Raw genomic sequence first — 42227 nt, 5'->3', positions numbered from 1 at the left:
CCCCCCCCCCCCCCCCCCCCCCCCCCCCCCCCCCCCCCCCCCCCCCCCGGCGCCCCCCCCCCCCCCCCCCCCCCCCCCCCCCCCCTTTCCGTATCGCGAGCATTCTACCCACCCCTGCCCCCTCCCTTCCAGGGAGGGGAACTTCAGCCCTTCTCAATCGCTTGCTCTTCGTAACCACTTACGACGGAGCAACCATGATCGGGGACGCAATCGCAGGCTGGATCGGCAACCGCATCGACCGTGCGGACGGTGAGGGCGGGACGCTCGGCGCGATCGCCGGGGTGCTGACCTGGAAGGCGGCGAAGAAGATCGTGCCCGCCGCGATCGTGATCGGCGGCGCGGCCTATGCCTATCACCACTTCACCAGGGGCCGACAGGAAGCCGCATGATCGGCAAGCTGCTCGCCGCCTTTATCGGCAACCGGATCGACCGCTCGGATGGCAAGGGCGGCGTGAAGGGGGCGCTGATCGGCCTCGGCGTCGAGCGGCTGCTGGTGCGGATGGGGCCGGTCGGCTGGGTGCTGGCGGCACTTTTCCTGGTGTTGCGCTTCGTCTGGCGGCTGATTTTCCCGAAACGGAAGGTCCGTTACGTCCGGTCCTAGCTTGACGGGGGAGCGACTCCCACGCCAAAGGCACCCATGCCCCATTCCACCGAGACCGACCCGCACGGATTCAAGCGACGCGGCGTATTGTTCGTGCTGTCCTCGCCTTCCGGCGCCGGCAAGTCGACGATCGCGCGCAAGCTGCTTGCCGCCGACGAGCATCTCCAGATGTCCGTTTCCGTCACCACCCGCGCGATGCGGCCGGGGGAAGTGGACGGCGTCGACTATCATTTCGTCGATCTCGAGCGGTTCCGCGAAATCGCGAACAACCATGAGTTCCTCGAATGGGCGCATGTGTTCAACCACCGCTACGGCACGCTGCGCTCGACCGTGGAGGAGATCCTCGACTCGGGCCGCGACGTGCTGTTCGACATCGACTGGCAGGGCGCGCAGCAGCTGTTCCAGCTGGCCGGCGGCGATGTGGTCCGCGTGTTCATCCTGCCGCCGTCCTTCGTCGAACTGCGCCAGCGGCTGGTCAATCGCGCGACCGACTCGATCGAAGTGATCGACGCCCGCATGGCGCGTGCGGCCGCCGAAGTCAGCCACTGGGACGGCTATGACTATGTGCTGGTCAATGACGATGTCGACCAATGCTACCGCTCGGTCCACACGATCCTGAACGCCGAGCGGCTCAAGCGCTCGCGCCAGACGGGCTTGATCGGATTCATCCGCGGGTTGATGAAGTAACCTTCCCAACGGGGGAGGTTATGATGGCTAGACTGTTGCTCGGCGGAGTCCTTGGTGGGCTCGCAATGTGGCTGGTGGGCTTCATCTTCTGGGGTACGCCCCTCAGCCTGCTCGCGCTTTCCAAGACGGACGATGCCGCGAGCGCGGCGCTTCATGCGGCGCTGGCGCAACATCTCGGGCCCCTCGGCACCGGCGCCTATCCGGTGCCCTGGTCCTATACGCCCGCAGGCACCGCGCTCTACGGCCAGGGACCGGTGGCGATGATCCTGTTCAACCAGCATGGCTTCGCGGCGTTCGACGCGAGCGCGCTGTTCGGCGGGCTGATCCTCGCCATAGTCTGCGTGCTGGTCGCGGGCTTCGCGCTGCGCCTGGTGGCAGCGAGCCTGGACTTTGCCGATCGGCTGAAGCTGGTCGCGATCATCGCGGTGGCGGTGACCGCCTATTCGGATCTCGGCCAGCCGATCTTCAACCACGCGCCCTGGGGCTATTTCACCTATCTGTGGATCAGCGACGTGGCGAGCTGGGTCGCGGCGGGGGCGGTGCTCGCCTGGGCGCTGCCGCGGCCGGTGCCGACGAGCGCCTGATGTATATCTGCGCACTGGTGATCCCGGTGCCGGAGGCGAAGCGCGAGGCCTATCGTGCATGGGCCGAGCGGGGCGCGGCGATCTTCAAGGCGCATGGCTGCGTGTCGATCACCGAGGCCTGGGAGGATTTCGTGCCCGACGGCTCGGTGACCGACTTCCGCAAGGCGGTAGCGGCCGAGCCGGGGGAGAAGATCGTCATCTCCTGGCAGGTCTGGCCCGACAAGGCGACGCTCGATGCCGCCGAGGAGGCGATGCACGCAGACGGCAGCCTGGAGGTGGAGGGAGAGATTCCCTTCGATGCCAGGCGGCTGATCCTGGGGTGCTTCCGGGAGCTTTAGAGCAGCCCGAGGAACTTCACCCCCGCCATGAACTCCGCGCGGCGGTTCTCGCGGGCTTCGAGCGCAAGCGCGTCCTCGCCCCACAGTTCGGCCTGCCACAGCTCGTCGACATGCGCGGCTTGCCACAGGGTCTCGGCTTCGACCGCGCCCTTGAGCAGCGCCAGCGCGCCGACCAGCGTGCCGCTGACCGTTACCACCGGCGACAGGCCGGCGAGGCGGAAGGCGTCGAGCGCGTGCACCGCTTCGGACAGCCGGGCGAGCGTGGCTTCGGGCTGGGGCTTGTGCATCACGCCGGCGGTGGTCTCGAAATGCACGTCATAGCGGCCGCGCGCCCAGTCGAGCAGCGGGTCCCAGGCCTCGGCCTGGCGCTCGACCAGCTGGATGGGATCCTCGGCCCGGTAATAGAGCAGGTCGCTTTCCCCATAGGCGGCGAGGCCGGCGGCGAAGGTCGCGGTGTCGGGCGCTATCCGGTCGATCGCGGCATTGGCGAGGCCGGTGAGCGGCATCGCGCGGGGATCGATCGTCTCGCCCACCGCGCGCCATTCCTCGGCCACCGCTTCGGCAAGCGCGGGAGTCGGCAGGGCGAGGGGCGCGCGACCCGGCGTGCGCACCGGCTTGCCGTCGAGTGCCACCTGGCCATTCTCGACGGTAACTTCCTTCCAGAAACGCTTCATGCTTCGGGTGTTGCCTCCACGGGGGTCTTCCAGCGCCGGGCAAGGAAGCGCGGCACCACCGCCATGAAATAGAGCGAGGCGAGCAGGATGGCACCCCCGAACACGGTGACGCCGTAATTCTGCGCGCGCCCGGCGATCAGCAGGCCGAGCACCGCGCCGGCGGTGCCGAGCATGTTGAGCGCGACGATCATGTAATAGCGCTTGCGCGCCAGCTGCTCGGCCTCGGTCATATCCGCTCCAGATGCGCGAAGAGCTGGCTGGCGTGGTCGGCGAGCCCATGGGCGCCGGCGCCGAGCAGCTCCTCGGATGTGTGGTATCCCCATAGCACACCAAGCGCATGCGTGCCAGCGGCACGGGCCATCGCCATGTCGAAGCTGGTGTCACCGATCATCGCCGTGGTCTCGGGCGCGGCACCGGCCTCGGCGATGGCAAGCTCGAGCATCGCGGGGTGCGGCTTGGACGGATGGCGATCGGCGGTTTGCAGCGTGATGAAGCGGTGCCGGATGCGGTGATGCTCGAGGATCAGGTGCAGCCCGCGATCGGACTTGCCGGTGGCGACGCCGAGCAGCCAGCCGGCGGCGTCGAGCGCTTCGATCGTCTCGAGGATGCCGTCGTAGAGCGGTTCGGGATCGAGCGCGGCGCTCGCCCGCATCGCGTGGAAGGCGCGCTTGTACTCCTCGGCCATCGCTTCGTGCAGTGCCGGATCGGCCTCGGGCAGCAACTGCGCGATGGCGGGAACCAGGCTGAGCCCGACGATGCGGCGGATGGCGTTCCGATCGGGCGGATCGAGCCGGTGCGCGGCGAAGGTCGCTTCCATCGCGCGGCAGATATTGGCCTGCGAATCGACGAGTGTGCCGTCGCAATCGAATACGGCGAGGCGGTTCATTTCGCGCCCCGCATCAGCGCGGCCATCGCGCGGCGGCCCAGGGCCTCAAGCGCATCGGCGGCGGCGAGGCGGGCGGCATCGGGCTTGTTCTGGCCGAGCTTGAGCGTGCCGCGCCAGGCCTGGACCTGCAGCCGATAGCCGGTGATCGCAGTCAGCATCTTGGCGATCTTCGCGGGATCGACCTTGTCGCGCTTCCATTCGGGCTTGGGCGCGAGGCGGCGCTCCTGCTCGTGCGCAAGCGCATCGAGATGCTCGAGCAGCCCGGCATCGTCCATGCGGGAGACGTTCCCCTCAAGCTCGACCGCGACATAGTTCCAGGTCGAGACTTCGTCCGGGCCCATGTCGTACCAGTCGGGGCTGACATAGGCGTCCGGCCCCTGCAGGCTGAACAGGGCGGTGGCGCCGTCGAGATGCTTCGCGATGCGGTTGCCGCGCGAGACGTGGAAGGCGAGCGTATCGTCGTCGAGCCAGACCACCGGGACATGCGCGACGCGTGGACCCTCGGGCGTCGATGCGAAAAGCGCGCCGAAGCCGATGTCGCGGACCAGATCGCGGATCGCCGGGCGGTCTTCCCAGCGGAAGGCCGGATGCGGGTGCATCAGCGGCTCCGCGGCGGGCCGCTGCGTCCGCCGCCGGGCTTCGCACCACCACCACTGCGCGGGCCGGGCCGGGCGCCGGGCTTGCCTGCGGGCTTGCCGGTGGCGGGCTTGCGCGCGCCGGGCTTGGCGCTACCGGGCTTGGCCGCGGGCGCCTTGCGGGTGCTCGGCTTGCCGCCGCTGCGGGGTGCGGGCTTGTCGCCGGTCGGGCCTTCGCCGCGGCCGCGCCGCTCGCCTCGACGCTCCTTGCGCACCGACTTGGCATGCGCGCGGGCATTGGCCTTGAGCTGTTCCTTCGTCATCGGCGGCGGACCGTCATCGAGGTGGAGCGCATCGCCCTCCGCTTCCTCGAAGCCGAGCGTACGCAGCGATTCGGCGAAATGGTGCGGTAGCGATGCGCGCACGTCGATCCGCTCACCATCGGGATGATCGACGCGGAGGCGGCGGGCGTGGAGATGCATCTTGCGGCTGATACCGCCCGTCAGGAAGGCTTCGGCCCCGCCATATTTGCCGTCGCCGACGATCGGGAAGCCGATCGCCGCCATGTGGACGCGCAGCTGGTGAGTGCGCCCGGTAAAGGGCTGGAGCTCGACCCAGGCGGCATGATTGCCGGCGCGCGCGATCACCCGGTAGCGGGTGCGGGCGGGCGAGCCCTCCTTCTCGTCGACATGCATCTTCTCGCCGCCGGTGCCCGGCTGCTTGCCGATCGGCAGCTCGATCATGCCGTCCTCGATGCTCGGCACGCCGACGATCAGCGCCCAATAGACCTTGCGCGCGGTGCGGCTGGAGAAGCTCTTCGAGAAGGCCGCCGCCGCGCGGGCGGTGCGGGCGACGAGCAGCGCGCCCGACGTATCCTTGTCGAGCCGGTGGACGAGCTTGGGCCGGCTCTCCATGTCGTACTGGAGCGCATCGAGCAGCTCGTCGACATGCTCGGTGGTCTTGGTGCCGCCCTGGGTGGCGAGGCCGGGGGGCTTGTTGAGCACGAATGCCGCATCGTCCTGGTGGATCACCATCGAGCGGGCGAAATCGATCTGCTCCTCACTCAGATTGACGACGCGCACGCGCTTCGGACGGCCGGGCTTGTCCGGCGCCGGCGCCTCGGCCGGAGGGACGCGGATGACCTGGCCCATCGCGACATGGTCGCCGGGCTTGGCGCGCGCACCGTCGATGCGCAGCTGACCGGTGCGCGCCCAGCGGGAGACCAGGTTGAAGCTGGTATCGGGCAGGTGCCGCTTGAACCAGCGATCGAGGCGGATGCCGTCGTCATCGGGCTTGACGGTGAACTGGCGGACGGCGTCTGTCATGGAAGGGCTCGCAAAATGCTGAGGCCGGCGAACAGCGCGAGGGCGGAACCGACCACGGAGGCAAGGATATAGCCCAGCCCCATGCCATAGTCGCCGCGCTCGATCATGTTCATCAGGTCGAGGGTGAAGGCAGAGAAAGTCGTGTAGCCGCCAAGCAGGCCGACGCCGATCAGCAGGCGCCATTGCTCGCCGCCCTGGCCGATCTTCGCCAGCGTGCCGGCGAGCATGCCCATCAGGAAGCCGCCGATCAGGTTCACGGCCAGCGTTCCCCACGGATAGTCGGGCCCGAACCAGCCAAGCGTGAGCTTGCCGGTAAGATAGCGCGCCGCGGAACCGAAGGCGCCGCCGAGCATGACGAGAAGGATGGGGGGCATCCGCAGCGGTTAGCGCGGAATCGGGGAGAGGGGAACCTTGCTGTTGATCACCCTGTCCACTTCGTCATGCTGAACTTGTTTCAGCATCCAACTTTCCCCCGGCGATGTTGCTTGAGGCACGTTGGGCCCTGAAACAGGTTCAGGGTGACGATGTGCTTTGAACAGCGGGCTTAGATCCCGTTGTTGGCGACCATGTCGATGTCCGTGCCGCCATCGGGGCGGGTGGTCAGGAACAGGACGTACGCCCCGCCATCCTTGTCGCGGGTGCCGCCCAGGATGTGCTCCTTGCCGTCGACCTGATGTTCGCCGGTGTACCCGCCGCGGATCGCCTTGGTGTAGTACCAGTCGAGCATCACCTGCATCGGCTGGGGCGATGAGAAGCTCACCACGCGCAGCTGGCACTGGCCGGCGGTGCTGCCGGCGGCTTCGGTGACGCGGGCCTGGGGATAGAGCGGCAGGTCCTTCGGCAGGCGCTGCGCCCATGCCGCCGCATATTGCAGCGAGGCGGCGCACTGGTTGCTCTTCGGATCCTTCTGGCGGGCGGCGAGACCGCCGAGCGTGACCGCATCGCGCGCGGCAGAGCACTGGGTGCAATCCTTGGTCGCCTGGGTCGGGGCGGGGGTCTTGAGCAGCTGGCCATTGTCGATCTTGCTGCCGTTCGCCGCGACATTGTCATTGGGCACGCCGCCCGAATAGGGCTGGGCGGGCGGGCGGATCGCGTCGCCATTGGCCTGGCGGCCGAGCTGGGGATCGACCATGATCTGGCCCTGCAGCGCGCTGGCCAGCGCCGGATCGGCGGCATTGCCGCTCTCGGTATCCGAAACATCGCCCAGGCTGCCATTATTGCCGCATCCCGCGAGCGCGAGGGGCAGGGCAAGCAACAGGACATTAACGCGGCGGGCCATCTTCACACGCTCCTTTGGCGCGAGGTTATGCCGAAGGAGGGTTAAGGAAGGCTTTGGGAAGCTGGATTTCCATCCACAGCCGCGTTAACCATAAGCGGAACCCCGGACGGATCGTGTGCGTATTTGGCCGAACGATCGAAGGGTTATGCATGCAGCTCAACGCGAAGATGATCGGCGCCGGCGTGGCCGCCGCCGTTGCTGCCGGTGTCGGATATGTGCTGCTCCACAAGCCTGAGGAAGAAGCCCGGTTCAGCACCGTGACGCGCGACGGCGCGATCAGCGTACGCGACTATCCTGGCCTGCTTGTCGCCGAAGTGGTGGTGCCGGGGCTCCGCCAGGCGGCGCTGTCGGTCGGCTTCACCCGGCTGGCCGATTATGTGTTCGGCAAGGACCGCGGTGGCGGTCGGCTGCCGATGACCGTGCCGGTGCTCTCCGATGGCGACGAGGACGGGCGCGGATGGCGCACGCGTTTCCTGATGCCCGCTGATGTGGCGATCGAGAGCCTGCCCGATCCGGAGGCTGGCGTCCGGCTGCGCAAGCTGCCTGCCCGGCGTATCGCCGCATTGCGCTTTGCCGGGGTGGACAGCGAAGGCGCGTTCGATGCGCATGAGGCCGAGCTTCGCGCCTGGATCGGGCGCAACGGGCTGAGCGCGGCGGGGCCGGTGGAACATGCCTTCTACAACTCGCCCTTCACCCCGGCGGTGCTGCGCAGGACGGAGATCCTGATCCCGCTCGCTGCCTGACTGTTGTATGTTGATAACACACTCGCGATAGGGTATAGCTTCGCACATGCTGAACCTGCTCTCGATCCTCGTGGGCATCATTGCCCTGCCGCTGATGCTGATCGCCCTGATTCCGCTGCTCGGGTGGCTCAACTATCTGGTGATTCCGATCGCCGTGGTCGGACTGGCGCTCGGCGCGCTTTCGGACTCGAATTCGGGGCGCAACCTCAACATCGTCGTGGCCGGCGTCGGCTTCCTTCGCCTCTGGCTGGGCGGCTTCATCTTCTGATTTCGTCGCGGCGGGCGGCGCGGGCCTTCGCTCCATCCGCCCCCCCGGCCTTGTGCGGGGGTCCACGGTGCCTCGTGTCCTGCGTTCCAGCTTCTTGGCCGGCATTCGCCTCCCGGTGGACCCCGGCACAAGGCCGGGGTGACGAGGGAGCACGCAAAAGGGCCCGGCGTTTCCACCGGGCCCCTCTCTGCCTGCGTGGCAAGCACGTTGCTTAGCGGCAGCGAACCTCGCCGCGGTCGACCGACGAGCCGAGCGCTGCACCCGCGGCCGCGCCGAGCAGCGTGCCGAGCGTGGCGTTGCGGCCGTTCGACAGCGCGTTGCCGAGCAGACCGCCGGCGACGCCGCCCACGATCAGGCCGGTCGTGCCATCCGAGCGGCGGCAATAGTAACGCCCGTCATTGCCGCGATAGATGCGGTCGTTCCGGCTCAGGCGGCGCTCGCGATAATAGCGGCCGTCGCGATAATAGTCGCCCGGGTTGTAATAGCGCTCGCCCGGGGGCAGGCGGTTATAGTCGTAGTTGCGATAGCGACGATAATCGCGGCGCCATTCGCGATCGTCGCGACGCTGGGCATTGTTGATGTCGCGGCGGCAGTCGCGCAGCTCGCGGCGATACTCGCCCCGGCTGTCCGAATTGCGCAGGTCGTGGCGGCAATCGGCGCGCGCCTCGCGCTCGTTCCAGCCCTGGGCGGCGGCAGGCGTCGCGAGGGCGGCCGCGGCAACCGCGGCGGCGAAAAGGATACGCATGGAATCTCTCCTTGTTTTCCCGGGCAACCAACGTGCCGGGCGGAGAGCGGTTGCGTGAACGGGAAACTACTTCCCGTTCACGCGGGAGCCATGGATCAGATGCGCGTTTCGCCCGGATAGGCGAAGAGCAGGTCGCTGCCGACCTCGGCGTGGAGATCGGCGCTGCCCTCTACCGTGAGGCACTGGCCGGCCTCGAACGCCACGCCGTCGACGACGCCTTCGCCGCGCAGCGGGATCAGCCAGCCGGTGGTGCCCTCGGGTACAGTGAAGGTGCGGTGGCCGCCCTCCCAGCGCTCGAGCACGAACTTGGGGCCTTCGACCAGGATATTGCGGTCATCGCTCACGCGGCCCGGCATCGGGTGCGGCACGTACGGCACCGCATCCGAAACGGCGACGCCCTGGTCGAGATGCAGCTCGCGCGGACGGCCATAATCATAGAGGCGATAAGTGGTCTCGCTGTTCTGCTGCACCTCGACCAGCGTGATCCCTGCACCGATCGCGTGGATCGTGCCCGAGCCCGAATAGAAGAAGTCGCCGGCCTTGACCGGCTTCCAGTCGAGCAGATGCTCGATCGAGCCGTCGAGCGCGGCGGCGCGCAGCGTCTCGTGGTCGACCGGCGCCTTGGTGCCCAGCGCGATCGTCGAATCGGGTTCGGCGGCCAGGATCACCCAGCATTCGTCCTTGCCACGCGGCAGGCCCACGGCCTGAGCCTGCTCGTCGGTCGGGTGGACCTGGACCGACAGCTTCTCGCTGGTGAACAGGTATTTGATCAGCAGATCGGGCGCGCTGTTGCCCGGCGTCTGGAACCAGATCTCGCCGACCGGCTCGCCATCGGCGGCGGGATCGGCGAAGCCCGGCCACAGGGTGTGGCGACCCCAGGGCTTCTCGACGCGATGGGTGGCAAGCAGGGTAGCGGTCACAATTTCCCTCGTGAAAAACGGTTCTGTATCGGAACGCGCATGCCCCCTCGAGGCTCCCGCCGCAATTGCTGATTATGGGTGGCTCCGGCAATGACACAATGACGCCGCGAAAAGGATTGTTTGAAGCCACGGGACCGCGCTAAGACCCCCGCCCATGCGTACTTCCACCACTCGCGCGCTTGCGCTCTCCCTGCTTCCGGTTCTCGCGCTCTCGATGGCCGGTTGCGCCAAGAAGAGTGGCGGCAAGGACCTTCCCTATGTCGCGCGCGACGTCGGCACGCTCTATTCCACCGCCAAGCAGAAGCTCGACCAGCACCAGTACAAGCTGGCCGCCGCGCTGTTCGACGAAGTCGAGCGTCAGCACCCCTATTCGGTCTGGGCGCGCCGCGCGCAGCTGATGGGCGCGTTCAGCTATTATCTGAACCGCGACTACACCGAATCCATTTCGTCGGCACAGCGCTTCCTGGCGGTGCATCCGGGCAACCGCGACGCGCCCTACGCCTATTATCTGATCGGCCTGAGCTATTACGAGCAGATCAGCGACGTGCAGCGCGACCAGAAGATCACGCAGCAGGCACTCGATTCGCTGGGCGAGCTGACCCGCCGCTACCCGAACACCAAATACGCCGCCGATGCGCGCCTGAAGATCGACCTTGTCCGCGACCACCTGGCCGGCAAGGAAATGGAGATCGGCCGCTTCTACGAGACGCGTGGCCAGTGGCTCTCGGCGACGCTGCGCTTCCGCACCGTGGTCGATCAGTATCAGACCACTACCCACGTGCCCGAGGCGCTGATGCGCCTGACCGAGAGCTATCTGGCGCTCGGCGTGCCGGAGGAAGCCGAGAAGGCCGCGGCCGTGCTCGGCGCCAACTATCCGGGCACCGACTGGTATAGCCACGCCTACAAGCTGATGCAGGAAAACAAGGGCAAGGTGCAGCAGGCCCAGGCGGCGACCAAGCCCGCGAGCTGATGCTCGGGGCTTTCGTTCTCGTTAAGTTCCTGCGATAGGAGCGGGCGCATGCTTACTGCGCTGGCTATTCGCGACGTCGTCCTGATCGAGGCGCTGGACCTGGAGTTCGGCGCCGGCCTTGGCGTGCTCACCGGCGAGACCGGGGCGGGCAAGTCGATCCTGCTCGACGCGTTGGGCCTGGCGCTCGGCGCGCGCGGCGAGACCGGGCTGGTGCGGAACGGCGCTGCGCAAGCCGTGGTGACGGCTAGCTTCGAGGCGCCGGCGCGGGACGGCGAAGTCGCCAATATCTTCCACCAGAATGGCTTGGAGCTGGAGCCGGGCGAGCCGCTGATCGTGCGGCGTATCGTCAAGGCGGATGGCGGCAGCCGGGCGTTCCTCAACGACCAGCCGGCCTCGGCGGGGCTGTTGCGCGAGCTGGCGCCGCATCTGGTCGAGATCCATGGCCAGCATGACGACCGCGGCATGTTGAATCCGCGCGGGCACCGGGCGCTGCTCGATGCGTTCGGGCGCTGCGAGGTTGGCCCGGTGGCGATCGCGCACAAAGCGTGGCGCGATGCCGAGGCGGCGCTGGCGGTGGCGCGAGCCGAGCAGGACGTCGCCGAGCGTGACCGTGAGTGGCTCGAACATGCCGTGGGCGAGCTGCGCGCGCTGGCGCCCGAGGCAGGCGAGGAGGAAATGCTCGCCGAGCGGCGTGCCTCGATGCAGCGCGGCGAGAAGATCGCCAGCGAGCTACAGGGCATTGCCGAGTTGCTCGATGGCTCCGAAGGCGGGCTGAGCCAGCTGCGCCAGGCGGCGCGGGTGCTCGAGCGGATTGCCGGCGACCATGAGGCACTGGCCGAGGCGCTGGCCGCGATCGACCGCGCGATCACCGAGGCGGCCGAGGCGCAGGACCGGGTGGACGTCGCCGCCGAGGCACTGGCCTATGATCCCGCCGCGCTGGAAGCAGACGAAACACGGCTGTTCGAGCTGCGTGGGCAGGCGCGCAAGCATCGGGTGCAGCCGGATGCGCTGCCTGCCCTGCTCGAGGAACTGGCCGGGCGACTGGACCGCGTGCAGAGCGGTGGAGCGGGGATCGCGAAGCTGGAAGCGGCGGTGCACGAGACGCACGCCGCCTATGCCGATGCCGCGAAGACGCTCTCGGCCAAGCGCGCGCTGGCCGCGGCGCGGCTCGATGCGGCGGTGATGACCGAACTCAAGCCGCTCAAACTCGACGCAGCGCGCTTCCGCACCATGGTCGAGCCGCAGGACGAGGCGAACTGGTCGAGCTTCGGCATGGACCGGGTCGAGTTTGAAGTCTCGACCAATCCCGGCGCGCCCTTCGCGCCGCTGGTCAAGATCGCCTCGGGCGGCGAGCTGTCGCGCTTCATCCTGGCGATGAAGGTGGCGCTGGCCGAGGAAGGCGGGGCGCGGACTTTGATCTTCGACGAGATCGATCGCGGTGTCGGCGGAGCGGTGGCGAGTGCGATCGGCGAGCGGCTGGCGCGGCTGGCAGATACCGCGCAGGTGCTGGTGGTGACGCATAGCCCGCAGGTGGCGGCGCGGGGTGCCCAGCATCTGCTGATCGCCAAGAGCCATGACGGGACGGTCACCCGCACCGGGGTAACGCCGCTGGGTGCCGGGGAGCGCCGCGAGGAAATCGCGCGGATGCTGTCGGGTGCGGAGATCACCGACGAGGCACGCGCCCAGGCCGAGCGGCTGATCGCCGCCTAGGCGGTTGCAACCTCCGGCAGATGCGGTGCGCGTCCGGCCATCCAGCCGGCCGCGGCAATGCCCACCCCCGCAATCCCCGCCGCCAGCGCAAGCGGCAGGGGCGGCAGCACGGCAAATTCCACCAACAGGTGCCGCCACGCCGCCATCGGGCCGACGAACTGGAATAACACGCCCCCCAGCACGGTCGCAGCCCCCGCGACAAAGAAGGGATGGCCGTGCCGTGCGCTGCCGAGCGCCAGGCTGAAGGCGATCGCGGCGGTGATCGCATTGCCGAGCTGGAAGCCGATGTCCAGCTTCCAGAAGTCGGCAGGGCCGTTGATCGACAGCGGCGGCAGGATCGGGGCCAGACGGCCGAGGATCGGCGGCAGCAGGAAGATCACGGTCGCCAGCATGTAGCGCGCGTGGAACTGCACGGTCCGCCGGGTGCGCAGCGCCGAATAATAGCACCAGGCAAAGGCAGCGACCGAGATCATGTCGATCCAGGCCAGGCCGGGCGCGTACATGGTGTAGAAGGGCGAGGGCGGATCGGCGAAGCGCTGCGCCATGCCGAGGAAGATCATCGATCCGCCGGCCAGGAACAGCGGGAACAGCGCCAGGCTGGCCGCGCCCAGGGTGCGGTGCAGTGCATTGTTGCCGGAATGAATCAGCCAGCTCTGCGCGACGAGCAGCGCCAGCCACAGCGTAGCGGTGATGCCATGCGCATGCATCTGCAGCGGCGCGGTGCCGATCGTTGAGAGATAGCCGGGCCAGAAGGCCAGCGCCGCTAGCGGAAAGATCGCAAGCAGATACCAATGGGCATGGCGATACGGCATGTGGTGGCTTCCCCCTCAGGAAGCCTGCACAGTATCGCAGATATTGGCCGCGTCAACGCCGCGCGGGTGTCAGGCCGTAGCCAGCCGGCGCATCATCTCGTGGCGGATCTCGTCCTTCTTCTCGCGGATCATGCCAGGGATCAGGAACAGGTCGATCAGCAACCAGACGAAGCCGATCACCACGAAATAGGACAGGATCTGGAGGATCGCCGACACCGGTCGGCCCAGATAGAAGCGGTGGGCACTGACGAACCACAGGAACAGCCAGAAGAGATAGGCGACCGCGATGCTGGGCGCGTCGTTGGTTACGCGCTGCTCGACCAGCGTCAGTTCGGCAATCGAAAGCGACATCCCAATCCCCCGAGATACTTGCGAGGAATCTAGGGCAAGCGACCGGCGCGTCAATCGATTCCGCCGACGCTCCGGTCGCCGCGAGAGGGACTCGCTTCCCCGAACCTGAACGGAACCCGCGGCCGCGCGACAGCTTGCGACACAAAAGCGCGGGGATCGGGACAGGCATGCGACAGGCGGTCCCCATAAAGGTTCCAGGCCGCAGGGACGGCCCGGTTTTTGAAGAGGAGCGTAGACATGAAGAAGTTCACCCTGATGCTCGCCGGCCTTGGCATCGCCGTTTCGGCTGTTCCGATGACCGCCGCGATGGCCGCACCGCATCCGGCGCCCGCCTTCCAGGCATGGCAGTCGATCAATGGCCGCCAGGCGAACCTCGAGGCCCGTATCAACCAGGGCGTGCGTTCGGGCGCTCTGAGCCGCAGCGAGGCGGCTCGCCTCCGTGCCGAGTTCGCCAGCCTCAACCGGCTTGAGGCCCAGTATCGCCGCTCGCGCCCCGGCCTGACGCTGGCCGAGCGCCGTGACCTGGACCGTCGCTTCGATGCGCTTTCGGCGCGCATCCGGATCGAGAAGCACGATCGCAACGACCACCGCGGCCCCGGCCGTCGCTGGTAAAGGCTAGCGGGTTCCCCTTTCCCGGCCCCCTGGGGGAACCTGACAGGACGGGCTCCGCCGCAAGGCGGAGCCCGTTGCCGTTTGGGGAGCGGCGGCGATGTTCAGAGCCGAGGCCATCAAGGCCTGGCGTCACCCTGAACTTGTTTCAGGGTCCAACTATCCACGAACGATATCGCCGGAGGAGGTTTGGATGCTGAAACAAGTTCAGCTTGACGGTGAAGGGTGAGTTGTCGACCCACTCAGCGCAGCGGCTTGCCGCTGTCCTTCCACTTGTCGAGGATCTGCGACTCGCCCTGGTCCATCGGCGATGTGCTCGGCACGGCCTTGGGCACATAACCGCCGAGCGGCGTGCCGCTCTGGGCATAGGCCGGCTGGATCGTCTCGCGCGGGGTGGCGATCGGGGTGGATGGCTTGGCCGGGAGCGCCGTTGCCATTGCAGGCACCGGTACGACCGGTGCTATCGCATCGGCCAGGTCGATCCGGGCATGCGGTTGGGGCAGGGGCTCGCCGCCCCGATAGGCCTGGCGGAAGGCGGCGGCGGTGCCCCACCAGCCCTTCCAGCGATGGAAGAAATGCGCGCCGAACACCCCGGTCATCACCAGGCTGCGGTTCCAGGACGGGGTAACGGCATAGGTGTGATAGTGCGTCGCCTCGCCCACCGCGCCGAATACCTGGCCGGAAAGCGCGGCGGCGGCGACCCTGGCGGCGCGGTCCCAGGCCGAGCGCATCGGCGCACGGGCCATGGCGCCGTCACAGGCGAAGCTGAACTGGCAGCCGCGCTTCTCCGATCCCTGGAACACCACGCCGCACACCGTGGCTGGAAAGGCGGGGTGGCGCACGCGGTTGAGGATCACCTGCGCCACCGCGCGCTGGCCGTCGCTCGGCTCGTTGGCGGCTTCGTAATAGATCGCGGTGGTCAGGCATTGGAGCGCGCGCGCCTTGTCCACGCCGCTGCCGGCGAGGTGGAAGGGCAGGGCGGGCTGGATCGATCCGTCGACCGGTGTGTCGAGCGCATCGGCGGGGATCGGCATGTCGGGAAGCGCGGTAGTGCCGGTCGTACCCGCGCTCACCGCGGCATCGTCATCGACGGCATAATAGAAGGCGGCGCCTGGGAAATGATCCTCGGCTTCATAGCCGACGGCCACCGGCTTGGGATTCGCCTTGGGCTTGGTGTCGGGGGCGAGCGCCTGGGCGGAGAAGCCTGCGCCGATCAGCGACGCGACGATTGCCGCTGCGATCCCCCGCGCCTGCATCTTCGAGAAACGCCGCCAGAACACGCGTGCCCAACCCCGTACGGGCCCCTTGCCCGGGCGTGGCTATAGTCGATTTCGGGCCCCCCCGCGCCCCCGGATTTTCCCATGTCCTATGGCGAAACACTTGATGGTAAAGGTAATTTTAACCATGCGAGGTGCGCAGTACCGGCAGCGCGCTGCGGATCACGCCGAATGCCGAACGCAGGAAAAGGGCAGCGATGGCTGCGCCCACCAGTATGTCTGGCCAAGGCGAGGCAAAGATCGCAACGCCGCCCGCCGCTACCAGCACACCGATGTTCGACACCACGTCGTTGCGTGAGCATTCGAAGGTGCTGGCCATGTTCACGTCCTGCGCGCGGAAGCGCCACAGCAGCCGCAGGCAAAGCAGATTTGCGGCCAGCGCCAGCGTACCGAAGCCGAGCATCAGCGTGGAGGAGGGCGGGATGCCGCTCCGCAGCTTGATCGCGATGTCGATCAGGATGCCGATCCCGAAGGCGAGGATGAACACGCCCTTGGCCAACGCCGCGCCACCCTTCCACCGGTCGCTGCGGGCCAGTGCATAGAGGCTGAGCCCATAGACCAGCGCGTCGCCGAGCATGTCGACCGCATCGGCCATCAGCGCCGCGGAGCCGGCGATCACGCCGGCGCCGAACTCGAGGAAGAACATCGTCGCGTTGATCGCCAGCACGATGGTGAGCACCCGGCGCTGCTCGGCCTGGACGGCGAGGCGCTCAAGTTCCTTTCCCTTCGCGGAGCAGCAATGTTCGGCCATGTCGAACCTCCCGCGGCCAGCCTAGGCCTTGGTGCTGTAATAGGAAGCGCGGAACCCGTTGGCGAACTCGGTGAGCCGGCCTTCGCCAATGGCCTCGCGCAGGTCCTGCATCAGCACCTGGTAGAACCAGATATTGTGCTCGGTCATCAGCATCGCGCCGAGAATCTCGCCGGCGCGGACGAGATGATGGAGATAGGCGCGGCTCCAGGTGCCGCAGACCGGGCAGGGGCAGGCGGGATCGAGCGGGCCCTGGTCCTCGGCGAACTTGGCGTTGCGGATGTTGATCGGGCCGGTGCGGGTGAAGGCCTGGCCGGTGCGCCCCGAGCGGGTGGGCAGCACGCAATCGAACATGTCGATGCCGCGCTCGACCGCGCCGACGATGTCGTCGGGCTTGCCCACGCCCATCAGGTAACGCGGCTTGCTCGCATCGAGCTGGCCGGGTGCATAGTCGAGCACGCCGAACATCGCTTCCTGGCCCTCGCCAACCGCGAGGCCGCCCACGGCATAGCCGTCAAAGCCGACATCGAGCAGCGCGTCGGCGGAGTATTTGCGCAGCCCCTCGTCGAGTGCGCCCTGCTGGATGCCGAAGATCGCATTGTGCTCGGCATGCTCCTCGGCGGCGAAGAAGGCGTCGCGGCTGCGCTTGGCCCAGCGCATCGATCGCTCCATCGCAGCGGCCTGGACTTCGCGGGTCGAAGTGGTGGGGACGAGTTCGTCGAACGCCATGGTGATCGAGCTGCCGAGCAGGCGCTGGATCTCGATCGAGCGCTCCGGCGAGAGCAGGTGGCGGGTGCCGTCGAGGTGCGACTTGAAAGAGACGCCCTCCTCGCTGCGGGTGGTCAGGTCGGCCAGACTCATCACCTGATAGCCGCCCGAATCGGTGAGGATCGGGCGATCCCAGTGCATGAACTTGTGCAGCCCGCCGAGCCGCGCGACGCGCTCGGCGCCGGGGCGCAGCATCAGGTGATAGGTGTTGCCGAGGATGATGTCGGCGCCGGCGGCGCGCACGTCCTGCGGCTTCATCGCCTTGACGGTGGCGGCGGTGCCGACCGGCATGAAGGCAGGCGTGCGGATATCGCCGCGCTGCATGGCGATGGTGCCAAGGCGCGCCTTGCCGTCGGTGGCGTGGATGGTGAACTCGAAACGGGACATGCGCAGGGCCTTGCCCCCTTTGGCGGAGGAGCGCAACGGGAGGGGATGACCAGCAACCTCCTCGCCGACCTGCCCGATGCCAGCGCCGACGAAGTCTTTACCGAGCTGCTGCGCCGTCCCGGCGTCCGCATCGAGCGGATCGTCTCGCAGGGGCAGGCGACGCCCGAGGATGCGCCGATGGTGCAGGACTGGGACGAATGGGTGCTGCTGCTCGAAGGCGTGGCCGGGCTGCGGCTCGAGGAGGGAGAGGCGGTCACGCTACGCCCGGGCGATCACCTGCTGATCGCCGCTGGGAAGCGTCATTGGGTGACCTGGACGGCCGAGGATCGGCCTACGGTGTGGCTGGCGGTGCATTTGGGCTGAGGTCGAGCGACCAGGTCTCGCCCATCAGCGGTTCGCCGAACCGGGTGTGGACTTCGCTGCTGACCAGCTCGAAGCCATGCGCGGCATAGATGCGCCGGGCGCTGGTGAGGATGGTGTGGGTCCATAGCTCGAGCCGCTGATAGCCCGCCTGGCGCGCGAATTCGATGCAGCTACGGACCAGCGCTTCGCCGATGCCAAGGCCGCGGGCATGGCTTTCGACATAGAGCAGGCGAAGCTTGGCAACGCTGTCGCCGCCATCGGCGAGCATCACCGATCCGAGCATCTCACCGCCGCGCTCGGCGACCCAGCATTGCTCGCGGCCCGGCTGGAAGTCGCGCAGGAAGCTGGTGGTCACGTCGTTGAGCAGCAGCTCCATCGGACGCTCCCAGCCATAATTTTCGGCATAGAGGATCGCCTGGCGGCTCGCGATCGCACCCATGTCGCCGGGGCGCAGCGTGCGGATCTCCCAGCTGCCCGCCCCACCTTCGATCAATGCGCGCGCCGCCGCGAGATGGTGGCCGAGCGTGGCGGCGGCGGCGGGGCCGAGGGATTCGAGCTGGCGGCGGCTGTGGGCGCGAGTCGTGTCGTCGAGCGCGTCAAAGGCGGTGCGGCCGGCGGGTAGCAGGACGATCGGGCGCTGGCGGGCATCCTCCTCGCCGCGTTCGCGCGCGATCCAGCCGCGATCCTCGAACCGCTTGACCGCGCGGCTGACATAGCCGGCATCGAGGTCGAGCGCGTCCTGCAATTCGGTGGCGAGGACCGGATGCCGCGCGGCGATCTCGTAGAGGAGGCGTGCTTCGGCCACGCCCATCTCGCTGTCCATGTAGCGCGGCGCCAGCACCGCCGCGAAGCGGGTATGCGCCCGGTTGAAGGCGCGGAATTGTTCGATGGCCTGATCCATGCAGGCAATCTGCACCGACATAGTTGATTGAGTCAACTATGTCGGTGCAACGAAACCGGCGTTGCGCCACCGAAGAAGAAGCGGGACCCCGGCTCAAGGCCGGGGTGAAGACGCAAACGGAAGCGTCCCTTTTGCGCGCCTAGGGGACCAGGGTGGTAAAGACGAACACCCCGAAGATGACGAGGTGCACCACGCCCTGCAGCACCGTGGTGCGGGCAGTGGCGAGCGACTGGGTGGTCACCAGCAGGGTCAGCGACAGCAGCACGATGCCCTTGGAATCGAGGCCGAGCGCCAGGGGCAGGTCCTGGACCAGCGACAGCATCGCCACCGCCGGAATGGTGAGGCCGATCGTCGCCAGCGCGGAGCCGAGCGCGAGGTTGAGGCTGGTCTGCAGCCGGTTGGCCATCGCGGCGCGCACCGCAGCGACACTTTCCGGGAGCAGGACCAGCGCGGCGATCACTACGCCGACCACGGCGTGCGGTGCGCCGGCCGAGGCGACGCCTTCCTCGATCGCCGGTGCCAGCGCCTTGGCGAGCAGCACCACCTCGACCAGGCAGGCGACGAGCAGCACGCCCGACAGCGCCGTCTGCTTGTCGCTGGGCGGCGGAGCATGCGCTTCGGGGTCTTCGGTTTCCCCGCCGGGCGGCAGGAAATAGCCCCGGTGGCGCACCGTCTGCACCATCACGAAGGTGAGGTAGAGCAGCAGCGACACGATCGCGACAAAGGCGAGCTGCGACGGCGCGTAATAGGGGCCGTGCTCGGACGCGAGGAAATTGGGCAGCACCAGCGTCAGCACGGTGAGCGTGCAGAGCGTCGCCAGCGAGGCGCTGACGCCGACCTGCTGGAAGCTCTGCTCATGGTGGCGCAGCGCGCCGAACAGGATGAACGCGCCGAGCAGGCCGTTGAGGATGATCATCACCGCCGAGAATACGGTGTCGCGTGCCAGCGTCTCGGCGCCGGCCTTGCCCTGCAGCATCAGGGTGAGGATCAGCCCGACCTCGATCACCGTGACGGCGAGGGCGAGCAGGAAGGTGCCGAACGGCTCGCCCATCTTGTGCGCGATCAGCTCGGCATGATGGACGGCGGCCAGCACGGTGGCGATCAGCACGGTGCCGAGCAGCAGCGGCGGGAGCGTGAAGGAGCTGCCGAAAAGGAGGCTCAACGCACCCGCGAAGGGGGGGAGCCAGATCCAGGTCCAACGCAAACGTTCCATGTCCGTACCTTACAGGTCGGGGGAATGCGTTCAACCGAAACGGGCCTCAGCGGCTGGCGGACACATAGTCGATGATGTCCTGCGGGGTGCGGAACATCACGTCGGGCTCCATCGCGGCGAGCAGCTCCTCGGCGGCATAGCCCCACAGCACCGATCCGGCGCGCATGCCGACTTCGCGGGCGGCATCGACATCGCGGGTCTCGTCGCCGATCGCCAGCACCTCGTGCGGCTTCACGCCCATCTTCCTGAGCACACGGCGGAATTTGGGTGCCTTGCCGAACAGTGACGAGCCGCAGGCGAAGAAATCGATCCGGGCGGCATGGACCGGGCCCAGGATCTTGCGCGCATTGGCTTCGGCGTTCGACGTGACCAGTGCGATCTTCACGCCGGTGGCGGCGATCTGCTCGAGCAGGTCGGGGGTTCCCGGGAACAGCTCGATCTGGTGCGCATTGCGGCCGACCAGGCGGCGCACATGGCGGGCGATCAGCGGCAGCTTCCACTTCGAGATGCCGAGGAACTCGATCACGTCGCGCGAACTCTTGTTGCGCAGCATGTCGACTTCGTGCTCCGCGACCGTGCGGAAGCGGAACTTGCGCGCCAGCTCGTCGACGACAGACAGGAACCAGTCGCCGCTGTCGGAAAGCGTGCCGTCGAAATCGAAGATGACCAGCCGAATGGGCGACGCGTCACTCATGCGCGTGTCCACTCCCATGCATCCGACATTCCGCCCCGTCCCCCAATTCGATCTGAACGGTCGTATGATCGATCCTGAAGTCGTGCGCCAGCCGATGTTGCAGCGCGATCAGGAAAGCATCGCCGGGATGGCCGTCCGGCATGACGAGATGTGCGGTGAGCGCGGCCTCGGTGGTGCTCATCGGCCAGATATGGAGATCATGGACGCGCGTCACGCCGGGCATCGACGCGAGCGCGGCTTCGACTGCGGCGGAATCGATGCCCTTGGGAACGGCCTGCAGCGCCATGGTCAGCGATTCGGTGAAGAGCCCCCAGCTGCTCCACAGGATCACGCCCACGATGACCAGGCTGATCGCGGGGTCGATCCAGTCGGCGCCGGTGAACAGGATCAGCGCGCCGGCGATCACCACGCCGGCCGAGACCGCGGCATCCGCCGCCATGTGGAGATAGGCACCGCGGATGTTGACGTCGCCCTTGCGGCCGCTGGCGAAGAGCAGGGCGGTCGCCAGGTTGACGACGATGCCGGCGCCGGCGACGAGCATCACCGTCATGCCCGGCACGTCGCGCGGTTCGGACAGGCGCTGGATCGTCTCGAGCAGGATTGCGCCGACTGCGACGAACAGCAGCACAGCATTGGCGAGCGCCGCCAGGATCGACGAGCCGCGCAGGCCATAGGTGAAGCGTGGCGAGGCGGGGCGCTTGGCCAGTTCGGCACCGCCCCAGGCGATCAGCAGGCCAAGCACGTCGGACAGATTGTGCCCGGCATCGGCCAGCAACGCCATCGAATGGGTCAGGAAGCCCGCCGCGCCCTCGACCAGCACGAAGGCGAGGTTCAGCGCGGTGCCGATGGCGAAGGCACGGCCGAAATCCGCGGGCGCATGGCTGTGCCCATGGCCGTGATGTGCATGTCCGTTGTGGCTGTGGTTGTGATCGTGCGCGGCCATGGACTCGCTTTAGCTAAGTCGCTGCATGTGATGCTAGGACATCAGTTCGGGCCGCGGCCCTTCTTTCCACGTCCTGCGCCGGGAGGCGGCATCTGCGGGCGGATGGTGACGAGTTCCTTGCGCTCCAGCACGCCGTTCTTGTCGGCATCGAAGCGAGTGAAGAGCAGGTCGAAGCGCTCGGCGATCTCGGCGAAGGTGATCTTGTTGTCGCCGTCGCGATCGACTTCGAAGGGGCTGGGCACGGTGTTGCGATCGCCCATCCAGCGCTCCTGCCAGTCCGAATAGGCGATATAGCCGAGCCAGCCCTGGTGGCGGGTGTCGATCGCATCGAAGCTGCGTTTCAGGCCGGCATCGAATTCGGCGCGGGTGACCTTGCCGTCACCGTCCGCGTCGAAGGCGGCGATCATCATCGCCACGGGCTCGGCGATCACAGTGAAGGCGGGCTGCTCGCGCGTGCTGGTGCCGATCGGGTTGGCAGTATTCGCCGGCGGCATCGGGATGCCGACGCGATCCTGGGCATGGGCGGCCTGCGCAAAGGCGGGAGTCGCGATCAACGCCGCGAGCGCAAACAACAAACGCATGGGAACCCTTCCGAATCGCGATAACGAGGACCGCTACCGCGCTTGCCACCCAAGGCGCAATCCGTGGCGAAGGTGGGGCGTTGCGGACCACGCCCGTGCGTCGCATGATCGCGGTGCAGGTTCGGCGGGGGAAGCGTGTGAGCGAAGTGCGGGCGCGGCTGGATGCGGCGAAGGCGGCGATCGAAGCGGGAGAGCGCGATGCCGCCGCCCGCGCGCTGCGCCAGGCCGAAGCGCTTGATCCGCCCCAGCCCGGCGCGTGGCGGGCGATCGGCAATCTCTGGCATGCGGCGGGGGATGCCGGCGCGGGCGGCGCGGCGCATCTTCGCGCGGTCTCGCTCTCGGTATCCGATCCCGAGCTGATCGACGCGGCGGCGGCACTGGCGCAGGGCGCGCTCGACCGGGCCGAGATGCGATTGCGCGGCCGGCTTCATGCCCAGCCTACCGACGTTGCCGCGATCCGGATGATGGCCGAGCTGGCCGGGCGGCTGGGGCGCTGGCGCGATGCCGAGACCCTGCTGCGCCGCGCACTCGAGCTGGCGCCGGGCTTCGCCGCGGCACGGCATAATCTCGCGCTGGTCCTCCACCGGCATGGCCGGCCCGAGGACGCGCTGGCCGAGATCGATTCGCTGATCGCCGAGGCGCCGGAGGATCCGAGCAACGATATCCTCAAGGCGGCGATCCTAGGCCGCAGCGGCGACTATGACCTGGCGGTGGAGCTGTACCGCACGATCCTTGCCGAGCATCCGCGCCAGGCCAAGGTGTGGATGAGCCTGGGCCATGCGCTGAAGACGGTGGGCGAGCAGGCCGAGAGCATCGAGGCCTATCGCCGCAGCATCGAGCTGGAACCGGGTCTGGGCGGCAGCTGGTGGAGCCTCGCCAACCTCAAGACGTATCGCTTCACGGCTGCGGATGCCGCTGCGATGCGCGGTGCGCTGGCCGACGATGCGATCAGCCATGACGACCGCTTTCACCTCCATTTCGCGCTGGGCAAGGCGGAAGAGGATGCCGGTCATTATGCCGGGAGCTTCGCACACTATGCCGAAGGCAATCGTCTGCGCCGGGCGATGATCCATTATGATGCGGATGAGACCAGCGCGCTGGTCGATCGCCAGCTGGCGACGCAGGATGCGGCGTTCTTTGCTACGCGGGCCGGCTGGGGGTGCCAGGCCGGGGATCCGATCTTCGTCGTCTCGCTGCCGCGCGCCGGATCGACGCTGGTTGAGCAGATCCTCGCCAGCCACAGCCAGGTGGAAGGCACGATGGAGCTGCCCGACATCGCCATGCTCGCGGGAAGGCTGGGGCCGGGCGGGCTCGCCGAGCTCGACGCGGAGACGGCGGCCGCCTGGGGCCAGGAATATCTCGATCGCACCCGGGTGCAGCGCAAGGCGGGCACTCCGCGCTTCGTCGACAAGATGCCGAACAACTGGCTCTATGCCGGGCTGATCCAGCTGATCCTGCCCCATGCGACGATCATCGATGCGCGGCGCCATCCGCTCAGCTGCGGCTTCTCGCTGTTCAAGCAGCATTTCGCGCATGGCCAGGCCTTCTCCTACGACCTGACCGAGATCGGCCGCTATTATGCCGACTATGTCCGCGCGATGGCCGGGGTCGACGCGGCGCTGCCGGGGCGGGTCCATCGGGTGATCTATGAGCGCATGGTCGAGGATACCGAGGCGCAGGTGCGCGCGCTGCTCGCCGCCACCGGGCTGGACTTCGAGCCTGGCTGCCTGGACTTCCACAAGACCGAGCGCGCGGTGCGCACCGCTTCCTCGGAGCAGGTTCGTCGCCCGATCTTCCGCGAGGGGATGGAGCAATGGCAGCATTTCGCGCCCTGGCTCGGCCCGATCGAGGTCGCGCTCGGGCCCGTTCTCACGGCCTATCCGGACGTTCCGCGACCGTGACATTTTTGCAATGCAGCGCGAACTTAATTCGCATAGTTCAGCACCTGCTTGACTTCACAGGTTTGTAATAACAGCCTTCCCGATCTTAGCTAAGGGGAGGCCGTTATGCGTTCGACGCGGGTTGCGCAGTTCCTTTTCGCAAGTACCATGCTCACAGGATTCAGCGGCGTTGCTGCGGCGCAGCAAGCGCCGTCCACGCCGGCGGAAACGCCGGAGAAACAGGACGCGACTGGCTATCGCGATCCCAACGAGATCGTCGTTACCGCCACCAAGCGCGAAGCCAGTCTGCAGGACGTTCCGATCAGCATCACTGCCTTGAGCCCGGCCAAGCTCGAGGAGAACCACGTCTCCAGCTTCGACGATTATGTGAAGCTGCTGCCGAGCGTCAGCTACCAGTCGTTCGGACCAGGTGCCTCGCAGCTCTATTTCCGCGGCATCGCGACGGGCGGCGACGGTCTCGCCTCGGGGCCGCTGCCGGGCGCCGGCCTCTATATCGACGACGTGCCGGTGACGACCATCTATGGCTCGGTCGATCTCCACGCCTATGACCTGGCCCGCGTCGAGGCGCTGGCGGGGCCGCAGGGCACGCTATACGGCGCGAGCTCGCTGTCGGGCACGCTGCGCATCATCACCAACAAGCCGAGCACTTCCGGGTTCGAGGCGGGCTATGACGTGCAGGTCTCCAAGTTCGGCAAGGGCGATTTCGGCGGCCAGGTCGAAGGCTTCATCAACATCCCGATCAGCGAGACGATCGCCTTCCGCGCCTCGGGCTTCTTCGAGCATGAAGGCGGCTATATCGACAACACGCCGGGTACGCGCACCTATAACCGCCCGCACACCGATGGCCTGGGCAATGTCGTCGACGCGCCGCTGACCATCAACAACAACGACCTGGTCAAGGACGACTATAACGACGTCGAGACCTATGGCGGCCGCGCCGCGCTCGGTATCGACCTTTCCGACAGCTGGACGGTGACGCCGGGCATCATCTACCAGCACCAGGAAGCGGGCGGCCAGTTCCTGTTCGATCCGCGCGTCGGCGACCTCAAGAACCACGATTTCATCGAGAGCCACAATCGCGACGAATGGTATCTCGCCTCGCTGACGATCAAGGGGCAGATCAGCAACTGGGACCTGACCTACACCGGCTCCTGGTTCCACCGCGTCGTCGACAACACCTCCGACTATTCCTATTTCAGCGTCGCCTACGACACCTATGCCGATTACAATTACTACAAGACGGCATCGGGGCAGGACATCGATCCCAGCCAGGCGGTACGCGGCTATGATCGCTACAAGAAATGGGCGAACGAGCTGCGGATCAGCTCGCCGGCGAAGAACCGCTTCCGCCTGACCGCCGGCCTGTTCGCGCAGCACCAGATCGACGATCGCATCGCCGAATATATTCTGCCGGGCGTCAGCACCGCGGTGAACCCGTTCAGCCCGCCGGTGCCGGGCGGCGGCCCCGACGATGTCTATTTCACCACCATCCACCGCGTCGACCGCGACTATGCCGCGTTCGGCGAGGCGGAGTTCGACATCCTGCCGAACCTCACGCTGCTCGCCGGCATCCGCGGCTTCATCGCCAACAACACGCTGAACGGCTTCTCGGGCGGCTATGGCGCGTTCGATCGCCAAGTCACGCTGTTCGGGTGCACGGGGACCACGGTCCAGGAATGTCCGAACATCGACAAGAAATATGTCGAGCGCGGCGAGACGCACAAGGCGACGCTCACCTGGAAGCCGAGCCCGGACAAGCTGCTCTACGCCACCTACTCGACCGGCTTCCGCCCGGGCGGCAACAACCGTGACGCGTTCGCGCTCGGCCAGTTGCAGGACATCCCGGCATACAAGGCGGATACGCTCACCAACTACGAGATCGGCTGGAAGACGAGCTGGTTCGATCGTCATTTGACCTTCAACGCGGCGCTGTTCTGGGAAGAGTGGAAGGACGTCCAGTACAGCCTGCCGGGCGTGCTCGGCATCTTCTACACGGTGAATGCGGGCAAGGCGCGCTCGCGCGGCTTCGAGGGCGATATCAGCTGGTCACCGATGCGCGGGCTGACCTTCACCGGCTCGGGCACCTATGTCGATGCGAAGCTGACCCAGCCCTTCTGCGACCAGGTCAATGGCTGCGATCCGGCCAATGGCGGCCAGGTATTCGCGCCCAAGGGCACGCGACTGCCGGTTACCCCCAAGGTCAAGTTCAACCTCGGTGCGCGCTACGAATTCCTGCTCGGCGCGGATAAAGCCTTCCTGCAGGGCAACCTGAACCATCAGAGCGGCACGACCTCGTACCTGACGCCGGACGGCAATGCGGCGCTCGGCAACACGGACCAGTTCACCACGGTCGACTTCTCGGCCGGCTACCGCTTCGCGAATTTCTCGATCGAGGCGTTCATCCAGAACGCCTTCGACGAGCGGGGCATCCTGAGCAAGAACATCACCTGCGCGCCGAGCCTTTGCGCACCCTATGCGCGGCTCTATCCGACCAAGCCGCAATATTTCGGGATCAAGTTCGGCCAGCGTTTCTGACGCGGCACGGCACGGGGCGCCTCACGGCAACAGCAGCGAGGCGTCCCCGTAGCTGTAGAAGCGATAGTGATCGGCGATGGCATGGGCATATGCAGCCTGCATCCGGTCGAGCCCCATCAGGGCAGAAACCAGCATGAACAGCGTCGAGCGCGGCAGGTGGAAGTTGGTCACCAGGCCGTCGATTCCCTTGAAGCGGTAGCCGGGGGTGATGAAGATCGCGGTGTCGCCTTCGAACGCGCGGATGATCTTGTCGTCGCCGGCGGCGCTCTCGATCAGGCGCAGGCTGGTGGTGCCGACCGCGATCACCCGGCCGCCCTTTGCGCGGACGGCGTTGAGGTGGTCTGCGGTGGCCTGGTCGATGCGGCCCCATTCGGCGTGCATCTTGTGGTCCGCGGTGTCCTCGGCCTTGACCGGCAGGAAGGTGCCCGCGCCGACATGGAGGGTCAGCGTGGTGTGGCCGACCCCGGCGGCGGCGAGCGCAGCAAGCAGATCCGGCGTGAAGTGCAGCGCCGCGGTGGGGGCGGCGACGGCGCCCGGCTCGTTGGCGAACATCGTCTGGTAATCGTCGGCGTCCTGGGCGTCGGTCGGGCGCTTGGATGCGATATAGGGCGGCAGCGGCATGCGGCCGCAGCGCTCGAGCAGCAGCTCGACCGGCTCGTCGCCGTGGAAATCGAGCGCGAAGCTGCCATCCTCGGCGCGGTCGCCGGCGGTGGCGAGCACGCCATTGCCGAAATCGACCGTGTCGCCGTCGCGCAGCCGCTTGGCGTTGCGGATGAAGGCGCGCCAGCGGCGCGGTCCCTCGCGCTTGTGGAGGGTGGCGCCGATCTTCGCCTCGCCCCTTGTGCCCTCGAGCTGGGCGGGGATCACCCGGGTGTCGTTGAAAACCAGGCAATCGCCGGCGCGCAGCTGGCCGGGCAGGTCGCGGACATGGAGGTCGCGCGTGGCCTCGGGGCCGTCGAGCACGAGCAAACGCGCCGTGTCGCGCGGGGCCGCGGGGCGCAGCGCGATACGGTCGTTCGGCAGCTCGAAATCGAAAAGGTCGACGTTCACCGGATTATTGCGGTAGCGTCGCCTTCACCTCGCCCGGCGGCAGCGCCTTGGGGGCGTCGGCTGCAAGGTTCGCATAAGGCGGCGGGTTGTCGGAAAGGATATAGGCGTGGACGATCTTGGTCGGGTTCGCCGGCGGCTCGCCGCGCTCGATCTTGTCGACCCACTCCATACCGGCGGTGACGCGGCCGAACACGGTATAATCGTGGTCGAAGGCGAGCTTCGGGGCCATCATGATGTAGAACTGGCTGTTCGCGCTGTTCTCCGCGTCGGTCTTCTGCTCGGGCGTGGCGTTTTCCGGCGCGCCGCGGCGGGCGGCGGCGACGGTGCCGCGGACGTGCGGCAGGTTGTTGAACTCGGCCGGCACGTTGGGCAGGTCCGAATCGCCGGTGCCATCGCCCTTGGGATCGCCGCCCTGCGCCATGAAATAGGGGGCATCGACGACGCGATGGAAGTTCAGGCCGTCATAGAAGTGGCGGCGGGTAAGCGTCTTGATGCGCTCGACCATCTTGGGCGCAGCATCGGGACGCAGGCGGATCAGCACGCGGCCGCCGGTCGACAGGTCGAGCACCCAGGTCTCGGCCGGATCGGCGGGGACGACAGCGGGATAGATGCTGTTCACATCCGCGGCGCTTACGCCCTTGAGCGGCTCAGCGACCGGCTTGGGGGCCTTGCCGCCGCCCTGGGCGAGGGCAGGGGTGGCAAACATCATCAAGGCCGAAGCGGCCAGCGCGGCAACGAAACGCATTAACTTCCCCACTCCAAACCCATTCTCGACTGGCCGCTCTAGCCCAATCGCGCGGGCTCAACCACTCCCTTTGCGACCGATCGTCGCGATCCGGGTAACCATCTCGTCATTAACCGCGGGTGACACGAACTTGCGGATGTCGCCGCCATAGAGGGCGATCTCCTTGACCAGCCGGCTGGCGATCGGCTGCAGCGAGACATCGGCCATCAGGAAGACCGTCTCGATCTTGCTGTTCAGCTGCTGGTTCATGCCGGCCATCTGATATTCGTATTCGAAGTCGGCGACGGCGCGCAGACCGCGGACGATCATGCCGGCGCCTTCGCGCTCGGCAAAGTCCATCAGCAGCGAATCGAAGCTGACGACATGAATCTCGCCGGCGATCCCCTCGACCTCGCGCTTCACCATCTCCATCCGCTCCTCGACGCTGAACATCGGGTTCTTCGAAGGGTTGGTGGTGACGCCGATGACGAGCCGGTCGACCAGCTTCGCGCCGCGGCGGATGATGTCCATATGGCCAAGCGTGATGGGATCGAAGGTGCCGGGATAGACGCCGGTGCGGGTGGTCATGCTGTACCTCGTCGCAGGATCGAACCCGGACGTGCTGCGGGTGCGAAGCCAAGTCAAGACCGGCTGCGCGCTTGCGGCACGCCGGGCTTTCGGCCAGCCTGCGGCGATGATCGACGATGTGCGTGACAATGCGGTGCTGGTGCTCGAGATCGGCTATTACGACGCAGCCGATGCGCGGACCTCGGGCACGGCGATCGAGCGGCTGGCCAATGCCTTCGCCCAGGAGACGCGGGACGGGCAGAACCGCCATGGCCTGGAGATCATCCGGGTGGAGATCGCCAGCCTCCATGCCTGGTTTGACCTCGGCAAGACCTTGCTCGACCTGTACGACCAGCGCGCACTGTTCGGCGGCTTCCTGCAGACCGTGGCGGTGGCGCTGGAGACGGTGATGAACGCGAGCGGCGGGCAGGTCGCGCAGATCTCGGCCTCGGTGCGGACCTTCCTGACGTCGCTCGCCGGGCCGATCGTCCGCAAGCAGGCCTCGCACGCCAAGCTCTATGTGAAGGGCGACAATAACACGATCATCTATATCGAGAGCCTGCAGGCCGAGCGGATCGACCAGCTGTTCGACGCGCCGAAGCGGGTGCGCAGCGGCGGCGGGTTCATTCTCTCCGATCAGACCGAGGTCTTAGATCGAATGATAGCAGCCCAGCGCGCTGTTGAGACTGAGGTGGCGGAAGCGATAGCAACGCAATTCGAGCCGAACAGGGCTATTTCCGCTGCGCCAGAAGATACACAGGCGACGCTGCTGAGCATCGGCGGGCAATGGTATGCGCGGCCGGCCGGGTTTCATGGGGTGATGCTGCCGGTGGGCGAGGGCAGTGCGGCGCTGGACGGGCTGAGCGAAGGCAAGTCCCATATTGCGAGCGGGACGGTGGTGCGCGAGGGCGGGAACCCCACGGTGTTCCGGGTTGCCAGTATCGGGTGAGCCGCGTCCTACAGCGCGGTGGCTGCGACTCGCGAAAGTACACAAAGTACAGGCCAAGAGCGGGTTTTTGGCGCGCTATTTTCCCTGTTTTCTCGGTAACGCGGTGCGTCTCGCAACATTGTTGCTTGGGCGTGATCCTATTTTCCTACCGGGTCAAAGAGCGGCCGGGTGGTAGCCCGGCTGCGGGAGGCAAGCAGGCGAAATCCTACATTGCAAGGAGCATCTTCTCGCCTCCCTTGCAGGGAGGGGAATCAAGGAAAGGGACTAGCGATCCCGTTCGAGCGTGTACCGGGCGATGTCGCGCAGCAGGTCGGCTTCGGCGCCATAGGGCTTGAGGTGCTCGATCGCCTGGTCGACCAGCATGCGGGCCTGTTCCCGGGCGCGTTCCAGTCCGAGGAGGGAGAGGAAGGTTTCCTTGCCCGCCTCGCCATCCTTCTGGAGCTTCTTGCCGACCAAAGCTTCGTCGCCCTCGGCATCGAGGATGTCGTCGGCGATCTGGAAGGCGAGGCCGACGTCTCGGGCATAGCCGCGCAGGCCCGTGCGGCCCTCGATCGGCACGCGGCCGAGGATCGCGCCGCTCTCTACCGCGCAGCTGATCAGCGCGCCGGTCTTCATCGCTTGGAGCCGCGTGACGGTGGCGAGGTCGAAGCTCGATTTCTCGGCTTCCAGGTCCATCATCTGGCCACCCGCCATGCCGGCCGGCCCGGCGGCAATCGCGAGCGTACCCGACAGCTCGATGCGCACGAACGGATCGGAATGGGTCTTCTCGTCGGCGATCACTTCGAAGGCGAGCGCGTGGAGGCAGTCGCCCGCCAGGATCGCGGTGGCTTCGTCGAACGCCTTGTGCACCGTCGGCTTGCCGCGGCGCATGTCGTCATCGTCCATTGCGGGCAGATCGTCGTGGATCAGCGAATAGACATGGATGCATTCGAGCGCGAGCGCGGTGCGCGCGATGCAGGTCCGGTCGACGCCGAATAGCTGGGCCGTGGCCGAGACGAGCAGCGGGCGCAGCCGCTTGCCGCCGCCGATCGCCGCGTGGCGCATCGCCTCGTAGAGCCCCTTGCGCGGATCACCGGGCACGGCGAGCAGCAGATCGAACTGGCGGTCCATCTCCGCCGAGACCTGCTTGAGCGCCGCCTGGAGCGCGAGGGAGGCGTGCGCCATGGGCCGGGTCAGCCGGCGTTGAACGTGGCGGTGGCGGCAGCGCGGCCTTCCGCATCGGTGCGGATCGCCTCGATCCGCGCCTGGGCGGCATCGAGCCGCGCGGCGCATTGCCGGCGCAGCCGATCGCCGCGTTCATAGAGATCGATCGCTTCCTGGAGCTGGGCCTCGCCGCTCTCCAGTCGAGCGACGATGCGCTCCAGTTCCTTCAGCGCTTCCTCGAACGAGAGCGCAGTTACGTCCGCTTCTTCTGCCATGCGCCCGCTATGCGCCGGGCCGGGGCTGGATGGCAACCTGCCTCGGTATGATTGCAACCGGGCATCCTCCACCCTAGCTCCGCGTTACCTCGGCTGAAGGAGACTTGCCCATGTTCACCAGCATCAATCCCGCCACCGGAGAGACGATCGAAACCTATCCGGAGCTGGACGCGGACGGGATCGAGACGGCGCTGGCCCGGGCCGAGGCGGGGTTTCGGTCGTGGCGCGATTCGTCGCTGGAGCAGCGCACCGAATTGCTGGGCAAGATCGCTGACGCCTGGGAAGCCAACAAGCAGCATCTTGCCGAGACCGCGACGCGTGAGATGGGCAAGACGCTGGCGAGCGCGATCGCCGAGGTGGAGAAGTGCATCAGCGGCTTCCGCCATTATGCCAAGGCGGGGCCCGGCTATCTCGAGCCGACCACGGTGCAGACTGCCGGCGGCGGCCATGCCGTGGCACGCTGGCTGCCGATGGGGCCGGTGCTGGCGGTGATGCCGTGGAACTTCCCCTATTGGCAGGTGATCCGCTTCCTCGCGCCGACGATCATGGCGGGCAATGTCGGTCTGCTGAAGCACGCCTCGAACGTGCAGGGCTGCGCGGCGCTGATCCGGCAGATGATGAGCGCTGCCGGCGCGCCCGAGGGGCTGTTCCAGAACCTGCCCATCAAGTCCGACAAGGTGGCCGCGATCATCGCCGACAAGCGGGTGGTGGCAGTGACGCTGACCGGCAGCGAAGGCGCGGGCATGCAGGTGGCGCAGGCGGCCGGCCGCGCGCTCAAGAAGGTGGTGCTCGAGCTGGGTGGCTCCGATCCGCTGATCGTGATGCCCTCGGCCGATCTCGACCTGGCGGCGAAGACCGCGGTGACGGCGCGCACCCAGAATGCCGGGCAGAGCTGCATCTGCGCCAAGCGGATGATCGTGCACGCCGATGTCTATGACGCGTTCCTGGAGAAGTTCGAGGGCGGTATGAAGGCGCTGAAGATCGGCGATCCGATGGAGAAGGACACCGGCATGGGCCCGCTTTCCAGCGTGGCCCAGCGCGATACGGTACTGGAGCAGGTCGAGCGCGCGGTGGCCGAAGGCGCGACCCTTCGCTTCGGGGCGGAGAAGATCGAGCGCGACGGCGCCTGGATGACCGCCGGCGTGCTGACCGACATGGATCCCGAGAGCGACGTGGCGAAGGAGGAAGTCTTCGGACCCGTGGCTGCGGTCTACAAGGTTGCCGATATCGATGCGGCGATCGCACTGGCCAATGACGTCCCCTACGGGCTGGGCTCCTCTGTGTGGACGCAGGACGAGGATGAGATCGAGCGCTTCGCGCGCGATATCCAGGCCGGCATGACCGCAGTGAACTCGCTGCTCGCCTCGACGCCCGAGGCGCCGTTCGGAGGCGTGAAGCTGTCGGGCCATGGCCGCGAGCTCGGCCCCTGGGGGCTGCACGAGTTCATGAACCTGAAGGCGGTGATGTTCGGGAAGAATGTGGTGGCGGGGGATTAGAACCTTCTTAGCCCCTCCCCCATGGGGGAGGGGCCTATTGGGTTACGAAACCACGAACTTGCCCGTCATCCCGAAGCTTGCGTGGAGCAGGTGGGTGCACTTGATCGGGTAGGTGCCGGCCCTGGGCGCGGTGAAGTGCAGGTCGACCGCGTCACCGCTGTCGAGCTCGATCTTGCCGTCCCGGATCTTCGCCCGGTCCGCCGGCGCGATCGTGGCGGCGGCGAAGAAGTCCCTGGCCGCGAAATTGTGCCCGCCGCTGCTGGTCAGGTGCAGCACATAGGCCTGGCCGTGGACCAGCGTGATGGTGGACGGAGTGAACTTGAAGCTCGAGAGCGCGACGTCTATCCGCTGCTCCGGCGCCGGTGCCGCCGCCGTGAGGGCCAGAGCCAGCACGGCCAGCGGCGCCCTCATCCCTGCTGCTCCGCGCGTACTTCGTTGAGCAGGTCCTTGCGGCTGAGCTTGCCGACCATCGTCTTGGGCAGGCTCTCGCGCACCACCACTTCGGCGACGCGCTCATGCTTGCCGACGCGGGCGTTGACCCACTGGGCCAGCGCGGCGCCGGTGATCGGCGTGGCGTCCTCGTCCAGCGTCACATAGGCGTGCGGCATCTCGCCATGATAGGGATCGGGCAGGCCGATCACGAGCGCCTCCTTCACGGCCGGGTTCTGGTAGAGCACCGCCTCGATCTGGCTGGGGAACACCTTGAACCCACCGACCGCGATCATGTCCTTCAGCCGGTCGACGATCTGGATATAGCCGTCCTCGTCGATCAGCCCGACATCGCCGGTGCGCAGCCAGTGCGGCTCGCCCTCGACGCTGACGAACACCTCGGCATCGGCCTCGGGACGGTTCCAATAGCCCTGCATGATCTGCGGGCCGTGGACGACGATCTCGCCGGGCTCGCCCTCGGGCGGAGGACGCGTTGGGTCTTCCTTGTCGACCAGGCGGACACGGGTGCCCTGGATCGGCTGGCCGATCGTGCCGGGCTTATTGAGCTCGGTATAGGGGTTAGTCGAGACCACGCCCGAGCTTTCCGACAGGCCATAGCCCTCGATCACCCGGGCGCCGGTGACCCGCTCCCATTCTTCCTTGAGCTGGGCGGGCAGGGGAGCGCCGCCCGAGATGCAGAAGCGCAGCGACTTGAAGTCATCCGGCTTCATGCCGGGCGCGTCGAGCAGAGCCTGGTACATGGTCGGGACGCCGGGCAGCGAGCGCGGGCGGGTGCGGCGCAGCTCGGCCAGCGCCTGCTTGGCGTTGAAGCGCGGCAGCATCACGATCTCGCCGCCGGTGACCACGGTGCGGTTGAGCACGCAGGTATTGGCGAAGACGTGGAAGAAGGGGAGGACACCGAGGATCCTGTCCTTGGCGGTGGCCATTTCCGGATCGAGCCGGGCGACCTGGCGGGCATTGGCCGACAGGTTCTGGTGGGTCAGCACCGCGCCCTTGGGCGTGCCGGTGGTGCCGCCGGTATACTGGATCAGCGCGACGTCCTTCTCGGGGTCGATGCTGGGCGCGTCGCAGGCACCGTCATTGGCGATCAGTTTCGAGAAGGCGATGATCCGCTCGTCATGCGGGCGCTCGGTGACTTCCGCGCTCTTGAACAGCCTGTAGAAGAAGGACTTGGCCGGAGGCAGGGCGCCGGCGACCGATCCGACCACCAGCCGCTCGAGCGCGCTCTGCTCGAGCACTTTGAGCGCGGTCGGCAGCAGCGCCGAGGCGGAGATGGTGAAGAGCAGCCTCGTGCCCGAATCGGCGACCTGGTGGCTCAGCTCCTCGACCGTGTAGAGCGGCGAGAAGTTCACCACCGTCGCGCCGAGCTTGAGGATGCCGTAATAGGCGGCGACGTAATGCGGGACGTTGGGCAGGAAGAGCCCGATGCGGTCGCCCGGGCCATATCCCATTGCCTTGAGCCCGCAGGCGACGCGGTTCACGCCGTCTAGCGTCTCGCCATAGCTGTAGTGCCGGCCCATGAAATCGAGCAGGGGCGCCTGCGGGTGGGCGCGGGCGCTAGCCTCGAACAGCTCGACCATGGATTGGGGCGGGAACTGGGTGTCCCATGCACCCGGGTGACGATACGCGGTACGCCAGATCTGTTCGGGGTCAGTCATTGACACTGGTGTAAGCAAGCCTTTGTGGGGGTCAAGTCGTAAGCCGCTTGCTCCACGTAACGAGCACGGAAATCGCGAAGATCCCGATATCGACGACGGCCTCGATCCGCTGCGGCGCGAGATCGTCCACGCGGTGCATGTGGAGGGCGATGTCGGCGCGCCGATTGGGGGAAGCGACGGCGAGCAGTACAAGCGCAGCTAGCGCCCCGAAAGCGATCTTTCTGGCTCGTCCCGACATGGTTACCCGCATACGCCCGAAGCCGCATCCGGGCAAGCGAATCAGGCGCCTTCGCGGTGTCGGGATCAGGCCGCTTCGCGGCGGGCTCTGGCGCGGTCCCGGCCGGCCGACTTGGCCTCGAACAGGGCGATGTCGGCGCAGCGATAGAGCGCCTTCCAGTTCTTGTCGTCGGCGAGCGGGCCGGTACAGGCGCCGATGCTGGCGGTGACCTTGAGGTCGAAGGGCATGCGCGTCTGGCGGAGCTTGTTGAGCAGCTGCTCGGGCTCGATCGGGGTGCCGCTGTGCGAAAGCAGCGCGAATTCCTCTCCGCCCAGCCGGGCGACCAGCGAATCCGCCGGCGTGGCGGAGCGCAGCGTGCGGGCGAACAGGCGCAGCACCTCGTCGCCGCCGTCATGGCCGAGCGTCTCATTGACGCGCTTGAAATGGTCGATGTCGACAATCAGCAATTGTTGTTCGCCCGGGCGACCGAGTGCCTGGTCGAGGAAGGCGCGGCGATTGAGCAGGCCGGTGAGCGGATCGGTATCGGCAAGGCGGCGCGCGAGCACTTCGCGGGTGATCGCCTCATCCCGCTCGTCGCGCAGGAACTTGATACGATAGGCGACGGCCAGCGCCGAGACGAGCGCTTCGAACATCATCGATACGATCGTCGAATTGTCGAGCCAGAAGCTCCACGGCAGCACATGGAGATTGGCGAGGACGCGCATCATCGCGAGCACGACCGGGGCGCTCCAGGCGAGGGCGAACAGCCACAGGAAATGCGAGCGCTGCATCCAGGCGTACCAGAGCGTCGGCACCACGATCGAGATCAGGCCGAGGATGGTCAGCGTGTAGAACATGTCGGCCAGGCGGAGATCGATCGCGCCGAACAGGAACACGATGATGCCCGACAGCGGCACGGCGGTGGCGACCAGGCGCGTATAGATGTCGAGCCGGCGCGAGCGGATCTTCATCTCGAAGAAGCTGAGGGTGAACAGTGCCGCGGCGCCGCCGGCCAGTCCCAGGAACAGATAGTTGAAGCGCAGCCGGTCGTTGTTGACCATGTCCGGCCAGAACCAGGCCATCGCGCCCGAGGACGAAAGGCCATAGCCGACCAGCACCGTAAGCAGCGCGCAATAGTGGAGCTGGAAGCGATAGCGCATCGCGCACCACAGCGCGAAGTTGTAGACGATCAGCGCCAGGCACATCCCGGCGAACCCGGTGTAGAGTGCGGCCATGGCGAGGTTGGTCGTGGCGATCCGCTGCGTGTCGCTGAGTTCGGCGCCGAGCAGCACGCCACGGACATTGGCCGCGCCCTCGACATGCCAGAGCACGCGAGCCAGGGGCGCCTTCGAGGGGGGGACCGGCAGGGCGGCAAGCGCACCGAGCTGGATCAGCGGGGTGATGCCGCGCGCATCGGTCCGATAGCCATGAACATGGCCGTCCGCGTAGAAGAGCTGCGCCGAGAGCTGCTGCTGCCAAAGGCTGGCGAAGTTGATCACCAGGGGCCGTTCGGGGGTGGAGACGGCGTTGATCGGCTGGGAGAGCGCCCAGTAATTGCCCGGACCAAGCTTGTACTGCTTGGTAGTGCAATCGAAGCGTTCGGGATGGCGGACGAGTTCGGCCGGGTTCATCCCCCCGGTATCGCGCAACAAACAGACTTGCAGGTCGCCTGTCGAGGGTGGCTGTGCGTGAGCAGGCGGCGCGATGCTCAGCAGAAGGGCAAACACACCGCACAGGAGAACAAGGTGGAAAAGGCGCACCCCCGGCATGGGGACGGCCTACGCCCAACATGACAAACAACCCGTAAAGATTTACGGGATTCTCCTTAGCCGCACGCTATTTGTCACAGCGGCTTGGCGGGGACGGCGATACGCTGCCGCCCCCGCTCCCTAGGGAACCGTAAAAGCGTTCAGCAGCCGCCACCCAGCCCGGCGGCGCGCTTGAGCAGGCCACCCAGCTTGGGCTTGCAGGGCTTGGGCTTCGGCTGCTCGGGCTGGCCGTCCTGGTTTGCAGGCATCTGACCGCGCATTGCGTCGCCCATGTCGGGCATGCCGGTCATGAAATTGGCCATCGAGCGATAGCGCGCCTTGGCGGTCCATTTCGGGCGCCAGGCGATCTTGGGATCCTTGGGCCGTTCCGGGAACGCGAAGTTCGCTTCCGGACCATAGGCATAGAGGAAGCCCATCATCATTTCGCCGGCAGCGGCCTTCACCTCGGTGGGGATGGTGCAGCTCGTCTGTGTTGCCGGCATCACCACCTTCTGGCCGATCAGCCGGTTGACCGTCGCCGGCGACAGCCAGCTCCACAGGTCGCCGCCGAACTGGCGCGTGGCGGACGAAGCCCACCACACCATGTCGCCGTCCTTGCGATCGCCGGTGCCCATCGCCCAGGCATAATAGCCGGTCGCCAAAGGCACCTGGCCCCAGTTGAGCGGGATCGATCCATCGGCCGCCTGGCCGGCCTTCACGCGCGGGGCGCTCATGAAGTCCTGGTTCAGCGCGAAACTGATCTCGGGGCTGTAATTGCCCGCGATCCGGTGCTGGCCGATCAGCGAGGAATTGCCGCGCACCTGGGCATTGCCCTTGCCGTTCGGCCAATCGCCATAGGTGCGGCTGTTGCCGGGGCGGGGGCCGAGTTCGGCCGGAATGCCGGCGGCGAATAGGTCGGGCGGCACTTGGCCCTTGGCGACCTTGGCGAAGTCGATGATCACAGGCTGGCCCGGGCCGACATGCGCGCCACAGCCCCAGTAGATCAGCATGCGGCCCTTGGGGCGGTCGAACTTATATTCTTCCTTGGCCGGCTTGTTCGGCTCCGGCGTGACGAGCGGCACGGAAGCGCCCATGCGCATGCCCTCGGGCAGGAAGTGATCGGCCTTGGGCGCGCCACCGGTGGCGGGCAGGCGCGAGCCGAGGCGCAGCACCATCTCGCGGCTGTCGCCCTGGCCCATCATCCCGGCTGTGGTGCCGATATCCATAACGTAACGCGCCTCGGGCGCGGTCTCGCTGGTCTGGGCGACAACCAAGCCCGCGGCGAGCAGTCCCGCCAGCGCCGTGCCGGCACCCAACATCTTCATTATCTTCGGTCGCATTCGGATTCTCCCTGGAAAACCATGGCTGCGACCCGAAAACGCGAGCGCCCCTTACGACATCGGAACGAAATTGCAAGGGTGTGTTATTCGTATATTACACATCAACCATAGTCGCCGGTTATGTCCCCGTGCCGATCGAACCCGCGGCCTGGGGAGTGGCGGCGGCCCGGCTATGCACGCGAAGCGGCGTGGTCATGTCGCGTACGACGAGCAACGCTCTTCCGGCGACCAGAGTGCATTCTGGCGCGACGGAGAGACTATCGCAGAAGCGGCTCCGGGCAAAACGAAACGGGCCGGGAGTTTCCTCCCGGCCCGCACATTGGCTTGATCGATGGCTTACTTGGACGCCTTGGCGGCTTCCTTCTTGCCCTTTTTCGGCTTGGGTGCGGCCTGCGTGACCTGGAAGCTCAGGGCATTGTCCTTGAGCTTCACATTGACCTCGCCGCCATGGACGAGCTTGCCGAACAACAGCTCCTCGGCCAGCGGCTGCTTGATCTTCTCCTGGATGAGGCGGCCCATCGGGCGCGCACCATAAAGCTTGTCGTAGCCGCGCTCGGTGAGCCAGTTCTTGGCCGCCTCGTCGAGCTGGATGTGGACGCCGCGATCCGCCAGCTGCAGCTCGAGCTGGAGGATGAACTTGTCGACCACCCGGGTGACCACTGCCGGCGGCAGATAGTCGAACGGCACGATCGCATCGAGACGGTTGCGGAATTCGGGAGTGAAGAGCTTCTTCACCGCCTCTTCCTGGACGTCGTCGCGGCTCATCTCGCCGAAGCCGATCGACTCCTTGGCCATGTCCGACGCGCCCGCATTCGTGGTCATGATCAGGATCACATTGCGGAAATCGACCGTCTTGCCGTGGTGATCGGTCAGCTTGCCGTTGTCCATCACCTGCAGCAGGATGTTGAACAGGTCCGGATGCGCCTTCTCGATCTCGTCGAGCAGGAGCACCGAATGCGGCTGCTGATCGACCGCGTCGGTGAGCAGGCCGCCCTGATCATAGCCGACATAGCCCGGAGGGGCACCGATCAGGCGCGAGACGCTGTGGCGCTCCATATATTCGGACATGTCGAAGCGCTGGAGCGGGATGCCGAGCAGCTCGGCGAGCTGCTTCGCCACCTCGGTCTTGCCGACGCCGGTCGGGCCCGAGAACAGGTAGTTGCCGATCGGCTTGTCCGGATCGCGCAGGCCCGCACGGCTGAGCTTGATCGCCGAGGACAGCACCTCGATCGCCTTGTCCTGGCCGAACACCACCCGCTTGAGATCCGTTTCCAGGTTCGCGAGCGTTTTTGTGTCGTCGGTGGACACGCTCTTCGGAGGGATTCGAGCCATGGTCGCGATGACCTGCTCGATTTCCTTGGGCGTGATCGTTTTCTTGCGCTTCGAGGGCGGTACCAGCATCTGCATCGCGCCGGCCTCGTCGATCACGTCGATCGCCTTGTCCGGCAGCTTGCGGTCGTTGATGTAGCGCGCCGAAAGCTCCACCGCCGACTTGATCGCGTCGGGGGTGTACTTGAGGTGGTGATGGTCCTCGAACGCCGAGCGCAGGCCGGCGAGGATCTTGATCGTGTCCTCCACCGTCGGCTCGTTCACGTCGATCTTCTGGAAGCGACGGAGCAGCGCCCGGTCCTTCTCGAAGTGGTTGCGGAACTCCTTGTAGGTCGTCGAGCCGATGCAGCGGATCGAGCCGCCCGACAGTGCCGGCTTGAGCAGGTTCGACGCGTCCATCGCGCCGCCGCTGGTGGCGCCGGCACCGATCACGGTGTGGATCTCGTCGATGAAGAGGACCGCGTGGGGCAGCTTCTCCAGCTCGTTGACGACCTGCTTCAGGCGCTCCTCGAAGTCACCGCGATAGCGGGTGCCGGCGAGCAGCGCGCCCATGTCGAGCGAGTAGATCACCGCTTCCTTGAGCACGTCGGGCACTTCGCCCTCGACGATCTTGCGCGCCAGACCCTCCGCGATCGCGGTCTTGCCCACGCCCGGATCGCCCACATAGAGCGGGTTGTTCTTCGAGCGGCGGCACAGGATCTGGATCGTGCGATCGACTTCGGGACCGCGGCCGATCAGCGGATCGACCTTGCCGTTCTTCGCCTTCTCGTTGAGATCGACGGTGAACTGCTTGAGCGCGCTCTCGCCCTTGCCCGACTTGGTCTCCTGCTTGGACGACTTGTCCTCGTCCGCAGCGCCCTTGGGCGGAGTCGATTCGGTGCTGCCGGTGCCGCCCTTGCCGACGCCGTGCGAGATATAGCTCACCGCGTCGAGGCGGCTCATGTCCTGCTGCTGCAGGAAATAGACGGCATAGCTCTCGCGCTCGCTGAACAGCGCGACGAGCACGTTCGCGCCGGTCACTTCGTCGCGGCCCGAGGACTGGACGTGGAGGATCGCGCGCTGGACGACGCGCTGGAAGCCACTGGTCGGCGACGGATCGGTCGCCTGATCGACCTTGAGTGCTTCAAGCTCGGTATCGAGATAGTGCGCGACGGTATTCTTGAGTTCGCCCAGATCTACCCCGCACGCGCTCATCACCTTGCTCGCATGCTCGTCGTCGACGAGCGCGAGCAGCAGATGCTCGAGCGTGGCATATTCATGGCGTCGCGAGCTCGCGGCTTCGAGCGCCTTGTGGAGGGTCGATTCGAGGGCGGAGGCGAAACTAGGCATTCAGCTACAACTCCTGTGGGCCGAAAAGGATACGCGGCCCCTGTCTCCCCTTATGTCGGGAGGCATGGGCCCCGCATCAAGCGCAGCGGCCCCGCACCGGAGTAGAATGGCGTTTCGCCCCATCTCCGGTGCCGTCACGCTCATTTCCTAAATAGAGCGTCCGCGCTTGCGCGGTGGTTAATGGCGCGTGAAATTTTGGTTCGAGTCCGATCTATCTCGGCCTCTAGCATCGCAATGCGCTCGCTAAGTTCCTCAACCGAAAGGGGATCGAGGTCCTGGCGTCCGAGCTGGGCGACGAGGTCGTCCTTGCGACGCGGAAGATTTTCGTCGGCGTCCATGGGAGGCAGCGTTGACCCTGGCAGGGCCGATGTCAATAAGGCCAACGGTTTCTCCTGCGTTCGAAAGCGACACGGCAATGGCTCTTCCGGAAACGATGCTGGCAATCGATCCCGAGGCGCCCGGCGGGCCCGAGGTACTGGTGCCGGTGTCGCGCCCCATACCGCAGCCAGGGCCGGGCGAAGTGCTGGTCAAGGTCGCCGCCGCCGGGGTGAACCGCCCCGAGGTGATGCAGCGCAAGGGCATGTACCCGCCGCCGCCTGGCGCCCCCTCGATCCTGGGCATGGAGATCGCGGGCAAGGTAGTCGCGCTCGGCGAGGGCGTGCCCGGCGAAGTGATCGGCACGCCGGTCTGCGCGCTGATCGCGGGCGGGGCCTATGCCGAATACGCGGTCGCGCCGGTCGGCCAGTGCCTGCCGGTTCCGCCGGCGATCTCGATGGTCGAGGCCGCAGCGATTCCCGAGACGCTGTTCACCGTGTGGAGCAACGTGTTCGAGCGCGCCTATGCCGTGGACGGCGACTGGATCCTGGTCCACGGCGGCACCAGCGGCATCGGCACGATGGCGATCCATCTCGCCAACCTGTTCGGGCTGACGATCATCGTCACCGCCGGATCGGACGAGAAGTGCGAAGCTGCGAAGCGGATCGGTGCGGATCACGCGATCAACTACAAGACCGAGGATTTCGTCGCGCGAGTGAAGGAGATCACCGGCGGCAAGGGCGTGAACATCGTGCTCGACATGGTGGGCGGCGACTATGTGCCGCGAAACCTCCAGTGCTTGGCCGAGGACGGTCGGCACGTCTCGATCGCGGTGCAGGGCGGGCTGCAGGCGACGATCCCGCTCTTCGAGATCATGCGCAAGCGGCTGACGCTGACCGGATCGACGCTCCGCCCGCGCTCGGTGGAGTTCAAGAGCCTGCTCGCCGACGAGATCCACCGCACAGTGTGGCCGTTCGTGGCGGAGGGCAGGCTGAAGCCGGTGATCGACAAGACCTTCCCCCTGGCCGATGCGGCCGGTGCGCATGCCCGGATGGAAGCGGGGGATCATGTCGGGAAGATCGTGCTGACGGTGGGGTGAGGCTTCTGACTCCCCTCCCTGCAAGGGAGGGGTTGGGGGTGGGTGCGCGGCGAAGCCGCGTCCTCCCAACACGGGCGGCAAAAGAAAAGACCGGGCATCGAGCCCGGCCTTGGGGTAAACCCCCCAAGCCCCCCCCCGGCGCGGGGGGGG

General features: G+C 66.9%; 47 protein-coding genes. 16 read left to right on the top strand and 31 right to left on the bottom strand.

All coding sequences use genetic code 11. The features are described from left to right. The first annotated feature begins 194 nt into the window (after positions 1 to 194). The 5 genes from AAHM44_RS18180 to AAHM44_RS18160 are packed head-to-tail and all read left to right on the top strand — an operon-like array spanning position 195 to position 2210. On the top strand, positions 195 to 389 hold the full coding sequence (locus AAHM44_RS18180; protein WP_269574316.1) for a hypothetical protein: 195 nt from the start codon (positions 195 to 197) through the stop codon (positions 387 to 389). Further along, positions 386 to 601, top strand: coding sequence for a hypothetical protein (locus tag AAHM44_RS18175; RefSeq protein ID WP_269574317.1), 216 nt, complete (start codon positions 386 to 388; stop codon positions 599 to 601). The genes AAHM44_RS18180 and AAHM44_RS18175 overlap by 4 nt, the downstream gene beginning before the upstream one ends. 36 nt (positions 602 to 637) lie before the next feature. After that, entirely contained in the window at positions 638 to 1288 is a 651-nt protein-coding gene (gene gmk, locus AAHM44_RS18170) for a guanylate kinase (RefSeq protein WP_184170200.1), read from the top strand. A gap of 23 nt (positions 1289 to 1311) precedes the next feature. Continuing rightward, positions 1312 to 1872 carry a hypothetical protein gene (locus AAHM44_RS18165; protein WP_269574318.1) on the top strand — a complete coding sequence of 187 codons (561 nt, stop codon included), beginning with the start codon at positions 1312 to 1314 and terminating at the stop codon, positions 1870 to 1872. Beyond that, the gene (locus tag AAHM44_RS18160; RefSeq protein ID WP_269574319.1) at positions 1872 to 2210 is read left to right on the top strand and encodes a DUF1428 domain-containing protein; all 339 of its coding nucleotides are present in this window, start codon (positions 1872 to 1874) and stop codon (positions 2208 to 2210) included. The genes AAHM44_RS18165 and AAHM44_RS18160 overlap by 1 nt, the downstream gene beginning before the upstream one ends. On the opposite strand, the gene AAHM44_RS18155 is transcribed toward AAHM44_RS18160, so the two are convergent. The 7 genes from AAHM44_RS18155 to AAHM44_RS18125 form a co-directional block, all read right to left on the bottom strand. Continuing rightward, complete coding sequence (locus AAHM44_RS18155; protein WP_269574320.1) at positions 2207 to 2884, bottom strand: ATP12 family chaperone protein; 678 nt, start codon at positions 2882 to 2884, stop codon at positions 2207 to 2209. The two genes, AAHM44_RS18160 and AAHM44_RS18155, sit on opposite strands and share 4 nt — an antisense overlap. Continuing rightward, positions 2881 to 3114, bottom strand: a complete 234-nt coding sequence (locus tag AAHM44_RS18150) for a hypothetical protein (RefSeq protein WP_269574321.1) — start codon at positions 3112 to 3114, stop codon at positions 2881 to 2883. Before AAHM44_RS18150 ends, AAHM44_RS18155 begins: the two co-directional genes overlap by 4 nt. Beyond that, entirely contained in the window at positions 3111 to 3770 is a 660-nt protein-coding gene (locus tag AAHM44_RS18145) for an HAD-IA family hydrolase (protein ID WP_269574322.1), read from the bottom strand. Before AAHM44_RS18145 ends, AAHM44_RS18150 begins: the two co-directional genes overlap by 4 nt. Then, the gene (locus tag AAHM44_RS18140) at positions 3767 to 4369 is read right to left on the bottom strand and encodes an FMN-binding negative transcriptional regulator (RefSeq protein ID WP_342250854.1); all 603 of its coding nucleotides are present in this window, start codon (positions 4367 to 4369) and stop codon (positions 3767 to 3769) included. The genes AAHM44_RS18145 and AAHM44_RS18140 overlap by 4 nt, the downstream gene beginning before the upstream one ends. Beyond that, positions 4369 to 5670, bottom strand: coding sequence for an RluA family pseudouridine synthase (locus tag AAHM44_RS18135; protein ID WP_269574324.1), 1302 nt, complete (start codon positions 5668 to 5670; stop codon positions 4369 to 4371). Before AAHM44_RS18135 ends, AAHM44_RS18140 begins: the two co-directional genes overlap by 1 nt. Then, positions 5667 to 6044 carry a fluoride efflux transporter CrcB gene (gene crcB / locus AAHM44_RS18130; RefSeq protein WP_269574325.1) on the bottom strand — a complete coding sequence of 126 codons (378 nt, stop codon included), beginning with the start codon at positions 6042 to 6044 and terminating at the stop codon, positions 5667 to 5669. The genes AAHM44_RS18135 and crcB overlap by 4 nt, the downstream gene beginning before the upstream one ends. A 170-nt stretch (positions 6045 to 6214) precedes the next feature. Continuing rightward, a complete protein-coding gene (locus AAHM44_RS18125; RefSeq protein WP_342250853.1) occupies positions 6215 to 6949 on the bottom strand; it encodes a hypothetical protein in 735 nt (244 codons plus the stop codon). Positions 6950 to 7098: 149 nt separating this feature from the next. Between AAHM44_RS18125 and AAHM44_RS18120 the strand changes: the two genes are divergently transcribed. Both AAHM44_RS18120 and AAHM44_RS18115 read left to right on the top strand, forming a co-directional pair. Further along, the gene (locus AAHM44_RS18120) at positions 7099 to 7692 is read left to right on the top strand and encodes an SOUL family heme-binding protein (RefSeq protein ID WP_184170171.1); all 594 of its coding nucleotides are present in this window, start codon (positions 7099 to 7101) and stop codon (positions 7690 to 7692) included. Positions 7693 to 7738: 46 nt separating this feature from the next. Next, on the top strand, positions 7739 to 7960 hold the full coding sequence (locus AAHM44_RS18115) for a hypothetical protein (protein WP_269574328.1): 222 nt from the start codon (positions 7739 to 7741) through the stop codon (positions 7958 to 7960). A gap of 211 nt (positions 7961 to 8171) precedes the next feature. On the opposite strand, the gene AAHM44_RS18110 is transcribed toward AAHM44_RS18115, so the two are convergent. Together AAHM44_RS18110 and AAHM44_RS18105 are read right to left on the bottom strand one after the other, a co-directional pair. After that, positions 8172 to 8705 carry a glycine zipper 2TM domain-containing protein gene (locus AAHM44_RS18110; protein WP_269574329.1) on the bottom strand — a complete coding sequence of 178 codons (534 nt, stop codon included), beginning with the start codon at positions 8703 to 8705 and terminating at the stop codon, positions 8172 to 8174. A 95-nt stretch (positions 8706 to 8800) separates the two neighbouring features. Continuing rightward, positions 8801 to 9625 carry a class I mannose-6-phosphate isomerase gene (locus tag AAHM44_RS18105; protein WP_342250852.1) on the bottom strand — a complete coding sequence of 275 codons (825 nt, stop codon included), beginning with the start codon at positions 9623 to 9625 and terminating at the stop codon, positions 8801 to 8803. Positions 9626 to 9779: 154 nt separating this feature from the next. On the opposite strand from AAHM44_RS18105, the gene AAHM44_RS18100 reads away from it, so the two are divergent. Both AAHM44_RS18100 and recN read left to right on the top strand, forming a co-directional pair. After that, on the top strand, positions 9780 to 10595 hold the full coding sequence (locus tag AAHM44_RS18100) for an outer membrane protein assembly factor BamD (RefSeq protein WP_184170162.1): 816 nt from the start codon (positions 9780 to 9782) through the stop codon (positions 10593 to 10595). Positions 10596 to 10643: 48 nt separating this feature from the next. Beyond that, positions 10644 to 12305: a DNA repair protein RecN gene (gene recN, locus AAHM44_RS18095; protein WP_342250851.1), complete on the top strand. Its 1662-nt coding sequence runs from the start codon at positions 10644 to 10646 to the stop codon at positions 12303 to 12305. Here recN and AAHM44_RS18090 read toward each other — a convergent pair. Together AAHM44_RS18090 and AAHM44_RS18085 are read right to left on the bottom strand one after the other, a co-directional pair. Next, positions 12302 to 13117 (bottom strand): hypothetical protein, encoded by an 816-nt coding sequence (locus AAHM44_RS18090; protein ID WP_342250850.1) that lies wholly within the window; start codon positions 13115 to 13117, stop codon positions 12302 to 12304. The two genes, recN and AAHM44_RS18090, sit on opposite strands and share 4 nt — an antisense overlap. A 69-nt stretch (positions 13118 to 13186) precedes the next feature. Continuing rightward, the gene (locus AAHM44_RS18085; protein ID WP_184170153.1) at positions 13187 to 13468 is read right to left on the bottom strand and encodes a TM2 domain-containing protein; all 282 of its coding nucleotides are present in this window, start codon (positions 13466 to 13468) and stop codon (positions 13187 to 13189) included. A gap of 237 nt (positions 13469 to 13705) precedes the next feature. Here AAHM44_RS18085 and AAHM44_RS18080 point away from each other — a divergent pair, with 237 nt between their 5' ends. Beyond that, positions 13706 to 14080 (top strand): hypothetical protein, encoded by a 375-nt coding sequence (locus tag AAHM44_RS18080; protein ID WP_269574333.1) that lies wholly within the window; start codon positions 13706 to 13708, stop codon positions 14078 to 14080. Positions 14081 to 14319: 239 nt separating this feature from the next. On the opposite strand, the gene AAHM44_RS18075 is transcribed toward AAHM44_RS18080, so the two are convergent. The 3 genes from AAHM44_RS18075 to tgt form a co-directional block, all read right to left on the bottom strand. Next, positions 14320 to 15357 (bottom strand): cell wall hydrolase, encoded by a 1038-nt coding sequence (locus AAHM44_RS18075; RefSeq protein WP_342250849.1) that lies wholly within the window; start codon positions 15355 to 15357, stop codon positions 14320 to 14322. Between the two features lie 118 nt (positions 15358 to 15475). Continuing rightward, positions 15476 to 16105 carry a cation transporter gene (locus tag AAHM44_RS18070; RefSeq protein ID WP_269574335.1) on the bottom strand — a complete coding sequence of 210 codons (630 nt, stop codon included), beginning with the start codon at positions 16103 to 16105 and terminating at the stop codon, positions 15476 to 15478. A gap of 21 nt (positions 16106 to 16126) precedes the next feature. Next, the gene (gene tgt / locus AAHM44_RS18065) at positions 16127 to 17257 is read right to left on the bottom strand and encodes a tRNA guanosine(34) transglycosylase Tgt (protein WP_342250848.1); all 1131 of its coding nucleotides are present in this window, start codon (positions 17255 to 17257) and stop codon (positions 16127 to 16129) included. A 45-nt stretch (positions 17258 to 17302) separates the two neighbouring features. Between tgt and AAHM44_RS18060 the strand changes: the two genes are divergently transcribed. After that, entirely contained in the window at positions 17303 to 17620 is a 318-nt protein-coding gene (locus AAHM44_RS18060) for a cupin domain-containing protein (protein WP_269574337.1), read from the top strand. Here AAHM44_RS18060 and AAHM44_RS18055 read toward each other — a convergent pair. From AAHM44_RS18055 to AAHM44_RS18035, 5 genes are all read right to left on the bottom strand, one after another. After that, entirely contained in the window at positions 17589 to 18521 is a 933-nt protein-coding gene (locus tag AAHM44_RS18055) for a bifunctional helix-turn-helix transcriptional regulator/GNAT family N-acetyltransferase (protein ID WP_342250847.1), read from the bottom strand. The two genes, AAHM44_RS18060 and AAHM44_RS18055, sit on opposite strands and share 32 nt — an antisense overlap. Positions 18522 to 18660: 139 nt before the next feature. Further along, a complete protein-coding gene (locus AAHM44_RS18050; RefSeq protein ID WP_342250846.1) occupies positions 18661 to 19683 on the bottom strand; it encodes a calcium:proton antiporter in 1023 nt (340 codons plus the stop codon). A gap of 97 nt (positions 19684 to 19780) precedes the next feature. Then, positions 19781 to 20428, bottom strand: coding sequence for an HAD hydrolase-like protein (locus AAHM44_RS18045; RefSeq protein WP_269574340.1), 648 nt, complete (start codon positions 20426 to 20428; stop codon positions 19781 to 19783). Then, complete coding sequence (locus tag AAHM44_RS18040; RefSeq protein ID WP_269574341.1) at positions 20421 to 21371, bottom strand: cation diffusion facilitator family transporter; 951 nt, start codon at positions 21369 to 21371, stop codon at positions 20421 to 20423. The genes AAHM44_RS18045 and AAHM44_RS18040 overlap by 8 nt, the downstream gene beginning before the upstream one ends. Before the next feature lie 41 nt (positions 21372 to 21412). Next, positions 21413 to 21952: an EF-hand domain-containing protein gene (locus AAHM44_RS18035; protein WP_184170125.1), complete on the bottom strand. Its 540-nt coding sequence runs from the start codon at positions 21950 to 21952 to the stop codon at positions 21413 to 21415. 104 nt (positions 21953 to 22056) lie between these two features. Here AAHM44_RS18035 and AAHM44_RS18030 point away from each other — a divergent pair, with 104 nt between their 5' ends. Both AAHM44_RS18030 and AAHM44_RS18025 read left to right on the top strand, forming a co-directional pair. Then, positions 22057 to 23853 (top strand): tetratricopeptide repeat-containing sulfotransferase family protein, encoded by a 1797-nt coding sequence (locus AAHM44_RS18030; protein WP_342250855.1) that lies wholly within the window; start codon positions 22057 to 22059, stop codon positions 23851 to 23853. A 147-nt stretch (positions 23854 to 24000) separates the two neighbouring features. Next, positions 24001 to 26388: a TonB-dependent receptor gene (locus AAHM44_RS18025; RefSeq protein WP_342250845.1), complete on the top strand. Its 2388-nt coding sequence runs from the start codon at positions 24001 to 24003 to the stop codon at positions 26386 to 26388. A 21-nt stretch (positions 26389 to 26409) separates the two neighbouring features. Here the strand turns inward: AAHM44_RS18025 and queA are convergent, their stop codons facing one another. From queA to coaD, 3 genes are read right to left on the bottom strand one after another with little or no spacing between them, the layout of a single operon-like run. Continuing rightward, a complete protein-coding gene (gene queA, locus AAHM44_RS18020) occupies positions 26410 to 27438 on the bottom strand; it encodes a tRNA preQ1(34) S-adenosylmethionine ribosyltransferase-isomerase QueA (protein ID WP_342250844.1) in 1029 nt (342 codons plus the stop codon). Between the two features lie 4 nt (positions 27439 to 27442). After that, entirely contained in the window at positions 27443 to 28183 is a 741-nt protein-coding gene (locus tag AAHM44_RS18015) for a peptidylprolyl isomerase (RefSeq protein WP_342250843.1), read from the bottom strand. A gap of 57 nt (positions 28184 to 28240) precedes the next feature. Next, positions 28241 to 28750: a pantetheine-phosphate adenylyltransferase gene (coaD, locus tag AAHM44_RS18010; RefSeq protein ID WP_269574345.1), complete on the bottom strand. Its 510-nt coding sequence runs from the start codon at positions 28748 to 28750 to the stop codon at positions 28241 to 28243. Here coaD and AAHM44_RS18005 point away from each other — a divergent pair. After that, the gene (locus AAHM44_RS18005) at positions 28749 to 29678 is read left to right on the top strand and encodes a hypothetical protein (protein ID WP_342250842.1); all 930 of its coding nucleotides are present in this window, start codon (positions 28749 to 28751) and stop codon (positions 29676 to 29678) included. The genes coaD and AAHM44_RS18005 overlap by 2 nt on opposite strands. 264 nt (positions 29679 to 29942) lie before the next feature. Here the strand turns inward: AAHM44_RS18005 and AAHM44_RS18000 are convergent, their stop codons facing one another. Together AAHM44_RS18000 and AAHM44_RS17995 are read right to left on the bottom strand one after the other, a co-directional pair. Further along, entirely contained in the window at positions 29943 to 30842 is a 900-nt protein-coding gene (locus AAHM44_RS18000) for a polyprenyl synthetase family protein (protein WP_342250841.1), read from the bottom strand. A gap of 8 nt (positions 30843 to 30850) precedes the next feature. Further along, the gene (locus AAHM44_RS17995) at positions 30851 to 31096 is read right to left on the bottom strand and encodes an exodeoxyribonuclease VII small subunit (RefSeq protein WP_342250840.1); all 246 of its coding nucleotides are present in this window, start codon (positions 31094 to 31096) and stop codon (positions 30851 to 30853) included. Positions 31097 to 31206: 110 nt separating this feature from the next. Here AAHM44_RS17995 and AAHM44_RS17990 point away from each other — a divergent pair, with 110 nt between their 5' ends. Beyond that, on the top strand, positions 31207 to 32592 hold the full coding sequence (locus tag AAHM44_RS17990) for an NAD-dependent succinate-semialdehyde dehydrogenase (RefSeq protein ID WP_342250839.1): 1386 nt from the start codon (positions 31207 to 31209) through the stop codon (positions 32590 to 32592). 42 nt (positions 32593 to 32634) lie between these two features. Here the strand turns inward: AAHM44_RS17990 and AAHM44_RS17985 are convergent, their stop codons facing one another. The 7 genes from AAHM44_RS17985 to AAHM44_RS17955 form a co-directional block, all read right to left on the bottom strand. Beyond that, positions 32635 to 33003 (bottom strand): plastocyanin/azurin family copper-binding protein, encoded by a 369-nt coding sequence (locus AAHM44_RS17985; RefSeq protein ID WP_342250838.1) that lies wholly within the window; start codon positions 33001 to 33003, stop codon positions 32635 to 32637. Next, complete coding sequence (locus AAHM44_RS17980; protein WP_342250837.1) at positions 33000 to 34700, bottom strand: long-chain-fatty-acid--CoA ligase; 1701 nt, start codon at positions 34698 to 34700, stop codon at positions 33000 to 33002. Before AAHM44_RS17980 ends, AAHM44_RS17985 begins: the two co-directional genes overlap by 4 nt. A gap of 31 nt (positions 34701 to 34731) precedes the next feature. Then, positions 34732 to 34938, bottom strand: coding sequence for a hypothetical protein (locus AAHM44_RS17975; RefSeq protein WP_342250836.1), 207 nt, complete (start codon positions 34936 to 34938; stop codon positions 34732 to 34734). Positions 34939 to 35003: 65 nt separating this feature from the next. Further along, complete coding sequence (locus AAHM44_RS17970) at positions 35004 to 36548, bottom strand: sensor domain-containing diguanylate cyclase (protein ID WP_342250835.1); 1545 nt, start codon at positions 36546 to 36548, stop codon at positions 35004 to 35006. Between the two features lie 278 nt (positions 36549 to 36826). Next, positions 36827 to 38005, bottom strand: coding sequence for a hypothetical protein (locus AAHM44_RS17965; protein WP_269574352.1), 1179 nt, complete (start codon positions 38003 to 38005; stop codon positions 36827 to 36829). A 336-nt stretch (positions 38006 to 38341) separates the two neighbouring features. Continuing rightward, positions 38342 to 40663, bottom strand: a complete 2322-nt coding sequence (gene clpA, locus AAHM44_RS17960) for an ATP-dependent Clp protease ATP-binding subunit ClpA (RefSeq protein WP_269574353.1) — start codon at positions 40661 to 40663, stop codon at positions 38342 to 38344. Between the two features lie 140 nt (positions 40664 to 40803). Continuing rightward, entirely contained in the window at positions 40804 to 41001 is a 198-nt protein-coding gene (locus AAHM44_RS17955) for a DUF1192 domain-containing protein (protein ID WP_184170085.1), read from the bottom strand. 77 nt (positions 41002 to 41078) lie between these two features. On the opposite strand from AAHM44_RS17955, the gene AAHM44_RS17950 reads away from it, so the two are divergent. Then, positions 41079 to 42077, top strand: a complete 999-nt coding sequence (locus tag AAHM44_RS17950; RefSeq protein WP_342250834.1) for an NAD(P)H-quinone oxidoreductase — start codon at positions 41079 to 41081, stop codon at positions 42075 to 42077. The last annotated feature ends 150 nt before the right edge of the window (positions 42078 to 42227 follow it).

This window comes from Sphingomonas sp. OTU376 (genome assembly GCF_038440415.1).
GTDB classification, from domain to species: Bacteria; Pseudomonadota; Alphaproteobacteria; order Sphingomonadales; family Sphingomonadaceae; genus Sphingomonas; species Sphingomonas kyeonggiensis_A.
This window is presented reverse-complemented; position numbering and strand designations above follow the sequence as displayed.

Bases quoted from the DNA above. Each gene is read 5' to 3' on its own strand.
- AAHM44_RS18180 (WP_269574316.1), top strand. From the start codon at position 195: ATGATCGGGGACGCAATCGCAGGCTGGATCGGCAACCGCATCGACCGT.
- AAHM44_RS18175 (WP_269574317.1), top strand. From the start codon at position 386: ATGATCGGCAAGCTGCTCGCCGCCTTTATCGGCAACCGGATCGACCGC.
- gmk (WP_184170200.1), top strand. From the start codon at position 638: ATGCCCCATTCCACCGAGACCGACCCGCACGGATTCAAGCGACGCGGC.
- AAHM44_RS18165 (WP_269574318.1), top strand. From the start codon at position 1,312: ATGGCTAGACTGTTGCTCGGCGGAGTCCTTGGTGGGCTCGCAATGTGG.
- AAHM44_RS18160 (WP_269574319.1), top strand. From the start codon at position 1,872: ATGTATATCTGCGCACTGGTGATCCCGGTGCCGGAGGCGAAGCGCGAG.
- AAHM44_RS18155 (WP_269574320.1), bottom strand. From the start codon at position 2,884: ATGAAGCGTTTCTGGAAGGAAGTTACCGTCGAGAATGGCCAGGTGGCA.
- AAHM44_RS18150 (WP_269574321.1), bottom strand. From the start codon at position 3,114: ATGACCGAGGCCGAGCAGCTGGCGCGCAAGCGCTATTACATGATCGTC.
- AAHM44_RS18145 (WP_269574322.1), bottom strand. From the start codon at position 3,770: ATGAACCGCCTCGCCGTATTCGATTGCGACGGCACACTCGTCGATTCG.
- AAHM44_RS18140 (WP_342250854.1), bottom strand. From the start codon at position 4,369: ATGCACCCGCATCCGGCCTTCCGCTGGGAAGACCGCCCGGCGATCCGC.
- AAHM44_RS18135 (WP_269574324.1), bottom strand. From the start codon at position 5,670: ATGACAGACGCCGTCCGCCAGTTCACCGTCAAGCCCGATGACGACGGC.
- crcB (WP_269574325.1), bottom strand. From the start codon at position 6,044: ATGCCCCCCATCCTTCTCGTCATGCTCGGCGGCGCCTTCGGTTCCGCG.
- AAHM44_RS18125 (WP_342250853.1), bottom strand. From the start codon at position 6,949: ATGGCCCGCCGCGTTAATGTCCTGTTGCTTGCCCTGCCCCTCGCGCTC.
- AAHM44_RS18120 (WP_184170171.1), top strand. From the start codon at position 7,099: ATGCAGCTCAACGCGAAGATGATCGGCGCCGGCGTGGCCGCCGCCGTT.
- AAHM44_RS18115 (WP_269574328.1), top strand. From the start codon at position 7,739: ATGCTGAACCTGCTCTCGATCCTCGTGGGCATCATTGCCCTGCCGCTG.
- AAHM44_RS18110 (WP_269574329.1), bottom strand. From the start codon at position 8,705: ATGCGTATCCTTTTCGCCGCCGCGGTTGCCGCGGCCGCCCTCGCGACG.
- AAHM44_RS18100 (WP_184170162.1), top strand. From the start codon at position 9,780: ATGCGTACTTCCACCACTCGCGCGCTTGCGCTCTCCCTGCTTCCGGTT.
- recN (WP_342250851.1), top strand. From the start codon at position 10,644: ATGCTTACTGCGCTGGCTATTCGCGACGTCGTCCTGATCGAGGCGCTG.
- AAHM44_RS18090 (WP_342250850.1), bottom strand. From the start codon at position 13,117: ATGCCGTATCGCCATGCCCATTGGTATCTGCTTGCGATCTTTCCGCTA.
- AAHM44_RS18085 (WP_184170153.1), bottom strand. From the start codon at position 13,468: ATGTCGCTTTCGATTGCCGAACTGACGCTGGTCGAGCAGCGCGTAACC.
- AAHM44_RS18080 (WP_269574333.1), top strand. From the start codon at position 13,706: ATGAAGAAGTTCACCCTGATGCTCGCCGGCCTTGGCATCGCCGTTTCG.
- AAHM44_RS18070 (WP_269574335.1), bottom strand. From the start codon at position 16,105: ATGGCCGAACATTGCTGCTCCGCGAAGGGAAAGGAACTTGAGCGCCTC.
- tgt (WP_342250848.1), bottom strand. From the start codon at position 17,257: ATGTCCCGTTTCGAGTTCACCATCCACGCCACCGACGGCAAGGCGCGC.
- AAHM44_RS18060 (WP_269574337.1), top strand. From the start codon at position 17,303: ATGACCAGCAACCTCCTCGCCGACCTGCCCGATGCCAGCGCCGACGAA.
- AAHM44_RS18055 (WP_342250847.1), bottom strand. From the start codon at position 18,521: ATGGATCAGGCCATCGAACAATTCCGCGCCTTCAACCGGGCGCATACC.
- AAHM44_RS18045 (WP_269574340.1), bottom strand. From the start codon at position 20,428: ATGAGTGACGCGTCGCCCATTCGGCTGGTCATCTTCGATTTCGACGGC.
- AAHM44_RS18040 (WP_269574341.1), bottom strand. From the start codon at position 21,371: ATGGCCGCGCACGATCACAACCACAGCCACAACGGACATGCACATCAC.
- AAHM44_RS18035 (WP_184170125.1), bottom strand. From the start codon at position 21,952: ATGCGTTTGTTGTTTGCGCTCGCGGCGTTGATCGCGACTCCCGCCTTT.
- AAHM44_RS18030 (WP_342250855.1), top strand. From the start codon at position 22,057: ATGATCGCGGTGCAGGTTCGGCGGGGGAAGCGTGTGAGCGAAGTGCGG.
- AAHM44_RS18025 (WP_342250845.1), top strand. From the start codon at position 24,001: ATGCTCACAGGATTCAGCGGCGTTGCTGCGGCGCAGCAAGCGCCGTCC.
- AAHM44_RS18015 (WP_342250843.1), bottom strand. From the start codon at position 28,183: ATGCGTTTCGTTGCCGCGCTGGCCGCTTCGGCCTTGATGATGTTTGCC.
- AAHM44_RS18005 (WP_342250842.1), top strand. From the start codon at position 28,749: ATGCTGTACCTCGTCGCAGGATCGAACCCGGACGTGCTGCGGGTGCGA.
- coaD (WP_269574345.1), bottom strand. From the start codon at position 28,750: ATGACCACCCGCACCGGCGTCTATCCCGGCACCTTCGATCCCATCACG.
- AAHM44_RS18000 (WP_342250841.1), bottom strand. From the start codon at position 30,842: ATGGCGCACGCCTCCCTCGCGCTCCAGGCGGCGCTCAAGCAGGTCTCG.
- AAHM44_RS17995 (WP_342250840.1), bottom strand. From the start codon at position 31,096: ATGGCAGAAGAAGCGGACGTAACTGCGCTCTCGTTCGAGGAAGCGCTG.
- AAHM44_RS17990 (WP_342250839.1), top strand. From the start codon at position 31,207: ATGTTCACCAGCATCAATCCCGCCACCGGAGAGACGATCGAAACCTAT.
- AAHM44_RS17985 (WP_342250838.1), bottom strand. From the start codon at position 33,003: ATGAGGGCGCCGCTGGCCGTGCTGGCTCTGGCCCTCACGGCGGCGGCA.
- AAHM44_RS17980 (WP_342250837.1), bottom strand. From the start codon at position 34,700: ATGACTGACCCCGAACAGATCTGGCGTACCGCGTATCGTCACCCGGGT.
- AAHM44_RS17975 (WP_342250836.1), bottom strand. From the start codon at position 34,938: ATGTCGGGACGAGCCAGAAAGATCGCTTTCGGGGCGCTAGCTGCGCTT.
- AAHM44_RS17970 (WP_342250835.1), bottom strand. From the start codon at position 36,548: ATGAACCCGGCCGAACTCGTCCGCCATCCCGAACGCTTCGATTGCACT.
- AAHM44_RS17965 (WP_269574352.1), bottom strand. From the start codon at position 38,005: ATGCGACCGAAGATAATGAAGATGTTGGGTGCCGGCACGGCGCTGGCG.
- clpA (WP_269574353.1), bottom strand. From the start codon at position 40,663: ATGCCTAGTTTCGCCTCCGCCCTCGAATCGACCCTCCACAAGGCGCTC.
- AAHM44_RS17955 (WP_184170085.1), bottom strand. From the start codon at position 41,001: ATGGACGCCGACGAAAATCTTCCGCGTCGCAAGGACGACCTCGTCGCC.
- AAHM44_RS17950 (WP_342250834.1), top strand. From the start codon at position 41,079: ATGGCTCTTCCGGAAACGATGCTGGCAATCGATCCCGAGGCGCCCGGC.